Below are 53,540 nucleotides of genomic sequence, written 5' to 3'. Positions count from 1 at the left end.
TACGCCTCGGTCCGTACGGCCTCGGACAGCACGGTCGAGATCGCCACGACCTCCATACCGCCCTCGGCGTGCGGCAGCAGGACCGCTCCGGTCGCCGCCTCGGCCAGCTCACGGCCCTTTTCCGCGACGACGGTGAGGGCGTTCGTGGTCGTCGAGCCGGTCTCGGGTCCGGCCAGCAGCGCCGTGGTGACGGATGCCGCGCCGTCGATCCAGCGTGTGCGCTGCCGGGCGGCGGAGTGCATCCGGGCGTTGCTCAGGGCGATACCGGCCTCGGTGGCCAGCACCCGCACCAGATGCAGATCCGCGTCGCCGAACTCCTCGCCGTCGCCCTTGCCCGCGACGGACAGCGTGCCGAACAGCTCCCCCTTCACCTGGACCGGCACCTCCAGAGAGCCTCCGGCGGGCGGCTCGCCCCCGGGGGAGACGCCGTGGGCGATCGGGCCGCCGAGCCCGTCGGTGTCCTCGTGGTGGAGGCTGAGGGCGGCGTGGCGCGCGCCGGTGAGGGAGGCGGCGGTCTCGGCGAGACGGCCCAGCGCGCGGCGCAGATCGTGGTCGGAGCCGACCGCCACCATGGCCTCCAAGAGCTGCGGAAGCCGGGAGATCGGCCCACCGGCCAGCTCGCGCAGGCTCTGCGTGGTGTGTTCGGGGAGCTCTCCCGCAGGATCCGACGGCTTCAGGGCACACCTCTCACATTCGGGCGGTTCGAACAGTCTAATTCGCCCGAAAGAGTGTTATTGAGGTGCCCTCGGAGCGGTGGTCCGGGGGAGGGGGCCGGGAGGCGGTCAGCGGGCCGATCACCTGGTCAGCGGGGTTGATCTCCTGGGTGCCGGGCCCGAGCGGATCCGGCCGGGGCCGGGCGGCCGGGTGGCGTTCTCCGTGGTCAGTGGCGCGCCGCAGCGGCCGTCTCACCGACGACGCCATCAAGGCCGTCGTCGCCTGGGCACGTGCCCCCGAGGTCAGGCCCTTGGCCACCTATATCGGCCACGCCCGCAAGGGGCGACTTTGAGACAACCTCAAGCTCTGGCGTGCGCCGGAACTTTGAGGGCGCGGAGTGCGGGTAAGCCGTAGACGACTACGGGCACAGCAGCAGAAACGCAGGGACACAGACGCCACACCTCCGCACCACCGACGACCCGGAAACGGGCCGACCCGCCCGGATTGCGCCGGGCGCCCCCACATCTACCGAACATCTCCGCCGCAGACGCGTGGCCATATCCCGCGTCTCGGCACGAAAGTGGGCCGGGTCGATGGATGAAGGTCAGTACTACCCGAGACTCGTGGGGCCCAGCCACGCGGCGGGCGGCACGACCGTGCTGGAACTCCGCGGTGAGCTGGACATTCTCGCCGTGTCGGTGCTGTCCGACCGGCTGGACGAGATCACCGGTACCCAGGGCGTCGACCTCGTGGTCGACGTACGTGCGGTCACGTTCATCGACTGCGCCGGACTGTCCCTGCTGAGCCGCGCCCGCTACCGGACGCGGCAGCGGGGCGGCCGGCTGCGGCTGACGGGTGTCTCCGGCGGCGGGAGCGTCGCGCGGCTGCTGCGGATGACCGGGCTGACCGGCAGCTTCGACGTCGCCTCCGACGAGACCGGCGCCGAGGACGAGGCCGGGCCCGCCGGATCGGCGGAGCCCACAGGATCAGCCGGGCTCACGGACGCCGCCGGCACCGCCGTCGCCTGACCCGCGCTCCGCCGCCCGGCCGTGCGCCCCGTACGCCGCCCGCCGGACAGCCCCCGCCCACCGCCCGGCGAGCGGCGCGCCCCCGGCTCAGGCCGGCAGGGCCGCCTCGATGGCGCCGACCAGCTCCTCGGCCTCCGGCTCGGTGCGCGGCCGGAAGCGGCCCGCGACCTGGCCCCGGGCGTCGATCAGGAACTTCTCGAAATTCCACTGGATGTCGCCGGCCGCCCCCTCGGCATCCTCGGTGCCGGTCAGCGCCGCGTACAGCGGATGCCGGTCCTCGCCGTTGACATCGGTCTTCTCGAACAGCGGGAAGCTCACGCCGTACGTCGCCGAGCAGAAGGTGGCGATCTCCTCGGCGGTGCCGGGCTCCTGGCCCGCGAACTGGTTGCTGGGAAAGCCCAGCACAGTGAAGCCACGGTCCCCGTAGCGCTGCTGAAGGCGCTCCAGACCCGAATACTGCGGGGTCAGCCCGCACTTGGACGCCACATTCACCACCAGCAGGGCCTTGCCCCGGTAGTCGGCGAGGGAAGCGGGCTCACCGGTCAGGGTGCGCAGGGGGATGTCGTACAGGCTCACGGTCATGCTCCTCGTCACGGGTCCGCGGATACGGACGGCCATCATCCGTCCCCACAGCGGCCCCCGTCCTGATCTTCCCCGGATCGTCGACGGGCCAGGACACGACCGGCCGGATCTCCCCCGAGCGCCACTCCTTGAGCAGCTGGTCGAAGATCGGCGTCTGCTCCTCGGCCGGACGGCGCGCCTGCGGGGCGGGGGGCGGCAGCGCCGGCGGCTGGTGGGGCAGGGAGATGCGCTGAAAGGGGTGCGACGCGGGCTTCTTGGCATCCATGCCCGGACTCAACCGGAAATCGGTCCCCGAGTTGCGGGACGCGGCCGGGACGGTCCCCAGATGCCCCTGCGGTGGTGACGGGCAGAAGATACGTTCGCGCGCCGGAGGGACCGGCGGATGTCCCACCGGTCCCTCCGTCATCAGCAGCCCCGTGTGTCACCGCACCCGGCCCGCCTCCGTTCGAACGGAACGGAGGCGGCCGGGCGGGTCAGCTCCGGCCCAGCAGCGCTTCGAGGACCTCCAGGAGCGCCGCCTCGGGGTCGGCCACCCGTCCCTCGGCCCGCCATGCCACGAAACCGTCGGGGCGTACCAGCACCGCGCCCTCGGACGTCGTCCCGTGCTTCTCGGCCCAGTCGACGCCGTCCTCCGGAACCAGATCGTCGTCCGGCCCGGTGCCGATCAGATAGCAGTCCAGCCCGAGGGAGAACCGCTCGATGGCGCCCTTGGCCGCGGTGCGCCACATCTCGCCCTCGGAGCCGGTCAGCAGGACGAAGGACTTCTCGTACAGATCGAGGGTCGAGCGCCGCTCGCCGCCGGCCCGCAGCCACATGTGCGGGGCGCGGGTGCCCGGCTCGCCCGTCAGCCGCATCTGGTCGGGTACCACCGGGAGTTCGGGGTCGGCGCCGACGACCGCGCCCTGCGGATAGCAGTACCCCAGGGCCACGGTGAGCACCCCGCGCTGCCGGCCACCGCCCGCGCCGGGCGCCGGCGCATACCCCGGGTGGCTGTGCTCGGCGGAGCGCGCCGAGGCGCGGGCGCTGGTCTCCCGTGCCACCGGCTGCCGTTCCGCCTCGTACGTCTCCAGCAGCTCGGGACCCGCCGAGCCGTTCAGCACGGCGGCGAGCTTCCAGGCGAGGTTGTGTGCGTCCTGGATGCCGGTGTTGGAACCGAACGCCCCGGTGGGGGACATCTCGTGGGCCGAGTCGCCGGCGAGGAAGACCCGGCCGGACGCGTACCGTTCGGCGACCCGCTCCGCGGCGTGCCACGGCGCCTTGCCGGTGATCTCCACCGCCATGTCCGGTACGCCCGTTGCCCGGCGGATGTGGTCGATGCACCGCTCGTCGGTGAAGTCCTCCAGGGTCTCGCCCCGGTCGGGGTGCCAGGGGGCGTGGAAGACCCAGTCCGCCTGGTTGTCCACCGGCAGCAGGGCGCCGTCGGCCTCGGGGTTGGTCAGGTAGCAGGCGATGAAGCGGCGGTCGCCCACGACCTCCGCGAGCTGCGGCGCGCGGAAGGTGATGCTCACGTTGTGGAACAGGTCGCCGGGCCCGGTCTGCCCGAAGCCCAGCCGCTCCCGGACCGGGCTGCGGGGGCCGTCGGCTGCGATGAGGTAGTCCGCGTGCACGGTGCTGAGCTCGCCGGTCTCCCGGTTCCTGAGGGTCGCCCGCACCCCCTGCGCGTCCTGCTCGAAAGAGCTCAGTTCGGTGGAGAACCGCAGGTCACCGCCCTGTTCGCGGGCACAGCGCACCAGTACCGGTTCGAGGTCGTTCTGGCTGCACAGGCACCAGGCGGACGGGCTGATACGGGCCAGCCCGCCGCCCGGGTCGATCTCCTTGAACAGCCACTCCTGCTCGTCGCCGGTGAGCGAGGGCGTCTGGAGGATGCCGTGGTTGTCGGCCAGGGTCGACGCGGCCTCGCGGATCCGCTGCTCCGCCCCGGCCACCCGGAACAGCTCCATCGTGCGGACGTTGTTCCCCCGCCCGCGCGGGTGGCGGGAGGTGTCCGAATGCTTCTCGACCAGCAGATGTCTGACACCAAGGCGCCCCAGGAACAGCGACGCGGACAGGCCGACCAGGGACCCGCCCACGACGAGTACCGGCACCCGGTCTTCGACGGTGGGATTCATTGCGTGCTCCAGCTCCAGGGACGCTTACGGCAGATGGAGCACGAATGCCCGGCTCAGGGCCTGTTCGATCACGGTTCACCTGCATGGCTCACAGATCTCGCGCCACCCGTGGGTCCCGGCCACGATCGAATCCGGGACGCCCCCGCGACACCGGGCAGGCCGCCCCCACCATCCGGCTCAGTCACCCGGTTCGTACCGGAACTGACGACGCACCACTGGGGCCGTCGGGCCCCGAAGGAGATGCGTAGACGATGACCACGCTGTCGGAACGAATATCCCAGTCAGCCTTCGACGGCTCACGCCTTCGGGTCGTGCTGCTCCTGGACCTCCACGAAGGAGCCCAGCAGCGCTTCCTGGAAGCCTACGAGCACCTGCGCAACCAGGTCGCGTCCGTTCCCGGGCACATCACCGACCAGCTGTGCCAGTCCATCGAGAACCCCTCCCAGTGGCTCATCACCAGTGAATGGGAGAGCGCACCGCCGTTCCTCGCCTGGGTCAACAGCGAGGAACACGTGAAGATGGTTCAGCCGCTGCACAGCTGCGTCCGGGACACCCGGTCGCTGCGCTTCAGCGTCCTGCGCGAGACCTCGAACATCGCCAGCCTCGCGCCCGAGCCCCCGAAGGGCCGCCTCCAGGCAAACCCCCGCGTCGGCGACGGTGTGGTCCGGCACGCGCTCACCTTCACCGTGAAGCCGGGCAGCGAATCGATGGTCGCGGACATCCTCGCCGGGTACACCTCCCCGGAGGCCCGGGTCGACGACACCACGCGGCTGCGCCGCACCTCCCTGTTCATGCACGGCAACCGCGTCGTGCGCGCGGTCGAGGTGCAGGGCGACCTGGTCGCGGCGCTGCGTCACATCTCGCAGCAGCCCGAGGTCCGGGCCGTCGAGGAGGCCATCAACCCGTACCTGGAGCAGGACCGCGACCTCAGCGATCCGAACTCCGCCCGGGTGTTCTTCACCCGTGCCGCACTGCCCGCGGTGCACCACGTCGCGGCGGGCGGAGCGCAGCCCGACGGCATCCGGCGGCATGCGCTGTTCTACCCCGCCAAGGAAGGGTGCGGCATGACGCTGGCCCAGATGCTCGCCCGCCAGGACGAGCTGGCCGCGGACGATCCGGCCTGCCCCATCGCCGGCAGCACCGTCTTCCAGCGTGACGACGTGGTCGTGCGCCTCATCGATCTCCGGATCCCGATCGAGAGCGATCCTGTGCTGGCGCTCGGCGTGCGCGGTCCCCGCAAGACGTCCGTGCTGCGGCGTCTGCTCGACACCGACGTGGCCGGCGGTCTGTCCAACGACCGTGAGATCGCGCATTTCCTCGAGCGCGCCGACATGGCCCTGGTCACCGACCGCCGGGCACCGGGCGTCTGACTGCGCCCGACCACGGCAGGTCTCTCCCCTCATCCAACCCGCCGGCACCACGCCCTTGGAGGAAGCAGCCATGACCACGCACCGCCCACGCATCGTGGACCTCAGCGAGACTCAGCCCAACCGCCGTCGCGGAGGTGATCTGCGCGCCATGCTGACGCCCAGCGCGGTGGGTGCCACGAGCGGCTTCATGGGCATGGCACTCGTGCAGCCCGGCGAGCGCATCGGCGAGCACTACCACCCCTACTCCGAGGAGTTCGTGTACGTCGTCCAAGGCGCGCTCGAAGTGGACCTCGACGGGGAACCGCACCCGCTGCGCCCGGACCAGGGACTGCTGATCCCCCCGTACATGCGGCACCGCTTCCGCAATGTCGGGGACGTGGAGGCCCGTATGGTCTTCCACCTCGGTCCGCTGGCCCCGCGTCCGGAGCTCGGTCATGTCGACACCGAGGGCACGGAGGAGAGCACACCGGCCGCACCACCGGAACGTACGGAGCCGGTGTCATGACCCGCCGTGTGGCGGTCACCGGCGTCGGGATCGTCGCTCCGGGCGGAGTGGGTGTGCCCGCCTTCTGGGACCTGCTGTCCGCGGGCCGCACGGCGACACGTGGCATCACCCTCTTCGATCCCGAGGGGTTCCGCTCGCGCATCGCTGCCGAGTGCGACTTCGATCCCGCGGCCCACGGCCTGAGCGAGGAGCAGGTGGCCCGCTCGGACCGGTACATCCAGTTCGCGATGGTCGCTGCGGACGAGGCGCTGCGCAACGCCGGTCTGGACACGGAGTCCGAGGACCCCTGGCGTATCGGGGTGTCCCTGGGCACCGCGGTCGGCGGCACCACGCGCCTGGAACACGACTATGTCGCCGTCAGCAACCACGGTGCACGGTGGGATGTCGACCACCGGCCGGCCGGCCGCCATCTGGAGCGGGCGTTCTCCCCGAGTTCGCTCGCCTCCGCGGTGGCGGAACAGATCGGCGCCCACGGCCCGGTGCAGACCGTCTCCACGGGCTGCACCTCCGGCCTGGACGCCATCGGCTACGCCTTCCACTCCATCGAGGAGGGCCGGGTCGATGTGTGCATCGCCGGCGCGTCCGACTCGCCGATCTCCCCGATCACCGTGGCCTGTTTTGACGCGATCAAGGCGACGTCCGCGAACAACGACGATCCCGCCCACGCCTCGAAGCCGTTCGACGCCCACCGCGACGGATTCGTGATGGGCGAGGGCGGTGCCGTGCTCGTCCTGGAGGAGCTGGAACACGCGCGCTCCCGTGGCGCGACCGTCCACTGTGAGATCCGTGGCTACGCCACTTTCGGCAACGCGTACCACATGACCGGTCTCACCCAGGAAGGCCTGGAGATGGCCGAGGCGATCAACAGCGCACTCGGCCACGCCAGGATCGACGCCACCCAGGTGGACTACGTCAACGCGCACGGCTCGGGCACCCAGCAGAACGACCGGCACGAGACGGCCGCGGTCAAGCGGTCGCTGGGTGCGCATGCCCGCAAGGTGCCGATGAGCTCCATCAAATCCATGGTGGGCCATTCGCTCGGGGCGATCGGCGCGATCGAGATCGTGGCCTGTGTGCTGGCACTCACCCACCAGGTGGTGCCGCCCACGGCGAACTACGAAACCCCGGACCCGGAGTGCGATCTCGACTATGTGCCCAAGACGGCACGGGAGTTGCCGCTGCGTTCGGTGCTCTCGGTCGGCAGCGGCTTCGGTGGATTCCAGTCAGCGGTGGTACTGACCCGACAGGGTGGGAGGGCATCATGAGCTCCCCGAAGGAACGTCATTCCGTCGTCACCGGCATCGGTGTCATCGCCCCCAACGGGGTGAGCACCGAGACCTTCTGGAAGGCGACGGTGGAGGGCATCAGCGTCCTGGACCGCGTCACCCGTGAGGGGTGCGAGCATCTTCCGCTCAAGGTCGCCGGTGAGGTCCGGGGCTTCGATCCGGCGGATCTGATCGAGGAGCGCTACCTCGTCCAGACCGACCGGTTCACCCACTTCGCCATGGCGGCGGCCAACCTCGCGATGGACGACGCCCGTCTCGGCCGTGCCGACTACAACGACTCGCCGTTCGCGGTGGGAGTCGTCACGGCCGCCGGATCGGGCGGTGGCGAGTTCGGCCAGCGGGAGCTGCAACGGCTCTGGGGCCAGGGCTCCCGCCATGTCGGCCCGTACCAGTCCATCGCCTGGTTCTACGCGGCGAGCACCGGACAGATCTCCATCCGCGGCGGCTTCAAGGGGCCGTGCGGAGTCGTGGCCAGCGACGAGGCGGGCGGTCTGGATGCCCTGGCGCATGCCGGCCGCACGATTCGGCGCGGCACCGATGCCGTCGTCGTGGGCGCCGCCGAGGCGCCCCTGGCCCCCTACTCGGTCGTCTGCCAGCTCGGCTACGACGATCTGAGCACGCTCGACGATCCGGCCCGCGCCTACCGCCCGTTCACCAGTGGCGCGTGCGGATTCGTGCCCGCCGAGGGCGGCGCGATGCTGATCGTCGAGGAAGAGACGGCGGCCGTGAGCCGCGGGGCGAGTGTCCGGGCCTTGCTGGCCGGGCACGCCGCGACCTTCACCGGGGCCTCCCGGTGGGAGGCGTCCCGGGACGGGCTCGCGCATGCCATCCGAGGTGCACTGGAGGACGCGCGGTGCGCCCCGGAGGAGATCGATGTGGTGTTCGCGGATGCGCTCGGCGTCCCTGCGGCCGACCGGGCCGAGGCGCTGGCGATCGCGGACGCCCTGGGCCGGCACGCCTCGCAGGTCCCGGTGACCGCACCCAAGACCGGCACCGGGCGGGCGTACTGCGGCGCCCCTGTTCTGGACACCGCTGCCGCGGTGCTCGCGATGGAGCAGGGCGTCGTGCCGCCCACCCCCAACGTCGTCGACGTCTGCCATGACCTTGACGTGGTGACCGGCCGGGCCCGCCCTGCCGAGTTGCGGACGGCGCTGGTGCTGAGCCGGGGACTCATGGGCTCGAACGCAGCAATGGTGCTGCGGAAGGGCTCCGGGTCCCCCTCGTGAGAAGGAGAACCGCACATGAACGCTCAACTGACGCTCAATGAGCTGGCGGCGCTGATGAAGTCCGCCGCCGGCCTCACCGTCGACCCGAAGGAGCTGGCGAACCGGCCCGACGCGACCTTCACCGAGTTCGGCCTGGACTCGCTCGGCCTCCTCGGCATCGTCGGCGAGCTGGAGAACCGGCAGGGCCGGACGATGCCGACCGACGCGGAGCGCTGCAAGACGCCGCGCGACTTCCTCGACCTCGTCAACGCCGCGCAAACAGCACAAACCGTCAAAGCCGCCAAGGACAACGTATCTACGACAGGAGCATGACATGCCCGGCCACACCGAGAACGACATCACCATCGCGGCGCCCCTCGACCTCGTCTGGGACCTCACCAACGACATCGAGAACTGGCCGCAGCTGTTCAGCGAGTACGCCTCGGTCGAGGTGCTGTCCCGGGAGGGCGACAAGACCACCTTCCGGCTGACGATGCACCCGGACGACAACGGCACCGTCTGGAGCTGGGTCTCCGAGCGCGTCGTCGACCGGCAGAACCGCACCGTCCGCGCCCGCCGCGTCGAGACCGGCCCGTTCGCGCACATGGACATCCACTGGAAGTACGCCGAGATCCCGGGCGGCACCTCCATGCACTGGACCCAGGACTTTGCGATGAAGCCCGATGCCCCGGTCGACGACAAGGGCATGACCGAGCTCATCAACCGCAACTCCCGGATCCAGATGGAGCTCATCCGGGACCGGATCGAGCAGCGCGACCGCGAGCTCCGGTCCACCGCAGTCAGCTGACGGCCCGGCAGGCCGTGTTCGGACCGCCACCCGGCGGCAACGAAGGGATCCCCCCGATGCATCACGCTCTGATCGTCGCTCGCATGGCGCCCGGTTCGGCTCCGGACATCGCCGAGGTCTTCAAGGCCTCGGACGGTACGGAACTGCCGCATCTGGTCGGCGTCTCGCGACGGACCCTCTTCCAGTTCGGTGACGTGTATCTGCACCTCATCGCATCCGACCGGCCGCCCGGCCCGGAGATCGCCAAGGTGACGGAACACCCCGAGTTCCGCGCCGTCAGCGACAAGCTGTCCGCCTTCGTCAGCGCGTACGACCCGGAGACCTGGCGAAGCCCCAAGGACGCGATGGCCCAGCAGTTCTACAGCTGGCAGCGCGACGGCAGCGGCTGACGCGTACGCGGAGCCGGGGCGATCCCCCGGCTCCCGCGCGGGCCCGGACAAGGGCAAGGTCGCCCGGTGAGGATGCTGCTCCTCACCGGGCGACCTGCCGTGCCGGGCCTTGCTCATTCGGGGACGGTGCACTCGAACGCGTGCAGATACGGATTCACGACCAGGATCTCGCCGACCTTCAGGCCGGCCTCCGCCATGCGGCTGACCAGGCTCGCCTTGGTGTGCTTGGCACCACCGACGTTGAGGAGCAGCAGCAGGTCCATGGCGGTGGTGAACTTCATCGAGGGGCTGTCGTCGACGAGGTTCTCGATGATCACGACGCGGGCGCCGGGACGCGCGGCCTTGACGACGTTGTGCAGCGTCCTGCGGGTGCTCTCGTCGTCCCACTCCAGGATGTTCTTGATGATGTAGACATCGGCCTGGACCGGGATGTCCTCGCGGCAGTCGCCGGGCACGATCCGCACCCGCGAGGCGAGCGGGCCGCCGTCCGTCAGCCGGGGGTCCGGGTGCGCCACGACCGTGGGCAGGTCGAGCAGGGTGCCTTCGAGGGCGGGGTGCTTCTCCAGCAGGCTGGCGAGCACATGCCCCTGACCGCCGCCGATGTCAGCCACCGACGACGCCCCGGTCAGATCCAGCAGCTGCGCGATGTCCTGCGCCGACTGCTTGCTGGAGGTGGTCATCGCCCGGTTGAAGACCTCGGCCGAGTCGCTTGCGTCCTCGTGCAGGTACTGGAAGAACCCCTTGCCGTACAGGTCGTCGAAGACGCTGCGGCCGGAGCGCACCGCGTCGTCGAGCTTCGGCCAGGCCTCCCAGGTCCACGGCTCCGTGCACCACAGGGAGATATAGCGCAGGCTGTTGGGGGAGTCCTCCCGCAGCAGCCGGGACATGTCCGTGTGGACGTACTTTCCGTCGTCGGTCTCCGCGAAGATCCCGTAGCAGGACAGGGCGCGCAGCAGCCGTTCCAGCGGCCGCGCCTCGGTCTTCACCGCGGTGGCCAGTTCCTCCGCGGTGGTGGGCCGGTCGCCGAGCGCGTCGGCGACGCCGAGTTGCGCCGCCGCCCGTACGGCCGCCGCACAGGCGGCTCCGAAGACGAGCTCCCGGAGCCGCATGGCCGGCTGGGGGGTGGGACTTACGGTGGTCATTCCGCCTCTATTCTCCCGTTGAAGAGGGGTGCGCCCGGTGCTCCCCGTGCCGTCGGCACAGACCGGCCGGCTCCGAGGTCCGGCACACGTTGCGGACGAACCGGTTTCCCTTGCCCTTGGGGTCCCGGTTGGCCAGGTCCACCGGCTTGTTGTGCAGCACGAGGTTCTCGCTGATGAGATTGCGTTCGTTGGTCGTCTTCACGAAGCTGCGGAACAGCACGATGCCGCCGGAGAGCGGGGACTTGCCGACGTGGCCCCGGATGTCGTTGTGCGTCACCAGAGTGTGCTCGGCGCCGGTGAGGATGATGCCGGAGCCCTGGATGAACGGCAGTCGGCTGTTGCCGGGGCAGTGCTTGTTGTTCTTGAGGATGGTGTTGTTCCGGACGGTCAGCTTTCCCGCCCGCGGGCGGGATTCGTCGCCGACGACGAACACTCCGCCGCAGTTACCGGTGATGCTGTTGTGGGCGACCATCAGGTTTCTGACCCGCCGGACCGTGATGCCGATCCGGTTCCGCGAGAGACGGTTGTCGGTGATCCTGGCCCCCCGGGTGTCGGTGGCCCCGCCCTCCTCCTTGACCGTGTTCGCCAGGAAGATGCCCGCGTCACCGTTGTCGATGGCGGCGTTGTCCCGGATCACGGTGCGGGTGGACCTCTCCTGAGCGATGCCCCACACACCGTTCTTCCGCGAGGCGACGTCGTGCACGGACAGCCGGTCGGTGCGGGACGCCCAGATGCCGCTCTTCTTGAAGCCCTGGACGGTCAGCGAGCGGATGCTGACGTCCCGCAGCGGCCTGCCCCCCGTGCCGACGACGCAGATCCCGTTGCCGCTCTGCCCGCAGGCGTTCGCGGCCCGCTTGCCTGCCGGACTGATCACCGTCTTCCGCCCCGCACCGACGAGCCGCAGCCGCGACTTGCGGATCAGTACGCTCTCCCGGTAGTGACCGGGCCGGAGGAAGACGGTGTCGCCCGGCTTCGCTCTGTCCACCGCCCGTTGGATCGACTCACCGGGGTGGACGACGTGTCGTTGCGTTGTGTCGCACGGCGATGCCGCGCCGAGTCCGCCGATCATCATCGCGGCGACACAGCCCATGTATTTCATCTGTCGTAGCGCCATGAGGCGAAGCTATGGGCGATCACTGCCGCTCGCCACATGTGGTGACCCGACGATGACGGTGTGTGCAGCGGCCAGCTTTCGACACGCCGTCAAGTCCGCTGCCCCGCCCCTCACCGGACTGCCGATCAGGGCCGGTCAGCGGGCTTCCAGGGCTCCTCGTCGGCGGTGCCGGACGCACCGGTGCACGGCGGGCAACCGGTCGGCCCGGAATCAGCTGACCGGGTATCGGGCGGGGTGCCGTCCGGCGTGTCGGACGCGGCACCGGGCCGGCCGTCCGACGGGTCGTCAGCCGGCCCGTCCGGCTCCACCTCGGTCAGGAAGGCCGCGAGGCTGGTCGGCAGAAACCACGGTCGGGCGCGGGAAACGGTCACGGAAGACCAACGCGCCAGGCCGGGCCGACGACACCCGCTCAGGGCCGCGGAGGCGCTTGATCACCCCAACGGCCGCGGGGAGGGCGCCGCTGAACGGGTGCGGGGAGGGGGCCGGGACCGGACACCACGGGGCCCGGCCGGCAGCCGGGCGCCCCCCGCTCGCCCTCGCGGAGACGGGGCCGTATAAAGGTCAGCCCGCCCGCTCGGCCGCGCTGCGCTCCACACAGAACTCGTTGCCCTCGATATCGGCCAGCGTCACCCAGCCGGTCCCGTCGGCCCGCCGATGGTCGGCCACCGAGGTCGCGCCGAGCGCAAGCAGCCGCTCGACCTCATCGTCCCGGCCGCGGTCCTGTGGCTGAAGATCCAGATGCACCCGGTTCTTCCCGGCCTTGGCGTCGGGCACCGTGACGAACAGCAGCGCGCCGCCCGCGGCCGTGACCGTGGCCTCCGGATCACCCGGCAGGTCGTCCTCGGCCAGCGTTCCGTCCAGTACCTGAGCCCAGAAGCTCGCCAGACGGTAGGCGTCGGAGCAGTCGATCGTGAGGTGGCGCACCAGTGAAGTCATGGGCGTCACTATGCGGTTGGAGGGTGGGGGGCTGTCCAGCGGATTCACGCACTACGGGCGCAGTCCGCGGCTTCGGCATCCGCATCCGGTGCAAGCCGCCCGGCGGCCGCCGCGGCGGAACCCGGCCGCGGGTACGGTAACTGCCTCCGGGCGCCGCAGAGTTCGCGGAGATGCCGCAGCACGGGCCGGGGCGGGCGGCAGGACCGGCAGGCCGGCGGCAGCGGGGGAGGGGCACGCCGGGAGAACAGTGCCGCACGGGCCCCGGTTTGTCCGGCACACCCATTCAAGTCTCCCGCCCCGGTCGTCTACAGTTGCAGAATTCCGCAATTCAACAGATGACGCGATGGCCGGTCGGCCTGAACGCGGAGGACATGCGTGGGCGGTTTCGCCGAATCGGTACGTATACGGGTGCGCGCGGCGCGGTCCGCGCACGGTCCCGGAAGCGGGGCGCGCATATGAACGGCGCCTGGGTTCCGCTCTGTCAGGCCAAGGCCGACTTCTTCCGGATGCTGGGGCATCCGGTCCGCATCCGGGTGCTGGAGCTTCTCCAGAGCGGGCCGATGCCGGTGCGGAGTCTGCTCTCCGCCCTCGAAGTGGAGCCGTCCGCGCTCTCCCAGCAGCTCGCGGTCCTGCGCCGCTCGGGCCTGGTGACGGCCACCCGCAGCGGCTCCACCGTCGTCTACGAGCTGGCCGGAGGAGAGGTCGCGGAGCTGCTGAGCGCCGCCGGCCGGGTCCTCACCGAAGTGCTCGCCGGGCAGCATGCGCTCCTCACCGAACTGCGGCAGGCCGAGACCGGCGCACTGCCGGCGGCCGGCGGGGTGGGGGCCGTCTCATGACCCGCTCGCTCCGCCGCTTGCACGGTCACCGCACGGGAGCGGTCCGCTCGTTCACCACCGGAAAAGGGTGATCGCAGATGGCCGGCGCACCGAGGCGCAAGGGGCCGCCGCCGTGGCGGGCGGTCCGCTCACGCACCTGCATACCCACGCCCTCCGGGCCGGGGACCGTACGGCCCTGCCGGGGACGTCCCCCCGGGCGAGGACCGCTCCGCACGGCGCGCGGACACGGCCGCGCCTGCCCGGAGAGCGCCGCCCGCCGCCGCACCTCGCCGCGCTGCGGCGTCCGCCTGGCCCGTACGGCCGTGGTGCGTCCCGGGGCCCAGCTGGCGCGGCTGCCCGGTGCGGTGCTGCTCGCCCACCGGGCACCACGACGCAGCCTGTGGCGACAGGTGTTGCTCTCCATCGTCGTGACCAATCTGCTGCTGGTCTTCCTGGCGCTGGTCATCTATCTGGGCCGGCACGCCGGGACGTGACAGGGACGCCGGCCGGGACCCGCTCGGGGACGCCCGTCACAGGCGTTCCACCCGCCCCCTTCCCGGCCCGCCACAGCCACGCGACGTCCCGCCCGAAGGACCACACGAGGAGTCCCAGAGCCATGGCCACGACGGTGACCTCCGACGCCCGCGGCAGGATCCCGGCACCGGCCACGACCAGCACGACGCCCTGAAGCGCCGCCACGGTCTTGCGGGCCATGCTGTGCGGCAGGTCACCGCGCAGCCACGGCAGCACCCACGACGCCGCGACAAAGGCGTAGCGCATGAGGCCGATGCTCAGCACCCAGGCGCCCAGCGGGATGGCGACATGGACACAGAGCACCAGGATCAGGAAGGCGTCGACCTCCATGTCGAAGCGCGCCCCCAGCGGGGTCGCCGTGCCGGTGCGCCGGGCCACCTGCCCGTCGACCGCGTCCAGGATCAGCGCCACGGCGGCGAAGGCGATCAGCACCGTGACCGGTACCGGCCGGCCGAAGGAGTCCGCGACCAGCGCGGTCACCCCGCCGACCAGGATCGTGCGGGCCAGTGTGACGCGGTTGGCCGGTCCGAACGACGTGGTCCACGTCCGGCGCAGCGCGACGGTGAGCACGGCCCAGGTGGCGACGGCGAAGACGCACCCCGTGAGCCACCCGATGGTGCCCAGGCCGGACACTCGGCACAGGACCTCCAGTACCAGCAGTTGCACACCCATACCGGCCGTAATGTCCGGTCCGAACGGCCTTGTGTCGTAGCGCTCTTGTACGGCCACCCTGCCTCCCGGGATGTGTAGCGGACTCGAAGGGCGCCGCGTAGGGTGACGGCGTCCTCATGATCCCCAGCATTGATGAACCAACGCCGTAGCGTCCAGGAGGATCCCGATGCCGCGCGTCGCTTGTGCCTTTTGGATAAGCGCTCCAGGTCAGGGCGAGATCCGGACGGTAGACCTGCCGGACCCCGCCGATGACGAGGTTCTGGTGCGCACGGTCTGCTCCGGAGTGAGCCGTGGAACGGAGACCCTGGTCTTCCGTGGCGGCGTCCCCGAGAGCCAGCACACCGTGATGCGGGCGCCGTTCCAGGAAGGCGCCTTCCCCGCACCGGTCAAGTACGGCTACCTCAATGTAGGCGTCGTCGAGGAAGGCCCGCCCGACCTGCTGGGCCGTTCGGTCTTCAGCCTGTATCCGCATCAGACGCACTTCGTCGTCCCGGCGAGCGCCGTCACCCCCGTACCGGACACCGTCCCCGCCGAGCGTGCCGTCCTGGCGGGCACCGTCGAGACCGCGGTGAACGCGCTGTGGGACGCCGCGCCGCTGGTCGGCGACCGGATCGCGGTGGTCGGGGCGGGCATGGTCGGCTCCAGCGTGGCGGCGGTCCTCGCCCGCTTCCCGGGGGTCCGGGTGCAGTTGGTGGACGCCGATCCCGCGCGCGCCGCCACCGCCACGGCACTGGGTGTGGACTTCGCGCTGCCCGCGGACGCGCTGGGCGACTGCGACCTGGTCGTGCACGCCAGCGCCACCGAGGAAGGGCTGGCGCGCTCGCTCGAACTGCTCGCCCCGGAGGGCACCGTCATCGAGCTGAGCTGGTACGGAGACCGGCAGGTCAGCCTGCCGCTGGGGGAGGCCTTCCACTCCCGCCGGCTGGTCGTCCGCAGCAGCCAGGTGGGCACGGTGTCCCCGGCCCGGCCCCGCCGTACCTTCGCCGACCGGCTCGCGGTCGCGCTCGACCTGCTCGCCGACCCCGCCTTCGACGCGCTGATCACTGGCGAGTCCGCTTTCGAGGACCTGCCGACGCTGCTGCCCCGGCTCGCCTCCGGCGACCTCCCGGCACTGTGCCACCGCATCCGGTACGGGCCGGCGGACGGCTGACAACGCCTGGGTATCCACCCGGAATTCGCCCCCACGACGACACCTCACTGAGACCGACATCACACCGGAGGAACGGCCTTGTTCAGCATCACCGTCCGCGATCACCTCATGGTCGCCCACAGCTTCCGTGGCGCGGTCTTCGGACCCGCGCAGCGCCTGCACGGCGCGACCTTCATCGTGGACGCCACGTTCCGCCGCGCGGAGCTGGATGCCGACAACATCGTCGTCGACATCGGCCTGGCCACCCAGGAACTCGGCGCCGTGGTCGGAGAGCTGAACTACCGCAACCTCGACGACGAGCCCGCCTTCGCCGGCATCAACACCTCGACGGAGGCCCTGGCCAAGGTCATCGCCGACCGGCTCGCCGACCGCATCGAGGCGGGCAACTTCGGGGAAAGCGCCCGCGAGCTGGCCGGGATATCGGTCACCCTGCATGAATCGCATATCGCCTGGGCGACGTACGAGCGCACCCTGTGACCCGTACCGGCGCCACCGCGGCGGCGGAGCGTGTGGTGCACTTCGTCCTGCCCGGTGACGTCGACGACCCGGCGGTACCCAGCGGCGGCAACACCTACGACCGCCGGGTGTGCCGCGACCTCCCGGCGGCGGGCTGGCAGGTGCGCCCGTACGCGGCGCCCGGAAGCTGGCCGCAGCCGGACGCCGCGGCCCGCACGGGGCTGGCGCGGCACCTGGCGGCGCTGCCCGACGGCGCCGTGGTCCTCCTCGACGGCCTGGTCGCCTGCGGCGTCCCCGAGATCCTCGTCCCGGAGGCGGGGCGGCTGCGGCTCGCCGTACTGGTCCATCTGCCGCTGGCCGACGAGACCGGGCTCGACCCCGCCGTGGCGACGGAGCTGGACGCCCGCGAACGCCGCACCCTGCACGCCGTGGGGAGCGTCGTCGCGACCAGCGACTGGGCCGCCCGCCGGCTGGTCGCCCATCACGGGCTGGCGGCGGAGCGGGTCCATGTCGCCAGGCCGGGAGCCGACGCCGCGCCCCTCGCACCGGGCACCGACGGCGCCACGGGGCTGCTGTGCGTCGCCGCGGTCACCCCGCGCAAGGGGCAGCACCTCCTGGTGGAGGCCCTCGCGGCCGTCACCGAGCTGCCCTGGAGCTGCGTATGCGTCGGCGGGCTCGACCGTGATCCCGGTTACACCGCCCAACTGCAAAGCATCGTCGCCGAGTCCGGCCTCGACGACCGGATCGCCTTCACCGGGCCGCAGACGGGCGCCGACCTGGAAGCGCGCTACGCCGCGGCGGATTTGTTGGTGCTGACCTCGTATGCCGAGACCTATGGCATGGTCATCACCGAGGCGCTGGCACGCGGGATCCCGGTGCTGGCGACGGCGGTGGACGGGGTTCCGGAAGCGGTCGGGCAGGCGCCCGACGGCAGCGTGCCCGGCCTCCTCGTCCCGTCCGGACGGCCACCGGCCCTTGCCGAGGCGCTGCGTGGCTGGCTGGACGATCCGCAATTGCGTGACCGGTTGAAGAATGCGGCACGCGGACGGCGTGCCATGCTGGAGGGGTGGGAGATGACGTCGCACAGTCTGGCCGGAGCGCTGGAACGGCTTCGGGACGAGACCCGGAGCATGCGGTGAACGTAACCGGAAGGCCCCGATTCGCCCCGCGGTGGCTGGAGTTGCGGGAGCGCGCCGATGCCGCGGCCCGCGCACCGGAGCTGCTGCATCCGCTGCTGGAATGGGTGGCCGCGCAGCCGCCGCCCGTCGGCCCGCCCGGGAGCCCGCGCGATCTGGTGATCCGTGATCTCGGGTGCGGCACCGGCTCGATGGGGCGCTGGCTCGCCGTCCGGCTGCCCGGCCCGCAGCACTGGGTCCTCTACGACCTCGATCCCGCGCTGCTCGACCACGCCGGTGCGCGGATGCCCGTAACGGCCGCCGACGGTACGCCCGTTGACGCCACGACCGAGCGCGGCGATCTGGCCACCCTCACCGCCGACGACCTCGCGGGCACCTCGCTGGTGACCGCCTCCGCACTGCTCGATCTGCTCACCCGCGACGAGGTGGAGGCGCTCGCCGAGGCCTGTGTGGGCGCGGGCTGTCCGGCGCTGCTGGCGCTCTCGGTCGCCGGACGGGTCGAGTTGACCCCGTCCGATCCGCTCGACGCCGAGATCGCCGACGCCTTCAACGACCATCAGCGCCGCACGGACCAGGGCCGCGGCCTGCTCGGGCCGGACGCGATCGCGGCGGCGGTCACGGCGTTCGAGCGGCGCGGTGCGACCGTTCTGGTGCGGCCCAGCGCATGGCGGCTGGGCAGTGCGGAATCCGCGCTGACCGCCGAATGGCTGCGCGGCTGGGTCGGCGCCGCGCACTCCCAGCGGCCCGAGCTGGCACCGGAAGCGGTGGCCTATCTGCGGCGGCGGCTGGAGGAGTGCGCGGCGGGCGAGCTGACCGTCGCGGTGCACCACACCGATCTGCTGGCGCTGCCCGGACCCTCGTCCAGGAGCGCGGGATGAACAAGTCCCGCTGGGCGGCGTGGCTCAGGCTGCTCGCGGGACTGGGCATTCTGGTGGCGCTTGTGTGGCATCTGGGATCCGACGCCTTCCTGGACGGTCTGCGCCGGATCGACGCCGCCACGCTGCTCGCCGCCCTCGCGATCGGCCTGCTGACCACGGTGTTCAGCGCCTGGCGGTGGTGTCTGGTGGCCCGCGGCCTCGGTCTGCGGCTGCCCCTGGGCGGGGCCGTCGCGGACTACTACCGGGCGCTGTTCCTGAATGCGGCGCTGCCCGGCGGCGTGCTGGGCGATGTACACCGCGCCGTACGCCACGGCCGTCACTCCGGTGACCTCGGCCGGGGTGTACGCGCGGTCGTCCTGGAGCGCACCGCAGGCCAGTTCGTCCTGCTCGTCGCCGGTGCGGTGGTGCTGCTCGCCCGTCCCTCGCCCGTCCTGGCGCCGGTCGCCGGCTTCCTCACCTCGCCCGGTGTCGCGCTGGCCGCGGCCACGGCGGGCGTGCTGCTGGTGGCGGTCGCGGTCCGGCTGCGCCGTCGCCGGGGCGCCTCGCGCGCCGAACGCGCCGTGCGCACGGTACTCGCCGAGGCGCGCCAAGGTCTGCTGGCCCGCGGTGTCTGGCCCGGCGTCGCGCTCTCCTCCGTGGCGGTCCTGGCGGGCTACCTCGGGATGTTCGTGCTGGCCGCCCGGGTCGCGGGAGCCACCGCACCGACCAGCGAACTCGTGCCGCTGGTGGTGCTGGCGCTGCTCGCGATGGCCCTGCCGCTGAACGTCGGCGGCTGGGGCCCGCGGGAGGGCGTCGCCGCCTGGGCCTTCGGCGCCGCCGGGCTAGGCGCGGCGCAGGGGCTCACCACTGCCGTGATCTACGGTGTGCTCGCCTTCGTCGCCGGCCTCCCGGGCGCCGCCGTGCTGCTCGTCCGCCGGTCCGCCGGATGGCGCACCGAACGCCCGCAGTTCGAGTTCGAAGAGCGTGTCCTCGCCGAGCAGGGCGCGCCGCAACGGCGGGCGTAGCGCCTCCCGCATCACCGGCGTGCCGGGAAACCGCAGGCCGGGGATGCCGTCGCCGAGCAGGACCGGTGCGACGGTGACATACAGCCGGTGCAGCGCCCGCTCCTGGAGGAAGCGCGACACGGTGACCCCGCCCCCTTCGATCAGCACCCGCCCCAGACCCCGCCGCGCCAGCGCCGCCAGCAGGCGCCGCGGGGCGAACGCGTCCGCGTCCGGCAGCACCATGACGTCCACGCCGCCGCCGGCGTCCCCGGGCACGGCGCCGGCGTCCGGCCCCACCACCCACAGCGTCGGCGCGGCACCATCGGTGAAGACCCCGCTGTGCAGCGGCACCCGGCCCCGCGGATCGAGCACCACCCGCACCGGATTGTCCCCCGTACAGGCGCGTACGGTCAGCCGCGGATCGTCCGCCACGGCGGTACCGGCCCCGACGAGTACCGCATCGGCCAGCGCGCGCAGCCGGTGCAGATGGCAGCGGTCCTCCGCCCCGGTGACATAGTCGGCATCGCCGGTACGGGTCGCGATGAAACCGTCCAGACTCTGCCCGAGCTGCGCGAACGCGACCCGCGGGCCGGCCAGGCACAGCGGCAGATAGCGTCCGGCGAGCTCCACCGCCTCGGGCGTGGCGGGCCGTTGCCAGCGCAGTCCGCCGTCGCCGTCCGCCACCAGCCCGGCGGCCTGCGCCTCGTCCGCCGTACGGATGGCCCGCAGCCGGTTCCAGGCGGCCGCCGCGTCGAGTACCTCAGTCATGGGCTTCCGTTCCTGCGCCCAACAGCGCCGCATATTCCTCGAATGCCTCGACCAGACCTGTCAGCAATTCCTTCCCCTTCCGGGCGGACGCCAGGGACGGGCGCCCGATGACCCCGGATTCGGTATAGGCCGACATGCCCAGTGTCAGGAGCTGCTTCCGGTCATCGGCGACGCAATCCGCTGATTCATAGCCTTCCTTGACCAATTCGGGATGGGCAGCCAGCAGAATGGACGTCTCGGCCTCTCCCGCATGCATATCGGTGTGCCCGGACGTCTGCACCCCGGCCCGGGTGCGGGCCGCGTCCCAGTCGGCCGATCCGGGGAAGAGCGCCATCCGCACGCCGCTCCCTGCGGATTCTTGAACGACATTGCGCAGCACGTAATTTCCGCCGTGCCCGTTGACGAGAATCAGGGTGCCGATACCGGACCTGCGGAGCGAATCGGCGATGTCCGTGACGACCGCATGCAGGGTGCGGGCCGAAATGCTGACGGTCCCCGGCCAGGCGGCGTGTTCGTGCGAACAGGACACCGTCAGCGGCGGCAGCAGCTGGACGGCCCGGCCGGCGGCCACCTCCCGGGCGATGGTGCAGGCGATGACGGTATCGGTGGTCAACGGCAGGTAAGCACCGTGTTGTTCGAAGCTGCCGATGGGCAGCACGGCCATCGTCGGCCGTCGTGCGCGTACGTCCTCCGTGGTGTCCGCCGGCAAGAGGCCGGGCGCCGAAGTCGGGTGTCCCGAAGCGGTCATCGTGGGCTGCGGCCTTTCGTCGCTGACTCACCGAGTCATGGTTGTCGCAGCATACTTGTTGTGTTCTGAGTGACTACCGACGATCCATTCCCCACGCGGGTACGATCGCGCCATGATGGACCCCGACGACGATGCACACACCGACCTCCGTGTCGCAATCGATGATGCCCTCGGCCAGAAACCGGGCGTGGAACAGGTGGTGACGGTCAGGCTCCCCACGACATACGGTGAATTTCTCGCCGTCGGCTATCTGGACCGCCGCAGCGGGATCGAGCAAGTGGCGCTGGTCCACGGCGATGTCGTGGGAGAGCCGGTGCTGACCCGCGTGCATTCGGAATGCCTCACGGGTGATGTCTTCGCCTCCACCCACTGTGAATGCGGCGATCAATTGTCCGCCGCGCTGCGCGCGATCGTGGCGGAAGGCCGCGGCATTCTCGTCTATCTCCAGGGCCACGAGGGCCGGGGGATCGGACTGTTGGCCAAGCTCAGGGCGATGAAGCTACAGGAGGGCGGACTGGACACGGTCGAGGCGAATATCGCGCTCGGACTGCCCGTCGACGCCCGCGACTACGGCGTCGCGGCGGAGATGCTCCAGGACCTCGGCGTCCGGTCCGTGCGGCTGCTGTCGAACAATCCGCGGAAACGCGAGGCGCTGCTGCGGTACGGCATCGCCGTCACCGAACAGGTCCCGCTGCTGATGACGCCCCGTGCGGAGAACATCCGCTACCTCCGCGCCAAACGGGAGCGCCTCGACCACGATCTGCCGCATCTGGAGGGCATCCCCGGTCTGTCCTGACGCGGCGGGCCGAGGAAGAGGACGGCCACCCATGCCACGAGGGAGGGCCCGCGACGCAGAGATCGCGGGAGCCCTCCCTCGGTGGGGTGCCGGCCGGTGAAGGCCGGATCAGGAGGTGGCGGGTGCCGCCTCGGCCGTGGTGGCCTCGGGCCGCGCCGCGATGATGCGCTCCGCGAGGTGACCGAAGACCAGCCCGAAGGCGGTCCACAGCACCAGTTGGATGGCGATCGTCGTCAGCCGGAACTGCCAGAGCAGTGTGCCGGGGAACCCGTGCGGCACATTGTCGTAGGACGGCAGGAAGGCGAACGCGATCCCGACTGCGACCACGAACGCGGCGCCGGCCGCGACCGTGGCGTACCAATTGCCCAGCTTCGGTGCCAGGCGCCGGCCGAGGATCGTCGCGCCGACGGCCAGCAGGATGCCGAGCAGCATCATCAGGAAGTACAGGGCGGTGCGTTGGCCGATGGTGTCGGGATCACCGACGGCCGGCGGGTTCGCCGGGTACTTCAGGAACGGTACGAGGTAGACCAGCAGCGCGGCGCCGGCCAGCAGGGCGGCGGTGGTCCGGGCGCCGAAGCGGCCGATCCGGCCCAGCATGAAGCAGAACACCAGGGCGGCGATTCCGCCCAGTGCCACGCCGTAGACCAGTACGCCGGTCGCCAGCCCCGCGGTGGACTGCATACCGCGGCTGACGACCTCCACTTCGTGCTCGTGGCCGTGGCTGTGTGCTTCCTCGAACGCGATGGCGGCGTCCACCCGCGGTTCGCCCAGCAGGAAGGCGACGACGAGGGCCACGACACCTGCTGCCAGACCGGCGAGCATCCCGCGCACCAGAAGGGTTCTGATGGTGACGGAGTTCATGGGTGCGAAATCCGATCAGTGGCAGGGGAAGCCGAGGAGGTGGCGCCCGTCGTGGACCCACTCGTGAACCTCGGTGCCGGAGAGCAGCGAGGTGGCGCCCTGCTCCGCGCCGATGAAGTACAGCAGGACGAGCATCAGGACGCCGACGAACAGCGCCCACGGGGCGATGGCCTTGAGGGGGAGCGGGGCCGGGGTGACGGCGCCGGTGGCGGGGGGTGCGATGGTCTGAGCCATGGCGGAACCTCCTGTGCGGGGAACTCGCGTCCCTGATCGGTGGAGTGCGTAACGACATGCCGGGTCTGGCTCGCCCGGTTCCGGCCCTGCTGGGCTGGTAAATAACCGGACATACAGTGGCGCGACCGCGCCGGCATCTCACCGGCTTCCGTCATGTCGTCGTCAATATCATCGGGAAGGTACCGCGATCTGGCCACCAGGCCAAGGCTGCGCGGGGGGCGGAGAGGCGCAGGACAGGGCGCACCGGCCGGACAACTCCCGTGCGCCGGACAGGCGTTGCCGGGGCCGGCGACGAGCGAGAGAAGAGGACATGACAACTCGGGTGATGTTGGTCTCACCGGCCGCGGGCGACGCCCAGCGCGAGGTGCGCTTCGATGGCGACGGCCCGCTGAGCGAGGCCGGACTGCTCCGCGTCCGGGCCGCCGCCGGAGCGCTGCCGGCCGCCGACCGGATCTTCGTCTCGCCCTCCGCCCGGTGCCGGCGCACCGCCGAGGAGCTCGGGCTGTCGGCCCGCTCCACGCAGGAGCTGGCGGGCTGCGCCATGGGCGGCTGGCGCGGCCGGACCCTGGCCGAGGTCGCCGATGCCGAGCCGGTTGCGGTGTCCACGTGGCTCTCGGACCCGGATTTCGTGGGGCACGGCGGGGAGTCGCTGCGGCAGCTCTGCGACCGGGTCGCGGGCTGGCTGACGCGGATGGCCCTGGATGCGGGCCGGGTGCTGGCCGTCGTCGAGCCGGACGTCGTCCGCGCGGCGGCGGTGTGCGCCCTCGCGGTCCCCGTGGACGCGTTCTGGCGGCTGGATGTGCCGCCGCTGACCGTGACCGAGCTGAGCGGCCGCGGCGGACGCTGGAATCTGGGCCTGGGGCGGGCGCCGGACCGCAGGTGACGGCGGTGCGGCGGCCGCGCGGTGAAACTCCCTTGCCCTTTCATCTACCCATAAAGGCGACATAAGCGCAGAATAAAGGTGCGCGGCTCGATGCCACGCGGAACGGCCAGTTTGCGAACCAAGGAGGCGAGTCGCATGGCCGACGTCTCACACCACAGGGGCGATCTCGCAGGTCACCCCGATGCATCGGAGATGCAAGCTCGGTACGAGCGGGTGCTCGGCGGGCGTGACGTGGTACTCGTCGACGGACCGGTTTTCCTGGTCGGCCTGTACTGCGCCGTGTCGCCGTGGGTCCTCCATTTCGCCGCCGCACAGCCGGCGCTCGTCATGCACAACCTCATCCTCGGTATCGCGATCGCCCTGCTGGCGGTCGGCTTCACCGTGGCCCCTGACCGGATGTACGGGCTGAGCGGCGCGATGTGCGCGATCGGCGTATGGATGATCATCTCGCCGTGGATCGTCGGTAGCGGCCCGGACGCCGGCGTCATCTGGAACAACATCATCATCGGCGCCCTGACGTTCCTGCTGGGTGCCATGTGTGTCGCCGTGGCGTCGAAGAGCCGCCGCGCCACCTGACGCGCGCTCCCCGCAAGGGCGTGTGAAAGCCGCCGGCCGCTTGCCTTCCTGTGAGAGGCGAGCCGGTCGGCGGCTGTGCGTGCGGCCGCGGTACGGCGGCCGGGCCTGGGGGCGCTAGCGAGGCCGGTCGCGGTCGCCGGTGAGCAGATGCCCCAGCAGTCCCGCCAGCACCAGCCCGCTCGCGAGCAGCAGCCCGTGCGAGAGCGCGATACCGGCGGTCAGGCTGCCGGCCGCGGCGGCCGGCAGCAGCCAGGTGAAGCCGCGGTGGTGCGGGCGGGGCCGGACCGGGTGGCCGGCTGCCGGGGTGCGGGGGTGGATGCCGGGGTCCGCGTCGTGCCGGAAAGGTTCGGTGAGTTCGCCGAAAGGGCGGTCGTCGTACGGGGACAGCGTCGTCCCTCCTCCGGGTCGTGCGGCGGCCGTGCCGTAGCGGCAAGGGGAAGGTGGGCGGGGCATTGCTCCGGTGACCGTGCGTAGTCAGGGCGCCTGACCAGCCGCGGCGGGGGCGGCAACGTCATCGGCATTGTTGTGCCCTGCCAGGCCTCGCCCGTAACGCCGTTGACGGGAGAGGTGCCGCATCATGCTGCGCGACACGGGTGCCCGCCGGGTCCGGCCCCGGGTATCCCGCCCGGAGCGGGGGCCCCACGCATGCGATAACCGGGCACATTCGGTTAAATCGGTGACATGGGTCCGCCGACTGTGGCCCGCCGCCCCGGAGAGGGAGCGCCCCGTGACCGCTGCACCCGTGGATGATCACCAGGACTTCGCCGACGCCGACCGTGGCTTCATCGCCGCGCTCGACCCGCCGCAGGTCACCGGGGACGACGGCCGGGTGATCTGGGACGCCGAGGCCTACGGATTCCTGGCCGGAAACTGCCCCGACACCGCGAACGAGAGCCTGTGGCGGCAGGGCCGGCTGGTGAGCCGGCAGGGCCTGTACGAGGTCACCGACGGTATCTACCAGGCCCGCGGCCTGGACCTGTCCAACATGACGCTGGTCGAGGGTGACCACGGCGTCATCGTCATCGACCCGCTCGTCTGCGCGGAGACCGCCGCCGCGGCCCTGGAGCTCTACCGCAAGTACCGCGGCGACCGTCCGGTCACCGGTCTGGTCTATTCCCATTCGCACGGAGCGCACTTCGGCGGTGGACGGGGCGTACTGCCGCACGACCACCACCCCGTCCCGGTGCTGGCGCCGGCCGGCTTCCTCCGGCACGCCGTCCGCGAGAACATCTACGCCGGTCCCGCCATGACCCGGCGCTCCGTCTACATGTACGGAACCCAGCTCCCCAAGGGACCGGACGGCCAGATCGGCTGCGGCCTGGGCACCACCCGCTCCACCGGCACCATGACCCTCATCCCGCCGACCGTGGACATCACCCGCACCGGCCAGGAGGAGATCGTCGACGGCGTACGCATCGTCTTCCAGCTCACCCCGGGCACCGAGGCACCCGCCGAGATGAACTTCTGCTTCCCGGCGCACGAGGCCCTCTGCCTGGCCGAGAACGCCACCCACACCCTGCACACCGTCCTGCCGCTGCACGGCGGCGACGTCCGCGACGCCCGGACCTGGTCCCACTACCTGGGCGAGGCGCTCGCCCTCTTCGGCGACGAGGCGGAGGTCGCCTTCGCCTCGCACCACTGGCCGACCTGGGGCAAGGACCGCATCAAGACCCTGCTGGCCCACCAGCGCGACCTCTACGCCTATCTGCACGACCAGACCCTGCGGCTGCTCAACGAGGGGCTCACCGGCACCGAGATCGCCGAGGAGCTGCGGCTGCCGCCGGACCTGGAGCAGGACACCTCCCTCCACGGCTACTACGGCTCGCTCGGCCACAACGTCAAGGCGATCTACCAGCGCTACATGGGCTGGTTCGACGGCAACCCCGCCCATCTGTGGGAGCACCCGCCGGCCGAGCAGGCCAGACGCTATGTGGACACCATCGGCGGCATCGAGACCACGGTGGACGCGGGCAAGCGGTACGCCGCCGACGGCGATCTGCGGTTCGCCGCCACCCTGCTCAACCACGCCGTCTTCGCCGAGCCGAAGAACCTCCGCGCCCGGCGTGAACTGGCCCTGGTCTACGAACGGTTGGGCCACGGCAGCGAGAACGGCACCTGGCGCAACTTCTACCTCACCGGCGCCATGGAACTCCGCGGCACCCTCGCCGAGGCGTGGGCGGCCACCGCCGACTCCGACATCACCGGCGCCCTCACCGTCGACCAGCTCATCGACTCGCTCGCCATCCGCATCGACGGCCCGCGCGCCTGGTCCACCGCGCTCACCCTCGACCTCTACCTCCCGGACGAGGACCGGACCTGGCATCTGACGCTCTCCCACGGAGCCCTCACCCACCTCAGCTCACCCGGCGCCCCCACCCCGTCCGGGGAACACACCCCGGACCTCACTCTCACCCTCACCAAGCCCCAGCTGCTGGACCTGTTGGCCGGGCGTGTGCCGGGCGACGCCGCACAGCATGGCGAGACCGGTGCACTGAACCGGCTCCTCGGCCTCGTCCGGACGCCGAACCCCACGTTCCCCGTCGTCACGCCCTGAGGGACACCGTCCGCCCGGCCCGCGGGCGTCAACCTCGTGCCCCGGCCTGCTTCGCCGGACTCCTGCTGACGCCACGGCTGGGGCAAACTGGGCCGGTGGCGAGCAACATTCCAGAGGAGTCGACCAGTTTCGTGGGCCGAGGAGCCGAACTGCGCCGGATCGACCAGGAGTTGACCGAGCACCGGCTGATCACCCTGACCGGCCCCGGTGGGGTGGGCAAGACCCGGATCGCGATGCGGGCCGCGCGCGCGGCGGCGGCGCGGTTTCCCGACGGGGTCTGCTGGGCCGACCTGTGGCCCCTACAGGGCGCGGGGCGGCTGGTGGCCAGCGTCTGCGACGCCGTCGGGCTGGCCGACCACACGGCGCGGACGCCGGTGGCGGTGCTGTGCGAATGGCTCGCCGACAAACGGCTGCTGCTGGTGCTGGACTCGTGCGAGCATCTCGTCGACGCCTGCCGCGACCTCCTCGGGGATCTGCTGACCGCCGCCCCCGCCGTGACCGTGCTGGTCACCAGCAGACAGCCGCTGGACATCGTCGGCGAGTGGACCACCGAGATCGGCCCGCTGCCCTGCACCGGCGACAATGACGCACTCACCCTGTTCACCGAACGGGCCGGAACCACGGCCCCCGGCGTGCCGTTCGCCGCCCCGCCGCATGCGGCGGCCGCCGCCGTCATCTGCCGACGCCTCGAAGGCATCCCGCTGGCCCTGGAACTCGCCGTCGCCCAGCTCGCGAACAGCTCCGTCGAGGAGATCGCCGAGCGGCTCACCTCCCGTTTCGACACCCTCGACGGCGACCGGCCGGTACGGCTGCCGCGGCACCGCACGCTGCGCTGCGCCATCGGCTGGAGCCATGAGCTGTGCGCACCGCTGGAACGGCTGCTGTGGGCCCGGCTGTCCGTCTTCCGCGGCACCTTCGACGAGGAGTCCGCGAGCGCCGTGTGCGCCGGGGGACCGCTCACCGAACAGGGGGTCCGCAGCACACTGGCCGCACTGGCCGCCAAGTCGGTGCTCACCCGCGAGGGCACGCGCTTCCGGATGCTCGACACACTGCGCGAGTACGGCCGGATGTGGCTGACCGAGCTGGACGAGACGACGGCGCTCGCCGACCGGCACGCCGCGCACTTCGCCGACTTCGGCCGCCGCGCCGAACTGGGCTGGCTGGGCCCCGAACAGGTCGGCTGGTACGGCAGGGTCGCCGAGGCCCACGTCGACCTGTGCACCGCACTGGACCACCTCCTGGTCACCGACCCGGAACGCGCCCAGGAACTCAGCGGCTCCATCGGCTTCTTCTGGAGCTGCTGCGGTCATCTGCACGAGGCCCGTGACTACGTGGCCCGCGCCCTCGCCGCCCACCAGGGCCCGAGCCCGGCACGCACCCGGGCGCTGTGGGTGCTCGGTGTCGCCGTACTCCTCCAGGGCGATCTGCCGCTGGCCGACGCCCTGGGTCTGGAGTGCTCCCGGGCGGCACGGGCGTCCGACGACGCGGAGGCGGTGCTCCAGGCCGGCTACCTCATCGGCCTCACCCACCTGATGGCCGGCCGCCCGATGTCCGCGCACACCGTCGCGGACCAGGTCCTCGGCCCGGCGCCGCGCACCCCGTTCGACTCTCCCGCACGGCTGCGCTGCCATCTCGTACAGCTCTTCGCGCTCACCGGCCTGGGCAGGCTCACCGAGGCCCGCGCCGAGGCGACCGCGCTGCGCCACGGCTGTGTGCGGCGCGGCGAATACTGGAGCCGCTCCTATATCGACTACCAGCTCTCCCTGATCTCGTTGTTCCAGGGCCGGCCGGAGGAGTCCGCCGACCACGCGCGGGCGATGCTCGCTGCCAAAGAGGGCATCGGCGACAAGTTCGGAATCGCCCTCGGCCTGGACCTGTTCGCGGCCGCGGTGGCGGCCCAGGGCGACGGCGCGGCGGCTGCCCGTCTCTACGGAAGCGGCCAGGCCATCTGGCGCACCGTCGGACATCCGCAGCGCGGCACCCCGGAACTGCGCGCGGTACGCGAGGAGTGCGAGCGGCGGGCCCGCGCGGCGATCGGCGACGAGGCGTATGCCGACCTCTTCCGCCGGGCCAGCGAGGAACGCCCCGGCACCTCCCTCGCCCGGATCCTGGCGGGCGAGCTCTGACCGGCGGCGGTCCCCGGTTCAGACCACGGGATCGCCGGCCAGTCTGTACAGCAGCTCGTAGGCGGTGGTGATCATGTGGCAGCTGCGGCCGCGGCGGGTGGCCAGCGCGACCAGTCCGGTGTGCGTCGCCGGGTGGTAGCCGAGGAACGCCTGCTGGCCGAAGGTCGCCCCGACATGGAAGAGCAAGGGCCCCTGTGCAGCCGGATGTTGATACCACGTCAGGGTATGGGTGTTGCGTTTGCGCCAGCCGCGTCGCAGCAGCGGCACCTGGACGTCGCGCAGCGGCCGCGCCAGTGGCGTGTCGCCGGGGGAGAGGTACGCCTCAAGGTAGGTGAGCAGATCGCCGGGGGTGGAATGGACGGACCCGGCGGCGACGAAGGCGCCCATGTCGGCGCTGCCCACCGGCGTCACGCCGTTCGTCCGGTGGCCGATGGCGTCCGTGCCGGTGGTACCGGGGCCCAGCGTCGTGTCGGACAGCCCGAGGGGGCGCAGCACCCGGTCGGTGAGCAGGGCAGGGTAAGGGGCGCCCGCGGCACGGGACATGACCGGGCCGAGCAGTGCCAGTCCGAGGTTGGAGTACCGCCAGCGGGTGCCCGGCCGGTGCCGCGGCCGGGTGCGGGCGAAGGTGCGCAGCAGCCGCTCGGTGTCGTAACGGGCATAGCCGTTGGCGTAAGGATGCAGCAGCGCGCCGGCGATCAGGTCGGCGGGGATCCGCGGCAGCCCGGAGGTGTGGGTGGCCAGATGCCACAGGGTGATCCGGCGCGAATTCGGTTGCGGCAGCGGCAGCTCCGGCAGGTGGGCGGCCAGCGGATCGTCCAGCGACAGCACGCCGGCCCGGGCCAGGTCGGCGAGCAGCAGCACGGTGAAGGTCTTGGACAGCGACCCCAGCTCGTAGCGCAGCGCATGGCGGGGAGTGGGCGGTGCCAGCGCCGAGCCGCCGGTCATCACGGTCCGCCGGCCGTGCCGGGTGACCCCCACCACGACGTCCGGCGCGTCGATCAGGGCGACCGCGTCCGCGAGGCGGTCGCCGAGGGCCGGTCCGGGGCGGTCGGGGCTCATCCGACGGCGGACAGGGCCCGGGAGGTGGCCATCGCGGAGGCGAACGCGGCGACCAGGGTGGGGTGGTGGACCAGATCGAAGACCCGCGCCGCGTCGCCCTGCGGCATCCGGCGCTGGATGGGCATCGCGCCGGTGGGCGACTGCGCGGCCGCGTACCGCTCCCACAGCTCCGCGTCCAGTGTGGGCCGGGGCAGACAGGCGTCGACGACGAGAAGTTCGCCGAGCAGATCCCAGTGTTCGAGGTCCGCCCAGTCGTCCATCCAGGCGGGCAGATACCGCATGAGGTAGTCGGCGATGGCCGGCGGGATGCGCTCGGGGGCCTCGCCCCAGTTGGTGAGGTGGAAGACGGTGTGGGTCAGGTCGTAGGCGATGTGCAGCTGCACCGTCCACGGTTCGGCCAGCTGCCCCAGCCAGGTGCGGTCCACGGCCCGGTCGAAGTCGCTGCTGGGCGGCAGGCCAAGCTTGCGTTCCGCATTGAGCACACCGAGCCGCCGGTTGGGCATCATCTCCAGCGCCGTCCACGTCGTGGTGCGCCGGCACACCTCCAGCGCGGCCTCCAGCCCCGGATGGCGGTGGCCCAGTTCGTGGAAGGTCGCATAGACCTCCAGGGGCACGGGGGAGAGCGGCTCGTCGTGCTGGAGCCGGGCCAGCACATTGCCGCCGTCCAGCAGCTCCCGCCAGGCGAAGTCCAGCAGCTTCCCGGCCCGCTCCTTCTGCCGGGATCCGGCCACCCCCTCCCGGAACAGCACCTGCATATTGAGCGCCAGCTCCCCGATGGGCTTGAGCCGCTCGACGACCGCGCCGTTGGTGGCGAAGTCGTCGGGGGTCAGCCGGAAGTGCTCGCGGTGGTCGTCGAGCCAGGTCAGGGCCCGGTCGCCGACACCGTGCAGCAAGGCGGGGGATGCGGCCGTCACGGTCACGGGGCTGTCTCGCTTTCGCAGGGGGTCCGCCCGCCCGCCATCGCTGCATCCCCGGCCGGGGGACCGGTCTCGGCCTCGTCGGAGGCGATACGGGCGAGGGTGGCGGCGAACGCGGTCACCAGGGTGGAGTGGTAGCAGGCCGTGAACGCCTCGGCCCGGTCGCCGGTGGACGGCGCGGCACCGATCTCGGGCACACTGCCGTCGGCCGCCTGCGCGCCGGCCAGCCGCTGCCAGGCCACCGGGTCGTACGGGGCCGCAGGCAGACACGCCGTCACGGCAAGCAGCTCGCCGGCCAGGTCCCACAGCTGTTCCTCCAGCCAGTTCTCCAGCCAGGAGGGGAGCCACAGCCGCAGATAGCCGGCGAGTTCGGGGGACAGCCGCTGCCGGTTGCGCCCCCAGTCGGTGAGGTGGAAGACGTCATGGGTCATGCCGTACGCGCCCTTGCGGTCCAGTGCCCAGGGCTCCGGCAGCCCGCCGAGGCCGGTCAGGGCCAGGACGGCGCCGAAGTCGGCGTGCTGCCGCAGCCCGATCCTGCGCTCCGCGTTGAGCACACCGAGCGTACGGGTGTGGTCCTCGCGCGCCACCCGCCAGCCGCGCAGCCGCGTCGTGGTCTGCACCAGCGCGTCGACCTCGGAGTGGCGCAGCCCGGCCTGGGCGAAGACCCCGTACAGCTCGACCGGGTACGTGGCGAAGGGCTCGCCGCGGATCAGCTCGGCGAACAGCTCACCGTCGCGGGTCTCGTTCCAGGCGAACGCGAAGAGCCCGCGGGCCGTCTGCCGGATCTCGTCCCGCGGGTGCAACACCCCGATCAGCTGGGTCAGTTCGGCGAGTTCACCCAGCGGTTTGAGCGTCAGGTTGGGGTCGGCGTCCGTGGTGACGTTCGGCGGCAGGCGGAAGAAGTCGCGCATGTCCTCCAGCCACCCCAGGCTGCCCCGGACCATCCGGTCGAGCAGCCCGGGGTCGCCCCGGTCGCCGGTCACCAACCCCGTCCGTAGAAGCGCTGGGCGGCCACGACATGCAGCGCCACCCGGGGGTCGCCACCACCCATCTGGCGGACGAAAGCCAGCCCGCTGTCGAGCCCCAGAGTCTGCGGAGCGTCGGGCAGCCGGGCCAGCCACCGGCCCAGGCCGGCCGCCTGCAACCAGTCCCGGCGGCGTACCGCCCGGACGAAACCGCGGGCCAGATCGTCGGTGCGTGCCGTCAGCTGCTCGGCGAGACCGGGCGCCAGCCCGGGCAGCGCGAGCGCGGCGAGCTGTGACACGCGATGAGAAAGCTTCGGCCAGGGGTCGGCCTCGACCCATCCGGCCGCGGCCTCGGGGGGCGGCGGCCAGTGCCGTGCGCTTCCGGGCAGAAACGCATGCGAGGCCTCGACCAGGCCTCGGTAGCTCCACACTGAAATCTCCGAGGCGTCCGCTCCCGGCGGGTAGGCCGTCAGCGCCTGCCGGACGACCTCTTCATCGTCCGCGCCGACGGGCGCCCCACGGTGCTCGACTGCGTACGGCGCGAGCGCATCGGCGCCCAGCACCCGGAGGGCGGCCGGGGCCAGTGCATCGCTCTGCCGCAGAATGCTCGACAACGCATAAGGGTCGCCCTCACCCCGCAGGGCGAGGGCGACCCCGGTTGCGGCATCGGCAATCACAGCGCTGAGCGGGACTGCTCCCTGCGTCTGTTCAGCCAACGCTTTCCCCTCAGCCTTAGCGGACGTCAGTCTTGGGCCGGGGGGTGGGCGGCGAGATCAGGAGCAGCGCGGCCAGCAGCAGCGCACCTCCACACTCGCGGGTATCGCGGAAAACACCGTCGGCCTCGGCGGGTGCAAGCAGTCCCTCGACCTCGGCGGCCAGGGCGGCCGTCTCGACCGGCGCTGTGCGATCCGTAACCATGCGATCAACTCCTTCGACGAATGGGATCCCAGATTCACATCGGCATATTTTCGGCGCAAGGGGACAAAAGAGATAAACGGCAACCTTTCGGGTGTCGGTAAGCGCTGCCCGCTCGGCCCTCCGTCCCTCAACTACCGTGCGATGTACGGCTGATGGCGTTTCCTCCGGCGTGGCAGGCAGGTGTACGGGGCGGTTGCGCCAAGGGTGGCGACGCCGCACCGATGGGGGAGCGGGCTGCTCTGTTCGGACGCATCAGCCCGGAGGGTGCACGCGTACCGCCCGTGCCTTTGCGCGGTATGAGGCGCCGTCGGCCGTGTTTGGCCGCCGGACCCCCGCTCTGACATCATGAAGAAACGGAACATAGCTCCGCTTGTGATGCGGAACGCTGCTCCGTGTGAGCAATCGCGGGAGCGAAGGGAGTGGCGCGGTGAACGACAGCGGCGAGGGCGCGGAGCACGGGGCCCGGCCCAAGCGGACGGACGCCCGGCGCAACAAGGAGACCCTGCTCGACGCGGCCGCAGCGGTCTTCGTCATGTCGGGCGTGGAAGCGCCGGTACGCGACATCGCGGCCGAGGCCGGCGTCGGGATGGGCACGATCTACCGCCACTTCCCGACACGAGCGGACCTGATCATCGCCGTCTACCGGCACCAGGTCGAGGCGTGCGCCGAGGCCGGTCCGGCCCTGCTGGCGACCAGCGCGACGCCGCACGCCGCACTGGAGCAATGGATCGATCTGTTCGTTGATTTCCTGGTCACCAAGCACGGCCTCGCTTCGGTACTCCAGTCCGACAACGCGGGCTTCGAGACGCTGCACTCCTACTTCCTCGACCGCCTCGTGCCCGTGTGCACCCAGCTGCTCGACGCCGCAGCCGCCTCCGGCGAGATCCGGTCCGACCTGGAGGCCTACGCGCTCATGCGCGGCGTCGGGAACCTCTGCATCGGCGCGGACAGCGACCCCCGCTACGACGCACGAGCCCTTGTCGGGCTCCTTGTCGCAGGGCTGCGCCGGCCGCACTGATCCGCCCGTTCCGGCCCCGAGGCCGTGCCGTGCGCCCTGAGGAATTGTCAGTGGGGGCCGGCACGATCCGCGTATGAACACGAACGCGACTGCCTGCTGACTATGCCTGGCTCGACGAGGATCTCCCCGGCCTCACCGAGGCGTACTGCCTCACCTTGGTGCGAGGGCTCACCCCCGAGGAGGTACTGCGCCGGACCGGGGCGCGGGAGGAGCTGCGGATCACCGGCGTCGAGGAGTTGGCGGAGCCCGCCTACGACGCATGGGACGAGTATGACGGGGAGCGGATGTTCGTCGGCGTCACCTCGGTCGGCGACTGGGCCCTGATGGCGGACGGGCGTGCGGCTCACCACCGAGGTGCTGGCCTCCGCCACCTTCCGGTGCGGAATGGCCGCGCTGCCGCCGTGCGGCTGAGGAGCACCGGGCCCGTCGCCGGTGGCGCCATGCCGGGCCGGCTTGGAAGCCCCGCCCGGTTGGCGGGGCTTCCAAGCCGGCCGGCGCGCAGTCAACGGCTGCCCGCCGACCCCGGTTCGAGGCCGGGGCACGGAGCCGCTCTCGGCGCCCTGCTCTACAGGACCCGGTCGGCGCGGGGGAGGGAGCGGACGGCGTACGCGACGGCCCAGCACAGCGGCAGGGCCAGGGCGCCGACAAGGGCGAACTTGACGGCCGCCGGGGCATGCAGCCAGCGGAAGGCGTACCCGAGCCCGACGAGCACGGCAGCGTGGGTGAGGTAGACGGCGAAGGCGTGGCGGGAGAGGAACCCGGCGGCGGGTCCCTGCCGGTTGAGACGTTCGCGGAAGAGCACGGTCAGACCGAGCACGAGACCGACGGCGAACGTCGACTCCCATGCGGCCGCGGCCAGCGACTGCCAGGTGCCGTGCCCGCCGAGCGTGCCCTCCTCGGCGGTGAGGACGACCGGAAGGTACGCAAGCGTCGCGGCGGTGGCGACGGCGAAGCCCACGCGGCCCGCGACGCGGGAGAGGGCCTGCGGCCAGCCACGGCGGTGGGCGAGCACGCCGAGAACGAAGAAACTCGCGTACTGCGGCAGGAAGCTGGGGGTGGGCAGGCCGAGGACGGGGACGTAGGTGCCGTCGGGTACGAGGCAGCGCCACAGGTACGCGGCGAGGGCGAGGGCGAGGGTGAAGGCGACGATGGCGAGGGGCCGCGGGGCCCGTGCCGTCCCGCGGCCGGCCGGTGCGGTGAGGTCGGGGAGGCGGCGTGCGCCGAGGCGGCGGACGAGGAGGTAGAGGACGGCGAACACGAGGAGGACCTCGACGAACCACATCGGGCCCGCGTCCCAGCTGCCCAGGTAGTAAGCCCAGTAGGGAAGGGATTCGCCGCGTTCGGCGAGAGTGGCCCGCATGTCCGCGTACCCGCCGAAGCCCGTGAGGGGACGTATCAGCAGAAGGAAGGCGAGCAGCGGAATGCCGAGCCGCTTGAGGCGGTCGCGGAAGAACGGCCGCGCGCCCTTGCGGTCGTAGGAGGCCGGTGTGAAGTACCCGGCGATCATGAAGAAGAAGCCCATGAAGAACGCCTGGTTGAACATCACGAAGACGTCCAGGAGCAGGCCGGAGCCGTCCTTGGCGGGCTCGGTGTAGTACCAGGCGGGGATGTTGCCGTAGGTGACGGCGGTGTGGTGCAGCACCACGAGCGCCGTCAGCGCGATACGCAGATTGTCGATGTAGAGCAGCCGGGCGCGCGCCGGTTTCTCGGTCGTCGGCTCGGGCTTCGGTTCGGGCACGGCCTTCACAGCCGTGCGGTCCAGGTCGTCCGTCATGAGTCTTCTCCCCGTTCGGTACATGTCAGTGGTGGTCCGTGCGCTCCGTGCGATCCGCGCGCGTGGCGTGCTCGAAGATGCCGGCGAGTTCGCGGGCGTAAGCGGCCAGGTCGTGCCCGGGATGAGCGCTCCAGTACGCGAACATGTTGTCGATCCCGGCTTGGAGGCTGACGGCCATGACGCGGACGTCGAAGGCGCGGAACTCGCCGCTCCGCTGGCCCTCCAGGAACACCTCCTCCAGCGCGACATAGAGCGGCTCGCTCGACGCGACGCCATAGCGCGGCGCCCCGTCGGCGGTGCGGAAGTGGCTGAAGATCTCGCCGAGCGCGGTGAGCTGGGTCCGGTGGCCGAGCATGTACTCGGCAACCGACTCGACATAGACGCGCAGCCACACGGTCGCCCCGGCCCGCTCGTCCAACCGGGCCCTGACAAAGGCGCCGATCTCCTCGTAGACCTGCTCGACGACCTGCTCGATCAACTCGCCCTTGCCCGCGAAGTGGTACGAGATCACGCCCTTGCTGATCCCCGCCCGCTCGGCGATCTGCGCCAGCGAAGCCTTCGCGAACCCCTTTGCCGCGATGGTGTCGACGGCGGCGTCGATGATCTGGGCGCGACGTGCCTTCTCGATGAACGAGCGCTCCGGCTCCTGCGACTTCCGCTCGTCCCTCCCGGCGTCGGACTGGCCGCCCGACTCATTTTTTGACCGCATGGCCAAAAGCTTAGCCATGCGGCCAACTTCCGTCCAGTTTGCTCATCTTGAACCGCTCGCCACCGACCCGGGCCCCCGACCCCGTCATCGCCTTCTTTGCCGCCCGCGGCCCGCGGGACCGCCCAGCCGTCGCCACCATCGAGCAACCGGCAGCTGCGGAGGCGGGCCGTCGACGGCACCTGGGAGCGGGTGTGCACCGCGCTGATGGCTCCGGCCGACGCGGCTTCCTCCGGTCCGCCCGGTAATCCGAACGGGAGGGCCTTTAGCCCCAGGTGAGCGGGTCGAGATGGAGACGGAAGCGCAGGCGGTCGTGGTCGAGGGCGATGCCGTACCTCTCGGCGAACGCCATGTCCGCGGCACGCGCCCGCTCCTCGTTCGGCCAGGTCTCCCGCGCGTTGGCGAGCAGCAGTGCCAGGTCGGCATGACGGTCGGCCGACCCGAGGCGGCCCAGGTCGATGAAGCCCGACACGTTCAGGGTCTGCGGTCCGGGACGATGTTGGGCAGGCGCAGGTCCCCGTGGCAGACGACCGTGTCGGCGGCCTCCTGGTCCCGCCGCCGCGCGATCTGCGGGCTGAGGCGGGCCGGCAACTCCGGCCGTGTCCGCAGCGGGTACGCACTTGGCGTACCGGGCGGCGTCCGCACTGCGAAAGACGGCGGCTCCCGACTCGCCGGTGGTGACGGGCAGCCAGTCGCCGTCGCCGTCACCCGCCCCGAGCAGCACCGGCGACAGGGTCCGCGGCCCGGGGCGATCGCGCGGAAGATATGGGCAGGAAGCCAGGGCGCATTACCGGGCGGCGAAGTTCCCCCTCACGATGCACTCCTGGCAGTTGGCCGAGATGCTGTTGGGCACAGGCGTGCCGGACGTCATCGAGGTGATCATTTACGAGTGGCTGGAGGACGCTGAGGAGGCCGGGACGTCGGACGTGCCGGTGACCGAGGACGAGCACCGCATCTTTCAGCTCGCCCTGGCCGAAATCGAGGAGTCTCGGAGCGTCAGGTAGTGGCCACCAGCAGATCCTCTCCGCTTGACGGGCGGAGGCCGTCGGCCCGATCGGCGAAGTAGCGTTCCGCGAGCACGCTCCCCGACACGTGGTGCGCGTCCTTGAAGCCGGCGCTGCGAGCCAGGACCAGCATCTCCTGCGGGGTGTAGAAGCTGATGAACGGCGTTCCGGCCGCTTGCGCCTGTGGTTTGGTCGCCTCGAGTGCGGAGCGATCGGCGTCATCGACGAGTTCGGTCGGCAGCATGAACGTCAGGGCGAGCGTCGAGCCGGGGGCGAGCCCGGCGAGCCGGCGCAGGGTCGCCGCGGTGGCGTCTTTGGTGAGGTACACGGTGACGCCGGTGCAGACGACGACCGCCGGCCGGCCGGGATCGAAGCCGGCCGCGGACAACTGCTCCCACCAGTCCGCGCCCGCCTCGAAGTCGACCGGCACCAGCCGCAGCCAGTCGGGGATCCCATGGCCGAGTTCGGTCAGCCGTCGGCGCTTCCAGGCCTGGGTGCCCGGCTGGTCGATCTCGAACACCCGTAGGCGGGAGGCGATCTCCGGCCTGCGCTGGGCGAAGGTGTCCAGCCCGGCCCCCAGGACGACGTACTGGGAGACGCCGTGGTCGGCCTGCTCGGCCACCAGGTCCTCGATGAAGCGCGCACGGGCCACAATCGCCGCCCGGAATCCGCTGGTGCCGCGCGGGTCCATGTCCGGGCGCCGCCGCCAGCCCTCATCAGGGGCCGCCAGCTGTAGCCCGACCTCGTCCTCGATCACGTGGGGCGGCGAGTCGACCTGCATGTGCATCGCCCGCCAGAGGGCGACCCGCACCGCGGTACTGTCCGGCCCCTCGTTCCGCTCGTCTGTCATGACATCCCCTCTCCTCACGGTCACTTCCTGGTCGGAGCCTGGAGGCTCCACAGGCGCCCGTCGGGGTCACGGACCGTCATCTCCGTGGTCCCGTAATGGGTGTCCTCGAACGGCGTGACCACCTCGACAGCGGGATCGGGGCGGAACGTCTCCGCATCGGCCACCTTCAGCACGATCTGCGTCTGGGGCTTCCGGTCCTCGGGGACCTCGGCGATGAACACGTAGGGACCGTCGCCGTTGCGGAGTTGGCCGGAGTTGTGGTCCGTCGAGAACTCCAACTCGAAGCCCAGGGCCTGGAAGAACTTCGCCGACCTGCCCCAGTTGTGGGTCTCCAGGAACACGGCCTCGATGCCTTCGGTCGCCATATCAGCTCTCCTTCTCGGACGATTGCTGCCGTTGACCATGGGTGTCGTCGAGGTAGGCGCGCAGGGCGGCTGCGACCAACGCCGAGAGGGACGAGCCCGACTCGATGGCGTGATATTTGACCTGCTTGATCAGTCCGACCGGCAAGTACACGTTGAACTGCTTGACCTCTTCGTCACTCACAGGGCGATGCTAGCAACCTAGTGAGCTAGCAAGCTAGTGTCTGGCCGCGTCAGTCAACGACCTTGCGCCCGACTGCGCGTGACAGCCTGCACCCATGAGTTATGACCTTGCAGTGTGGGAGGGCGCTCGCCCGGCGGGGGATGCCGTCGCGGGCCGGCTCTTCAGGGACATGTGCGACCGGTACAGCGACACCGAAGCGGAGCACGCACCGACGGACGGCATCGCCCGGTACGTCGCCGCGCTCCTGGAGCGATGGCCCGACCTCACGGAGGACGAGGACGACATCTCCCCGTGGTCCACCGGGCCGTTGATCAATGAGGCCAGTGGTCCGCTGCTCTACTTCCCCGTGCGCTACAGCATGGCCGAGGAGGCTTCGGCCTACGCCGCGGACGTCGCCGCATCGATGGGGCTTGTCTGTTACGACCCCCAGGCGCAGCGGCTCAGGTAGCCGGCCGGTGCTCCTACGGGCTGGGGCAGGTGACCTTCGCGGTGGAGTCGGCGATGGACGAGCTCGCCCGCCGGCTGGGGACCGAACCGCTGGTGTTCCGGGAGCGCAACATCATCGGCCCCGGCGAGCGCATGATTCAGCCCCGGTGCTCAGACGGCGGCGAGCGCGATCTCGGTCGACTTGATCAGTGCGGTGACTTCGACGCCGGCGGCCAGGCCCAGGTCCGTCACCGCGTCCTTGGTGATCGCGGCGGTCAGCTCCCCGCCCGCGACGGCGACCTTGACGCCGGCCATCGCGCCGCCGGTGGTGACGCCGGTGACGGTGCCGGGGATCCGGTTGCGGATGCTGACGCCGTCCACCGCACCGGTGGCGAGCGCGACCTCGGTGGACTTGATCAGGGTGCGCACCGCGGAGCCCTCCTCGATGCCGAGCTCCGTCACCGCCTCCAGGGTGATTGCGGCGGTGATCTCCTGGCCGCCGTCCAGACGGACCTTGACGGTCGCCATGACCTCGCCCGGGGTGACGGAGAGAACGGTGCCGGAAAATTGGTTACGGATGCTCAGGCTCATGGAAGTGCCTCACCGGGAAAGAGAAAAGCCGGGGTGGAATGTCGCGGTTTCCCTGCTCTGTCAGCTGCACTCTAATCACCCGCCGCCCCGCCGTCCGGGCACGCATGACAGGCGTCAGGGGGATATCCGAAGGCGCCTGGAAAACTGGAAAACGGAGGTGCGGGGGAATTCCCTCGAAGCATGCGGATGGCCGGCCGGTCGGACGGCGGCCTTTCGTTCCTTCCTCCAGGGGGCCTGGCATCTGCCATATAGCTTCGCCTGAAGGATTGCAAATGCGAGCTGATACTGCATATCTTGTCGCACATGCAGTCCTATACCATCGGCCAGGCGGCGCGGCTGCTGGGCGTCAGCCCGGACACCGCCCGCCGCTGGGCGGACGCCGGCAAGGTCGCGACCCATCGCGACGACGGCGGCCGCCGCCTCATCGACGGCCGTGATCTGGCCGCCTTCTCCATCGAGGTGGCGCAGAACGGCACCGGTGAGGACGACGCCTCGTACACCTCCGCGCGCAATGCCTTTCCGGGCATCGTCACCGCCGTCAAGCTCGGTGATGTCGCCGCCCAGGTCGAGATCCAGGCCGGTCCGCACCGCCTGGTGTCCCTGCTGACCCGGGAAGCGGTGGAGGAACTGGGCCTGGAGGTCGGCATGCAGGCCACCGCCCGCGTGAAGTCCACCAGCGTGCACATCGACCGGACCTGACCCACGCGGCCGGACCCCAGCCGATCCGCAACCACCGTCCCCACCGGCCGGCTGCCTCACACCAGCGGCGTCGCCCGTGCACGGCGCGGCTTTTCCCATTTGCCCGGACGACACGCGTCGTCCCGCGTTCCAAGGAGTCCCGCCACATGTCCCAGCCCTTCTCCGGACGCCGCGCCGCCGCCGCGCTCGTGACCGCCGCCCTCCTCGTACCGCTCTCCGCCTGCGGCGGCAACGACGACAGCAAGAAGGACGCGGGCAGCGAGAAGTCCGGCCGCGCCGCCCCCAAGGCGGACCTCACCGTGCTCGCCGCCTCGTCGCTGACCGATGTCTTCAAGAAGGCCGGCGCGGTGTACGAGAAGGAGCACCCGGGCACGAAGGTGAACTTCTCCTTCGCCGGCTCCCAGGAACTGGCCGCCCAGGTCAAGGAGGGCGCGCCCGCCGACGCCGTGGTCACCGCCGACACCAAGACCATGGACGGAATGAAGGTCGACGTCGGCACGCCCACCGTCATCGCCAAGAACCGCCTGGTCATCGCGACCGGCGAGGGCAACCCGAAGAAGATCGACAACCTCAAGGACCTCGCCGACAGCAAGCTGAAGGTCGTCCTCGCCGCCTCCGAGGTGCCGGTCGGCCGCTACGGCCAGCAGGTCCTGGACGCCCAGAAGCTGAAGGTCAAGCCGGTCTCGCAGGAGCCCAACGTCCGCGCCGTGCTCAGCAAGGTCGAGCTCGGCGAGGCCGATGCCGGCCTCGTCTACAAGACGGACGCCGCCACCGCACCCAAGAAGGTCGACGCCGTCGACATCCCCGACGCACAGAACGCCGTGGCCTCTTACCCCGCCGCGACCCTGAAGGCCTCTCAGCACCAGGCCGCCGCGGCCGCATTCGTGAAGTGGCTGAGCACGCCCGAGGCGCAGAAGATCCTTCAGCAGGCCGGCTTCCAGAAGCCGTGACCCGGTGCGGCGCGCACGGACCGTCCGGCTCGGGGGAGCGGCCCGGCCCGTGCGCGCCGCCGTACACCGGCCCGGCCCGCCCCGATCCCAGGGACCCCGATGAGAAGCCCCCGCACGCTCGCCCCGCCCCCGGCCGGCAGGCTCCGCGCGCCCGGTACCCGTACCCCTCTCGCGCTGGCCGTGCCCGCGCTGGTCGCCATCGCGTTCCTGCTGATGCCGCTGGTCGGCGTCCTCGCCCGCACCCCCTGGAACGACCTCGGCACCCATCTGACCAGCCCGGACGTCCTCGAAGCGCTCCGGCTGTCGCTGCTGGTCTCGTTCTGCGCGCTGGGGCTGTCGCTGCTGCTGGGGGTGCCGCTGGCCTGGCTGCTGGCGCGGGTCGGCTTCCCCGGCAAGGCGCTGGTCCGCTCGCTGGTGCTGCTGCCGATGGTGCTGCCGCCGACCGTCGGCGGTGTCGCGCTGCTCCTCGGCTTCGGCCGCCGCGGACTGCTCGGCGGCTGGCTGGAGAACACCTTCGGCATCGTGCTGCCGTTCCACACCTCCGGCGCGGTGGTCGCCGCCACCTTCGTCGCGATGCCCTTCCTCGTCATCAGCCTGGAGGGCACGCTCGCCGGACTCCGCACGAGCTACGAGGAGACCGCGGCCTCCCTCGGCGCCTCCCCCGTACGGGTCTTCTGCACCGTCACCCTCCCCATGGTCGCCCCCGGCCTCGTCGCCGGTGCCGCGCTGACCTGGGCCCGCGCGCTCGGTGAATTCGGCGCGACGATCACCTTCGCCGGCAATCTGCCCGGCACCACCCAGACCCTGCCGCTCCAGGTCTATCTGCTGCTCCAGGGCTCCCCGGAAGCGGCCACCTCGGTCTCGCTGCTGCTGCTCGTCATCGCCATGGCCGTGCTGGTCGCTCTGCGCGGCCGCTGGACGGGCGGCACCACCGACCGCGCGGCCCGCCCCGTCCGCGCCGGCGATGACACCGCCCCGGCGTCGCCGCCCGCCACCGGCATCGAGGAGCCCGTCACTGTGTCCGTGGCGCCCCGGGAACGCTGGCCGCTGCACGCCGAGGTCACCGGCTTCAACGAGCTGACCCTGGACGCCGGTCCGGGCACCACCATCGCCGTCGTCGGCCCCAACGGCGCCGGCAAGACCACCCTGCTGCGCGCCCTGCTCGGCCTCACCCCACGCGCCCGCGCCACGCTGCGCCTCGGCGACACCGACGTCACCACGCTGCCCCCGCACCGCCGCGGCGTCGCCTGGGTCCCCCAGGACGGCGCACTCTTCCCGCATCTGTCGGCCCTGAGCAACACCGCCTACGGGCTGCGCGCCCAGGGCACCCCGCGCGCCGAGGCCCGCCGCGCGGCACAGCTCTGGCTCGACCGGCTCGGCGTCGGCCCGCTCGCGCACCGCAAGCCCGCCCAGCTCTCCGGAGGGCAGGCCCAACGCGTCGCACTGGCAAGGGCGTTGGCCGCCCGCCCGCGTCTGCTGCTGCTCGACGAACCGCTCGCCGCGCTCGACCAGACCACCCGCGCCCACGTCCGCCATACCCTGCGCGGCCATCTCGCGGGCTTCGGCGGCGTCTGCCTGATCGTCACCCATGACCCTGTCGAGGCGGTCTCGCTCGCCGACCGCGTCCTCGTCCTCGACGACGGCCACGCCCTCCAGGACGCGCCGCCCGCCGAGGTCACCCGGCACCCGCGCTCCCCCTGGGTGGCCCGGATGCTCGGCCGCAACGCCTGGCCGGGCACCGCCACCGGCGACGGACTTGCGCTCACCGGCGGCGGTCACCTCGTCGCCGCCGACCGGCTCCCCGACGGTGCCAGGGCACTGGCGATCATCGCCCCCGAGGCGGTGTCCCTGCACCTGGACAAGCCCACGGGCAGCCCCCGCAACGTCTGGCCGGGCACCGTCCGGGAGATCACCTCGGCGGGCAGCCGGCTGCGGGTCCTCGTCACCTCGGACGAGGCCCCCGACCTGGTGGCTGAAATCACTCCCTCGGCGGCCCTCGAACTCGGCCTGGCCGACGGCGTGTCCGTCTGGACCAGCGTCAAGGCCACCGAGGTCTCCCTCGTGACGCTCTGAGCGCCGGGGCGGCCCTGAGCGTCGGGGCCGGGCCGCCCCGTCAGTGCGGCGTGGCCACCGGCTCCAGGACGAACACCGGGATCCGGCGGTCCGTCTTCTGCTGGTAGTCCGCGTAATCGGGGTACGCCTCGACGGCGCGCACCCACCACAGGGCCTTCTCCTCGCCGGTGACCTCACGGGCCGTCATGTCCTGGCGCACCGGGCCGTCCTGGAGCTCCACCCGTGGATCGGCCACCACGTTGTGGTACCAGACGGGGTGGCGGGGTGCGCCTCCCATGGAGGCCACCACGGCGTACGTCCCGTCATGCTCCACCCGCATCAGCGGGCTCTTGCGGATCTTTCCGCTCTTCGCGCCCCGGGTGGTCAGGACCACGACCGGCAGCCCTCGCATCGTGGTGCCTTCTTCACCACCCGAGCTCTCGTACAGCTCGACCTGATCGCGCACCCACTGCTCCGGGCTGGGCTCGTACTCACCCTGAAGAGGCATAGCGTCCGTCCCCTCGACGACGACAAGCGTGGCGTCGGCCGCCTCGGGGCATGCGTGCCGCCCACGACCGACCTGATCTACGCTCAACAAACGTAGCGGGGGGAGTCTTCCCGGCAGCGCCGTCCGGCCGCGCGGTGCGGTGACCGTACGGCCGGCACGTGACCGGTGCCGGACCGCCTGCCGGCAGGCCCGGCGGGCGGTCCGGTCGTCAGGACACCGGTTCCGCCGCCCGTCGGCTGCGGCGGTGCTGTTCGGCCCAGTTCGTCAGCGCGGCGCCACATGCGTGGTCGAGATGGCGCAGCCCGCTCAGATCGAGCTCCACATCCCGGTCGGCGGGCAGCCCCTCGAGCTGGTCGAGGATCTTGGGCAGCCGCAGGAACGTGGCGTTGCCGACGGCGCTGACGAGCACCGGCTCGTCCTCGTCGTCCGGGGTGTGGATGTCGAGGTGGACGTGGGAGGTCTCCCATGCCGTCTTCGCGATGGCCATCAGCAGGCCGATGAGGACGCCCTCGAACATATTGACCGTCACGATCGCGAGCGCCGTGACCAGGAGAACGACGGCCTCACCACGGTGTTCGCGCCACAGCGGCCGCAGCTCCTTGAACGGGATGAGCTTGCAGCCCGCATGGACCAGTACGCCCGCCAGTGCGGCCACCGGCACCACACCCAGCGCGGCCGGGAACGCCGCGGCGAACACCAGCAGCCAGACGCCGTGCAGCACCCGCGAGGCCTTGGTCTTCGCGCCCGCCTGGACGTTGGCCGCACTGCGGACGATGACGGCGGTCATCGGCAGAGCGCCGAGGATGCCGCAGACGGCGTTGCCCGCGCCCTGGGCCATCAGCTCCTTGTCGTAGTCCGTGCGCGGTCCGTCGTGCAGCCGGTCGACCGCGGCGGCGCTGAAGAGGGACTCGGCGGACGCGATCAGCGCGAAGGCGAGGACCGTGCCGAGCACACCGATCTCGGTGAGCCGGCCGAGGTCGGCGAGGCCGGGCGGCTGGATGGCGTCCAGCAGCCCGCTGACCTGGACCCGTGCGACGGGCAGGTCCAGTGCCCATACCGCGGTGGTGGCGAGCGCCACGGCGGCCAGCGGTGCGGGGAGGACCCGCGCGGCGCGCCGCCAGCGCGGCCACAGCACCAGGACGGCGATGGTGCCGGCACCGATGGCGAGCGCGGCCAGTGCGGTCCCCGACCCCACGGTGGAGGCGACCAGGCCCGGCATTCCGCCGATGTTGGCGAGTCCGCTGCCGGGCGCCTTGGCGTCCGCGAGGGCGTAGAGCTGTCCGGCGATCAGGACCAGGCCGATGCCGGCCAGCATGCCCTGGACGACGGCGACCGAAATGGCCCGGAACCAGCGCCCCAGCTTCAGCGCGCCCATGGCCAGTTGGAGTGCGCCGGCCGCCAGTACCAGCGCGCCGAGCGCGCCGATGCCGTACTCCTTGACGGCTTCGAAGACCAGCACCGTCAGACCGGCCGCGGGGCCGCTGACCTGAAGGCTGCTGCCCGGGAGCAGGCCGGTGAGCAGCCCGCCGACCACGCCGGTGACGAGCCCCAGCTCGGCCGGGACCCCGGAGGCGACGGCCACCCCGACGCACAGCGGGACGGCCACGAGGAACACCACGAGGGAGGCGGTGAAGTCCGCCCGGAAGGAGGTGAATCGCTTCATGAGGTGCACGCCCGCCTTCACAGCGGGAGGAACAGATCGGAGGCCGGGTGATGCGCGGCCACCATGCCGGTGTGCACTTCGTAGAACCAGCCGTGCAGATTCACCTCGCCGGCGGCGAGCCGCTCCTGTACACAGGGGTAGCCGCGCAGCCGGTCGACCTGTTCGCGCACATGCTGCTGGACCGCGGCGGAGACCGTCGGTTCCTCGTCCTTGGGCAGCTGGTCGGACAGCTGCTGCGCCAGCCAGTCCCGTACGGCAGGTGCGCCGGTCAGGTCCTCGCCGCGGGCTCGGGCGCCGACCGCGCCGCAGTGCGAGTGGCCGCACACCACGATGTCGGCCACGCCCAGGACGCGCATCGCGTACTCGATGGTGGCGGCTTCCGCGCAGGCGGCCATGTCCTCGCGGTAGACCGGCACGGCGTTGCCGGCGGTCCGCAGTTCGAACAGTTCGCCGGGCCGCGCCCCGGTGATCAGGGACGGGACGACCCGCGAGTCGGAGCAGGTGATGAACAGAGCGAGTGGGGACTGTCCGTCCGCGAGCCGGCCGTACGTCTCCTGTTCCTCTCGCCGGTCGGCAATACGGGCCGTCAGGCCCCGGGCATGCTGAATGAAGGTCTCCATGAGGAGGTCTCCTGCTGATGAGTGGTGCCACGGTGGGGTGGTGGCGCGAATGTGCAAGGTGCGGTTGGTGGTGCAGGCCACCACGCCGCTCTCAGCAGCGGAAGACGCAGTGCAGGACGGGGATTTCGGCCGGTCTGGAGGCGGCCTTGGTGGTGCTGCCGGCCGACGGGGCGCCGGATGACATCGCGGCTACGGGCAGCTTGACGCCCTCGCCGAACGGCGGGAGCGGCCGGCCGATGTGCTGGGGAATGCCGACGGAGAGCCGGGCGGTACGCCGCGGCTGGCCCCGCTCGGCCTCGCGCTTGGCCTTCTGCTCGGTGCCGTCATGGTCCGGCTCGGCGGCCGGCGGTGCGCTCGCGGACTTCACGGACGACGGGGCGGTGAACGCGCTCTTCGCGGCGCCGGAAGCCGTCGCCGCACCGCCCAGCAGGAATCCCAGAACCACCATGAGGGCGGTGAGGGACGTGCGGCACAGGCGCAGCGCCGGTATGCCCGGTATGCAGGTGTCCTTCCGCATCTTCGTCCCCCGTGGGTCGTCCACACGATTCCACTCTGCCCTCACAGTGCAGCACCCAGGTTTCGGGCGTGATAACGAGAAATGACGCCAAGTTTCAAGATTTCCTTCAAAGGATGCCGGGAACATCCGTTGTGCGAACGGACGTTCACATCTGTTCCGTTTCCTTACGGGCCGTGGGGGCGGTGGCGGTGTGCGCGGGGCGGCGGACCGCCCAGACGAGGACGGGGAGGACGGCCAGCGCGAGAATCCCGCCGGCCAGCGCCAGCGTCGGGTAGCCGCCCAGGACGACGACCAGACCCGAGGCCATGCCCCCGGTGGCACCCGCGAGGGCGATGCCGACGTCCACCAGGCCCTGCGCCGACGCGCGACGGGCGGGCGGCAGCGCGTCGGTGACCAGGGCGGTGCCGCTGACCAGCCCGAAGTTCCAGCCGATGCCGAGCAGCACCAGTGCCGTGGCGAGCGCGGGAACGGAGTGCGGGGGCGCCACGGCGGCGAGGACCCCGGCGGCCAGCAGGACCGGACCGGACGCGCCGGCGATCCACCGCCGGCCGATCCGGTCGACCAGCAGCCCGGTGAGCGGGGAGGGCAGGAACATCGCTCCGACATGGAGGGCGATGACCAGTCCGGACGCCTGGGTGCCATGGCCGTGCGCCTGCATGTGGACGGGCGTCATCGTCATGATCGCGATCATCACGAGCTGGGTGATGATCATGATCGTGGTGCCGGTGACCACCCCGCGCCGGTCGGGTCGTTCGTCCGGGCGGCCGTCGGCGTCGCCCGCCGTACTCCCCGCCGCCACCACGGCCTGTTCCGCGGCCAGCCTCTCGGCCAGCCGCAGCGGATCGGGCCGCAGCAGCACGGCCAGGGCGACCGCGGCGGCCCCGAACGCGGCGACGGCCAGCAGAAACGGCCCGGCGAGCCGGGGGATGCCCCAGGAGTGTGCGACCTCTCCCGTAAGGGTCACCAGATTGGGGCCGATCACCGCGCCGAGCGTGGTGGCGAAGAGGACGGTGCTCACCGCCCGCCCGCGCCGTGCGGGCGAGGCCAGATCCGCACCCGCGTAGCGTGCCATCAGATTGGTCGAGGTGCCGGCGCCGTAGACCAGCAGGGACCCGAACAGCAGTACCGCACTGCCGAGGGCGGCCGCCACCACGACCCCGAGGCTGCCGAGCGCGCCGACGGCGTACCCGAGCGCAAGACCGGGGCGCCGGCCGTGGCGCCGGCAGATCTGGCCGATGCCGACGGCGCCGAGCGCGGCCCCGGCGGTGAACAGCGCACTGGGCACGCCCGCCAGGCCGGTCGAGCCGAGCATGTCCTCGGCGAGCAGCGCGCCGACGGTGATTCCCGCGGCCAGGCCCGCGCCGCTGAGGATCTGGGAGAAGACCAGGACGGCCAGAATCCGCCGCTGTTCTGGCACCTCGTGGATGGCCGGGGCAGCGTTCCGAGCCGTCATGATTCCTCTTCCTCCGAGCCGGTATCGATCGCTGAGCCTTCAGGCCGCCACCGGTTCCAGCGCGGCGATATCCGCGAGCGACAGCCCCATCTGCTCATGGAGGAACCGCACGATGGTCCAGTGCGGCAGCGCACCCTCGTCGAACGGGCCGAATTCCTCGCAGTACAGCGGAACCCAGCGCAGTGCCTCTTCGAGTGCCTGCTCGCGGCCCGGCTCCTGCTGGTAGTCCTCGTAGGCGATGCTGCGGTGTTCGATGAAGAAGTGCCCCGGCAGCCGTTCCTCGCACAGCGCCCGGTATTCGCGGGTCTGGAGGATGAGGTAGTGCCAGATCTCGTCGATGTCCTGTTCGACCGGCAGGAACAGGCCGCCGAGCCGGTCGTGGTGCCGGGAGACGAGATAGAGGTAACGCAGACACTCGGTGACCTGGCGCTCCACGAAATCGCGTGGTGCGGCGCTCTTGTCGTCGAAGTGCGTCACCACCTCGGTGTACAGCGCGTCACCGAGCAGGTTCTTGAGATCGTCGGGGGATATCCGCGGCGGGGTGGTCATGCCTCTCCTGTCCGGGGGAGCAGATGTCGCGTGGGTCGGGGTACCCGGTGGGTCGGTCGGATGCCCGCTGGCTCAGGTCTCGCTCGTGAGCCAGGCGTACTTTCCCGACTTCCCGATGGGGATATGCGCACGGTGGGCGAGCCGGCAGCGTCGCCCGGTCAGTTCGCCGATGCTTTCCTCCAGCGCCGCGGCTTCCGTGGGTTCGACGGGTGTGCCGTGGAACGTCGTGTACACCAGCTGCGCCTCGGAATCGCCGGTCAGCCGCAACTGGTACACAAAGACCTGTGAGGACGTCTCACCGATGCACCGGTCGAGGTCGCCCTGTGCGACGGGCCCGTGCGGAGTGCTGAGCAATTCCTTTTCCCGGCCGCAGAATTGGGAGATTTCGCCGGGGTCCGGCGTCCCGTCCAGCGTGCGCACACAGTCCCCCGAGCGGTACCGCACCAGCGGCATATGGGGATTGCGCACACTCGTGACGATCAGCTGGTAGATCGTGCTCCCTGCGGTGACCGGGTGGAGTTCGACGCTCATCTTGTCGAGATGCGGCCAGTAGGTGCCGCGGCGGTCGCTGTAGTAGAGATAGCCGAGCTCGGTGCTGCCGAACAGGTCGATGACCGGGCAGGCGAAGTGCTGGTGCAGAAAGCGCCGGACGTTGACCGGTGTGTATTCGTAGGCGTGGATGATGCTGGCGGGCGGCGGGAAGCCGTCCCACAGCCCCCACTCGCCGACCTTCCGCAGCAGATGCGCCAGGTGATATCCGGAGCAGTCGAGGTGGTACCAGCCGCGCGGGTGCGTCCGCGCGGCGGTCCGGATCTCCTGGAGCATGCGTGCCACCTCGTCGCGGTCCCACAGCGCCGGATCGAGCCGCAGATTGAGATAGCAGGTACGCGCATCGAGCTGCCGGTCCTCGAGGGCGGGCACCGGCGCCGGCACGGTTCCGCGTCGTGCGGCATTGACCCGCGCCACATGTTCCGTCGCCAGCACCGTGGTCAGCGAGACCCGCCGGCAGCCCGATTCCCAGGTGTCTGCGATATCGGGGTGTTCGCGCCACAGCCGGTAGTAGGAGTGCAGCAGGAAATACGGCGGCCGGATGATCTGCATCCGGGCGTGATGGGTGCCGGTGGAGAGGACGAACTCGGCTTCGCCGTTCTCCAGCGCCGCGGCCAGCCGGGGCGTCATCCAGTTGTCGGGGAAGCCGCGCGCGATCTCCGGCTTGTCGAGCAGGGGGAAGTGGCCCTTCGCCAGCGACTCGCGGTAGATCGGAATGTCGCGGATCTGCTCGATGACCTCGGCGGTCGGCTGACCATCCATGGAATCCTCGTCCTTGCTCGGAATGCGGTGCCCACAAGGGAATTCGGGGAGCGGTGCCCGGGACGGGCCGGTGCCCGGGAGCGGGCGGGCGGCCCGATCGTGGTGTGCGCCGCCCGCCCGCTCCGGGCCCCTGAGGGTGCGAGGGTCAGGAGATACAGCCGGCCTTGGGCGCGGCGCTGATGCAGCCCGCCTTCGGCGCCGCGCTGATGCAGCCGTTCTTCGCCGCCTGCTGGGCGGAGTTGGCCGCGAGCCAGTTCTGCCAGACGTTGTCCTGAGCCATCTTCTTGATGAGCTGCTCCATGGGAACCTCCGATGAGAGTGCGGAAGAAGAACCGGGCATACGGCGCTGACCAGCGCTGATGCCACAGCACTGAAGGTAAAAGTATGACCAAGTGAATGTCAATTAAGGGCAATGTCGCCGTCTCGGGAAGCGTGCCCGGCGCGCCAACTTTGGCGGGATTCCGACGAGATGATCTCCATCCGGAACCAAATGACGATCCGTCAGAGGGAGTGTCGGAGGGAGCGCGGGGCGGGCCGGCCTCCCGGCGCCCCGTTGCGCCGCCCGGCGGCCGTCGATCGGGTGACCCGTAGCGCGGCTCCGGAGCCGGACGGCAGCCCGTGGGGGACGATCGCGATCAGTTACCCGCTGACCGGTCCGAGCTCCTGGGGAGTCCGCTGTGCGCATTCTGCTCATCGCCGGCGCGTTCAACAGCCTGACGCAGCGTGTATACGCCGAACTCGGTGAGAGAGGGCACCACCTGAGTGTGGAGCTGGTGACGCGGGAGACGCCGCTCCCCGAGGTCGTACGCCGTCATTCGCCCGACCTGATCGTGGCACCGATGCTCAAGACGGCCGTGCCCCGCGAGGTGTGGTCCGCCTGCACCTGCCTGATCGTGCACCCCGGCCCCGTCGGTGACCGTGGCCCGTCCACGGTCGACTGGGCCGTGCATCTGGGTGCCGGGCGGTGGGGGGTCACGGTCCTCCAGGCCAATGACGAGATGGACGCCGGTGATGTCTGGGCCGCGGCCGACTGCCCCGTCCCCGAGGTGGGCAAGTCCGACCTGTACCGCAACGAGATCGCCGATGCCGCGGTCGAGGCCGTTTTGTCGGCCGTCGCGCGCGTGGCGTCCGGCACCCACCGCCCGCAGCCGCAGACCGCCCTGCCCGACGCCGCGAGGTCCGGCCGGCCCCGGCCGCCCTTCCGCCAGGACCTGCGCCGCATCGACTGGCGGTCCGACCCCACCGACACCGTCGTACGCAAGCTGCGCGCCGCCGACTCGCAGCCCGGTGTGCGCGATGAACTCCTCGGTGACATCTGGCATTTGCACGGAGGCCACCCCGAGGACACCCTGACGGGCCGGCCGGGCGAGCTGCTCGCCACCCGGTGTGGCGCGATCTGCCGGGCGACGGCCGACGGCGCGGTATGGATCCCGGAACTGCGGCCGCCCCGCGCACCGGGGGAGCCCGGCACCCTCAAGCTGCCCGCCACACTGGCGCTGGGCGACCGTCTCCCGCCGCTCCCCGAGGTCCCCGCCCCGCTCGACCCCGGCGACGGCCCCCGTACCTGGAGCGACATCCGCTACCGCGAGGACGGGGCGGCCGGCTTCCTGGAGTTCTCCTTCCCCGGCGGCGCGATGAGCACCGGCCACTGTCGCCGCCTGCTCGCCGCCTACCGCCACGCCTGTGCCCGGCCGACCTCCGTGCTGGTCCTCGGCGGCCGACGGGACTTCTTCTCCAACGGCATCCACCTCCATGTCATCGAGGCCGCCGCCGACCCCGCCGAGGAGTCCTGGGCCAACATCAACGCCATGGACGACCTGGTGCATGCCGTCCTGACCACCACCGACCGGCTGGTGGTCGCCGCGCTCGGCGGCAACGCCGCGGCGGGCGGGGCGATGCTGGCCCTCGCCGCCGACGAGGTGTGGTGCCGCTCGGCCGTGGTGCTCAACCCCCACTACCGGCTGATGGGGCTCTACGGTTCGGAGTACTGGACCTATACGCTGCCCGGCCGGGCAGGCCCCGAGGTGGCCGGGCAGCTCACCGCCCGCGCCCTGCCGATGACCGCCGCGGCAGGTGCGCGGCTCGGCCTGGTCGACCGGATCATCGACTGCCCCGCGCAGGACTTCGCCGCGCAGACCGGCCGGCTCGCCGCCCGGCTGGCGTCGGCGCCCGCGACCCAGGCCCGTATCGCCACGAAGAAGGCCGCCCGGGAACGCGACGAGGCGGAGCGGCCGCTCGCCGCCTACCGGGAGCACGAACTGGACCGGATGCACCGCATCTTCTTCGACCCGGACGAGCCCTATCACGCCCTGCGCCGGGCCTTCGTGCGCAAGGACGCCGCGGCCGCCACCCCCTCCTACCTGAACTCCCCGCCCGTCGGGACATGAGGAGCGCTGGCCCGGCCTCCCGGTGAGCGAGGGGACGGCCGGTGGGACGAAGCATCCCGCCGACCCGGGGCCGGGCCGGCGGCCGAAGTCCGTCGGCCACCGGCCCGCTGTGCGTGCGTCCGCAGCGGCCCGGCGTCAAGCGGGGCTGCGCGCCGGCCGCCGGCGCGGGGTCTTCACGTAGTCGGCAGGTACTTGTATCCGATGCCGAAGACGGTGCTGATGGTGTCGCGCAGGCCGGGCCCCAGGCGCCGGCGCAGACGCGCGATGTGGACATCGACGGTGCGGGTGCTGGACTGGCAGCTGGGCCAGACCGCGGCCATCAGCTGTTCCCGGGTGAAGGCGCGCTGAGGATGCAGCACGAGGTGCGCCAGCAGATCGAATTCCAGCCGTGGCAGATCGAGTTGGCGGCCTCTGAGGAAGACCGTCCGGGCCGCGGTATCGATACGGATCTGCTCCGGCCGGGCCTGGCCGGCCGTCGGCTCCGCGAGGCGGGACGATTCCTCGCCGGCCGGCGCCAGGATGATGTGGACCTCGTCGGACGGCAGCCGGTGCACCGATACGGGTTCCAGGTCGTGCAGGGTCAACTGCCACTTGCCGTCGGGTAGCCGGTCGACCGCCAGGGGTGGCCCTTCGCCGGGCCCGGCTATGAGCGGCCGGACGACGTCGGCGCCCGGACGCAACGCAAGCGGGGTCGTCGAGGAGTTCATAAACATGATCTGGGCCCATTCCTCTTGCAAAGCAGGCGTGTACGGACAGACAT

At 71.3% G+C, this 53,540-nt stretch carries 59 protein-coding genes, 4 pseudogenes and 1 riboswitch (1 of these 64 cut by a window edge); of the genes and pseudogenes, 29 read left to right on the top strand and 34 right to left on the bottom strand.

What is annotated here, in order from left to right; translation table 11 throughout:
• On the bottom strand, positions 1–572 hold the beginning of the coding sequence (locus IF67_RS0108185) for a GAF domain-containing protein (protein WP_234341018.1). It extends 847 nt beyond the left edge of the window; only the first 572 of its 1,419 coding nucleotides appear in the window; the start codon lies at positions 570–572; its stop codon lies off the left edge, out of view.
• A gap of 311 nt (positions 573–883) precedes the next feature.
• Between IF67_RS0108185 and IF67_RS45690 the strand changes: the two genes are divergently transcribed.
• Both IF67_RS45690 and IF67_RS0108180 read left to right on the top strand, forming a co-directional pair.
• Entirely contained in the window at positions 884–1,006 is a 123-nt protein-coding gene (locus tag IF67_RS45690) for a hypothetical protein (protein ID WP_267959182.1), read from the top strand.
• 241 nt (positions 1,007–1,247) lie between these two features.
• The gene (locus tag IF67_RS0108180; RefSeq protein WP_234341017.1) at positions 1,248–1,682 is read left to right on the top strand and encodes an STAS domain-containing protein; all 435 of its coding nucleotides are present in this window, start codon (positions 1,248–1,250) and stop codon (positions 1,680–1,682) included.
• A gap of 87 nt (positions 1,683–1,769) precedes the next feature.
• Here IF67_RS0108180 and IF67_RS0108175 read toward each other — a convergent pair whose 3' ends face one another.
• From IF67_RS0108175 to IF67_RS0108165, 3 genes are all read right to left on the bottom strand, one after another.
• Positions 1,770–2,258: a glutathione peroxidase gene (locus IF67_RS0108175; RefSeq protein ID WP_030983606.1), complete on the bottom strand. Its 489-nt coding sequence runs from the start codon at positions 2,256–2,258 to the stop codon at positions 1,770–1,772.
• Positions 2,218–2,529 (bottom strand): hypothetical protein, encoded by a 312-nt coding sequence (locus tag IF67_RS0108170; RefSeq protein WP_030983604.1) that lies wholly within the window; start codon positions 2,527–2,529, stop codon positions 2,218–2,220. Before IF67_RS0108170 ends, IF67_RS0108175 begins: the two co-directional genes overlap by 41 nt.
• Before the next feature lie 208 nt (positions 2,530–2,737).
• Positions 2,738–4,372 (bottom strand): FAD-dependent oxidoreductase, encoded by a 1,635-nt coding sequence (locus tag IF67_RS0108165; protein ID WP_030983603.1) that lies wholly within the window; start codon positions 4,370–4,372, stop codon positions 2,738–2,740.
• 251 nt (positions 4,373–4,623) lie between these two features.
• Between IF67_RS0108165 and IF67_RS0108160 the strand changes: the two genes are divergently transcribed.
• From IF67_RS0108160 to IF67_RS0108130, 7 genes are all read left to right on the top strand, one after another.
• Positions 4,624–5,742 carry a SchA/CurD-like domain-containing protein gene (locus IF67_RS0108160; protein ID WP_030983601.1) on the top strand — a complete coding sequence of 373 codons (1,119 nt, stop codon included), beginning with the start codon at positions 4,624–4,626 and terminating at the stop codon, positions 5,740–5,742.
• A gap of 70 nt (positions 5,743–5,812) precedes the next feature.
• Entirely contained in the window at positions 5,813–6,247 is a 435-nt protein-coding gene (locus IF67_RS0108155; RefSeq protein WP_030083353.1) for a cupin domain-containing protein, read from the top strand.
• Positions 6,244–7,512 carry a beta-ketoacyl-[acyl-carrier-protein] synthase family protein gene (locus tag IF67_RS0108150; protein WP_030983599.1) on the top strand — a complete coding sequence of 423 codons (1,269 nt, stop codon included), beginning with the start codon at positions 6,244–6,246 and terminating at the stop codon, positions 7,510–7,512. Before IF67_RS0108155 ends, IF67_RS0108150 begins: the two co-directional genes overlap by 4 nt.
• Positions 7,509–8,759: a ketosynthase chain-length factor gene (locus tag IF67_RS0108145; protein WP_030983597.1), complete on the top strand. Its 1,251-nt coding sequence runs from the start codon at positions 7,509–7,511 to the stop codon at positions 8,757–8,759. The genes IF67_RS0108150 and IF67_RS0108145 overlap by 4 nt, the downstream gene beginning before the upstream one ends.
• A 15-nt stretch (positions 8,760–8,774) precedes the next feature.
• Positions 8,775–9,071, top strand: coding sequence for an acyl carrier protein (locus tag IF67_RS0108140; RefSeq protein WP_030983595.1), 297 nt, complete (start codon positions 8,775–8,777; stop codon positions 9,069–9,071).
• A gap of 1 nt (position 9,072) precedes the next feature.
• Complete coding sequence (locus tag IF67_RS0108135; RefSeq protein WP_030083345.1) at positions 9,073–9,546, top strand: SRPBCC family protein; 474 nt, start codon at positions 9,073–9,075, stop codon at positions 9,544–9,546.
• 56 nt (positions 9,547–9,602) lie between these two features.
• The gene (locus IF67_RS0108130; protein WP_030983593.1) at positions 9,603–9,935 is read left to right on the top strand and encodes a TcmI family type II polyketide cyclase; all 333 of its coding nucleotides are present in this window, start codon (positions 9,603–9,605) and stop codon (positions 9,933–9,935) included.
• Positions 9,936–10,048: 113 nt separating this feature from the next.
• Here the strand turns inward: IF67_RS0108130 and IF67_RS0108125 are convergent, their stop codons facing one another.
• The 3 genes from IF67_RS0108125 to IF67_RS0108115 all read right to left on the bottom strand — a co-directional run bounded on the left by IF67_RS0108125 (position 10,049) and on the right by IF67_RS0108115 (position 13,127).
• Positions 10,049–11,077, bottom strand: coding sequence for a methyltransferase (locus IF67_RS0108125; RefSeq protein ID WP_030983592.1), 1,029 nt, complete (start codon positions 11,075–11,077; stop codon positions 10,049–10,051).
• Positions 11,078–11,084: 7 nt separating this feature from the next.
• Positions 11,085–12,191, bottom strand: a complete 1,107-nt coding sequence (locus IF67_RS0108120) for a right-handed parallel beta-helix repeat-containing protein (RefSeq protein WP_051817779.1) — start codon at positions 12,189–12,191, stop codon at positions 11,085–11,087.
• A gap of 561 nt (positions 12,192–12,752) precedes the next feature.
• Positions 12,753–13,127 (bottom strand): VOC family protein, encoded by a 375-nt coding sequence (locus IF67_RS0108115; protein WP_030983589.1) that lies wholly within the window; start codon positions 13,125–13,127, stop codon positions 12,753–12,755.
• Between the two features lie 455 nt (positions 13,128–13,582).
• Here IF67_RS0108115 and IF67_RS0108110 point away from each other — a divergent pair, with 455 nt between their 5' ends.
• Both IF67_RS0108110 and IF67_RS44700 read left to right on the top strand, forming a co-directional pair.
• The gene (locus IF67_RS0108110) at positions 13,583–13,963 is read left to right on the top strand and encodes an ArsR/SmtB family transcription factor (protein ID WP_030983587.1); all 381 of its coding nucleotides are present in this window, start codon (positions 13,583–13,585) and stop codon (positions 13,961–13,963) included.
• A 302-nt stretch (positions 13,964–14,265) separates the two neighbouring features.
• Positions 14,266–14,436 carry a hypothetical protein gene (locus IF67_RS44700; protein WP_234341016.1) on the top strand — a complete coding sequence of 57 codons (171 nt, stop codon included), beginning with the start codon at positions 14,266–14,268 and terminating at the stop codon, positions 14,434–14,436.
• On the opposite strand, the gene IF67_RS0108100 is transcribed toward IF67_RS44700, so the two are convergent.
• Positions 14,405–15,205 (bottom strand): CDP-alcohol phosphatidyltransferase family protein, encoded by an 801-nt coding sequence (locus IF67_RS0108100; protein WP_420708618.1) that lies wholly within the window; start codon positions 15,203–15,205, stop codon positions 14,405–14,407. The two genes, IF67_RS44700 and IF67_RS0108100, sit on opposite strands and share 32 nt — an antisense overlap.
• Positions 15,206–15,314: 109 nt before the next feature.
• Between IF67_RS0108100 and IF67_RS0108095 the strand changes: the two genes are divergently transcribed.
• The 5 genes from IF67_RS0108095 to IF67_RS0108075 all read left to right on the top strand — a co-directional run bounded on the left by IF67_RS0108095 (position 15,315) and on the right by IF67_RS0108075 (position 19,772).
• Positions 15,315–16,298 (top strand): zinc-dependent alcohol dehydrogenase, encoded by a 984-nt coding sequence (locus IF67_RS0108095; RefSeq protein ID WP_030983582.1) that lies wholly within the window; start codon positions 15,315–15,317, stop codon positions 16,296–16,298.
• 78 nt (positions 16,299–16,376) lie between these two features.
• Complete coding sequence (locus IF67_RS0108090; protein ID WP_030983581.1) at positions 16,377–16,775, top strand: 6-pyruvoyl trahydropterin synthase family protein; 399 nt, start codon at positions 16,377–16,379, stop codon at positions 16,773–16,775.
• A complete protein-coding gene (locus IF67_RS0108085; RefSeq protein WP_030983579.1) occupies positions 16,772–17,893 on the top strand; it encodes a glycosyltransferase family 4 protein in 1,122 nt (373 codons plus the stop codon). The genes IF67_RS0108090 and IF67_RS0108085 overlap by 4 nt, the downstream gene beginning before the upstream one ends.
• The gene (locus IF67_RS0108080) at positions 17,890–18,768 is read left to right on the top strand and encodes a class I SAM-dependent methyltransferase (RefSeq protein ID WP_030983577.1); all 879 of its coding nucleotides are present in this window, start codon (positions 17,890–17,892) and stop codon (positions 18,766–18,768) included. Before IF67_RS0108085 ends, IF67_RS0108080 begins: the two co-directional genes overlap by 4 nt.
• On the top strand, positions 18,765–19,772 hold the full coding sequence (locus IF67_RS0108075) for a lysylphosphatidylglycerol synthase transmembrane domain-containing protein (protein WP_030983576.1): 1,008 nt from the start codon (positions 18,765–18,767) through the stop codon (positions 19,770–19,772). The genes IF67_RS0108080 and IF67_RS0108075 overlap by 4 nt, the downstream gene beginning before the upstream one ends.
• 108 nt (positions 19,773–19,880) lie before the next feature.
• Here IF67_RS0108075 and IF67_RS41210 read toward each other — a convergent pair.
• Positions 19,881–20,519: pseudogene (locus IF67_RS41210) on the bottom strand (RibD family protein); the annotation flags it as partial.
• Positions 20,512–21,267: a creatininase family protein gene (locus IF67_RS0108065; RefSeq protein WP_030983573.1), complete on the bottom strand. Its 756-nt coding sequence runs from the start codon at positions 21,265–21,267 to the stop codon at positions 20,512–20,514. The gene IF67_RS0108065 and the pseudogene IF67_RS41210, both read right to left, overlap by 8 nt.
• 115 nt (positions 21,268–21,382) lie before the next feature.
• Here IF67_RS0108065 and ribA point away from each other — a divergent pair, with 115 nt between their 5' ends.
• Positions 21,383–22,063 carry a GTP cyclohydrolase II gene (gene ribA, locus IF67_RS0108060; protein WP_051817809.1) on the top strand — a complete coding sequence of 227 codons (681 nt, stop codon included), beginning with the start codon at positions 21,383–21,385 and terminating at the stop codon, positions 22,061–22,063.
• A 108-nt stretch (positions 22,064–22,171) separates the two neighbouring features.
• Here ribA and IF67_RS0108055 read toward each other — a convergent pair whose 3' ends face one another.
• Both IF67_RS0108055 and IF67_RS0108050 read right to left on the bottom strand, forming a co-directional pair.
• Positions 22,172–22,924 carry a CbtA family protein gene (locus IF67_RS0108055; RefSeq protein WP_030983569.1) on the bottom strand — a complete coding sequence of 251 codons (753 nt, stop codon included), beginning with the start codon at positions 22,922–22,924 and terminating at the stop codon, positions 22,172–22,174.
• A 15-nt stretch (positions 22,925–22,939) separates the two neighbouring features.
• Entirely contained in the window at positions 22,940–23,158 is a 219-nt protein-coding gene (locus tag IF67_RS0108050) for a CbtB domain-containing protein (protein WP_030083316.1), read from the bottom strand.
• A gap of 63 nt (positions 23,159–23,221) precedes the next feature.
• Positions 23,222–23,308, bottom strand: a riboswitch (cobalamin riboswitch).
• 160 nt (positions 23,309–23,468) lie between these two features.
• Between IF67_RS0108050 and IF67_RS0108045 the strand changes: the two genes are divergently transcribed.
• On the top strand, positions 23,469–24,041 hold the full coding sequence (locus tag IF67_RS0108045) for a histidine phosphatase family protein (RefSeq protein ID WP_030983567.1): 573 nt from the start codon (positions 23,469–23,471) through the stop codon (positions 24,039–24,041).
• Positions 24,042–24,176: 135 nt separating this feature from the next.
• Positions 24,177–24,617 carry an SPW repeat protein gene (locus IF67_RS0108040; protein ID WP_030983565.1) on the top strand — a complete coding sequence of 147 codons (441 nt, stop codon included), beginning with the start codon at positions 24,177–24,179 and terminating at the stop codon, positions 24,615–24,617.
• A 114-nt stretch (positions 24,618–24,731) separates the two neighbouring features.
• On the opposite strand, the gene IF67_RS0108035 is transcribed toward IF67_RS0108040, so the two are convergent.
• Complete coding sequence (locus IF67_RS0108035) at positions 24,732–25,070, bottom strand: hypothetical protein (protein ID WP_051817775.1); 339 nt, start codon at positions 25,068–25,070, stop codon at positions 24,732–24,734.
• Between the two features lie 274 nt (positions 25,071–25,344).
• On the opposite strand from IF67_RS0108035, the gene IF67_RS0108030 reads away from it, so the two are divergent.
• The gene (locus IF67_RS0108030; protein ID WP_030983560.1) at positions 25,345–27,171 is read left to right on the top strand and encodes an alkyl/aryl-sulfatase; all 1,827 of its coding nucleotides are present in this window, start codon (positions 25,345–25,347) and stop codon (positions 27,169–27,171) included.
• Positions 27,172–27,266: 95 nt separating this feature from the next.
• Positions 27,267–29,297 (top strand): ATP-binding protein, encoded by a 2,031-nt coding sequence (locus IF67_RS0108025; protein ID WP_030983557.1) that lies wholly within the window; start codon positions 27,267–27,269, stop codon positions 29,295–29,297.
• Between the two features lie 18 nt (positions 29,298–29,315).
• Here the strand turns inward: IF67_RS0108025 and IF67_RS0108020 are convergent, their stop codons facing one another.
• From IF67_RS0108020 to IF67_RS0108000, 5 genes are read right to left on the bottom strand one after another with little or no spacing between them, the layout of a single operon-like run.
• Positions 29,316–30,356, bottom strand: coding sequence for a serine hydrolase domain-containing protein (locus IF67_RS0108020; RefSeq protein WP_030983555.1), 1,041 nt, complete (start codon positions 30,354–30,356; stop codon positions 29,316–29,318).
• A complete protein-coding gene (locus tag IF67_RS0108015) occupies positions 30,353–31,276 on the bottom strand; it encodes a DUF6895 family protein (RefSeq protein WP_030983553.1) in 924 nt (307 codons plus the stop codon). Before IF67_RS0108015 ends, IF67_RS0108020 begins: the two co-directional genes overlap by 4 nt.
• Positions 31,273–32,256 carry a DUF6895 family protein gene (locus IF67_RS0108010; protein ID WP_030983551.1) on the bottom strand — a complete coding sequence of 328 codons (984 nt, stop codon included), beginning with the start codon at positions 32,254–32,256 and terminating at the stop codon, positions 31,273–31,275. Before IF67_RS0108010 ends, IF67_RS0108015 begins: the two co-directional genes overlap by 4 nt.
• On the bottom strand, positions 32,253–32,954 hold the full coding sequence (locus IF67_RS0108005) for a hypothetical protein (protein WP_234341015.1): 702 nt from the start codon (positions 32,952–32,954) through the stop codon (positions 32,253–32,255). The genes IF67_RS0108010 and IF67_RS0108005 overlap by 4 nt, the downstream gene beginning before the upstream one ends.
• Positions 32,955–32,970: 16 nt before the next feature.
• Positions 32,971–33,156, bottom strand: coding sequence for a hypothetical protein (locus tag IF67_RS0108000; RefSeq protein ID WP_030983548.1), 186 nt, complete (start codon positions 33,154–33,156; stop codon positions 32,971–32,973).
• A gap of 427 nt (positions 33,157–33,583) precedes the next feature.
• On the opposite strand from IF67_RS0108000, the gene IF67_RS0107995 reads away from it, so the two are divergent.
• The gene (locus IF67_RS0107995; protein ID WP_030983546.1) at positions 33,584–34,174 is read left to right on the top strand and encodes a TetR/AcrR family transcriptional regulator; all 591 of its coding nucleotides are present in this window, start codon (positions 33,584–33,586) and stop codon (positions 34,172–34,174) included.
• A gap of 89 nt (positions 34,175–34,263) precedes the next feature.
• Positions 34,264–34,494: pseudogene (locus tag IF67_RS46170) on the top strand (DUF6461 domain-containing protein); the annotation flags it as partial.
• Between the two features lie 245 nt (positions 34,495–34,739).
• Here IF67_RS46170 and IF67_RS0107990 read toward each other — a convergent pair.
• The 3 genes and pseudogenes from IF67_RS0107990 to IF67_RS40755 all read right to left on the bottom strand — a co-directional run bounded on the left by IF67_RS0107990 (position 34,740) and on the right by IF67_RS40755 (position 37,435).
• Positions 34,740–35,948, bottom strand: a complete 1,209-nt coding sequence (locus IF67_RS0107990) for an acyltransferase family protein (RefSeq protein WP_078889326.1) — start codon at positions 35,946–35,948, stop codon at positions 34,740–34,742.
• Between the two features lie 25 nt (positions 35,949–35,973).
• A complete protein-coding gene (locus tag IF67_RS0107985) occupies positions 35,974–36,657 on the bottom strand; it encodes a TetR/AcrR family transcriptional regulator (RefSeq protein ID WP_030983542.1) in 684 nt (227 codons plus the stop codon).
• Between the two features lie 262 nt (positions 36,658–36,919).
• Positions 36,920–37,435: pseudogene (locus IF67_RS40755) on the bottom strand (phosphotransferase).
• A gap of 49 nt (positions 37,436–37,484) precedes the next feature.
• Here IF67_RS40755 and IF67_RS0107975 point away from each other — a divergent pair.
• Positions 37,485–37,658 carry a hypothetical protein gene (locus IF67_RS0107975; protein WP_234341014.1) on the top strand — a complete coding sequence of 58 codons (174 nt, stop codon included), beginning with the start codon at positions 37,485–37,487 and terminating at the stop codon, positions 37,656–37,658.
• On the opposite strand, the gene IF67_RS0107970 is transcribed toward IF67_RS0107975, so the two are convergent.
• From IF67_RS0107970 to IF67_RS0107960, 3 genes are read right to left on the bottom strand one after another with little or no spacing between them, the layout of a single operon-like run.
• Complete coding sequence (locus IF67_RS0107970) at positions 37,651–38,508, bottom strand: class I SAM-dependent methyltransferase (RefSeq protein WP_030983538.1); 858 nt, start codon at positions 38,506–38,508, stop codon at positions 37,651–37,653. The genes IF67_RS0107975 and IF67_RS0107970 overlap by 8 nt on opposite strands.
• A 20-nt stretch (positions 38,509–38,528) precedes the next feature.
• Positions 38,529–38,873 (bottom strand): VOC family protein, encoded by a 345-nt coding sequence (locus tag IF67_RS0107965; RefSeq protein WP_030983536.1) that lies wholly within the window; start codon positions 38,871–38,873, stop codon positions 38,529–38,531.
• A gap of 1 nt (position 38,874) precedes the next feature.
• Positions 38,875–39,054 carry a ribbon-helix-helix protein, CopG family gene (locus tag IF67_RS0107960; RefSeq protein ID WP_030083267.1) on the bottom strand — a complete coding sequence of 60 codons (180 nt, stop codon included), beginning with the start codon at positions 39,052–39,054 and terminating at the stop codon, positions 38,875–38,877.
• A gap of 393 nt (positions 39,055–39,447) precedes the next feature.
• On the opposite strand from IF67_RS0107960, the pseudogene IF67_RS46165 reads away from it, so the two are divergent.
• Positions 39,448–39,555, top strand: a pseudogene (locus IF67_RS46165) (hypothetical protein); the annotation flags it as partial.
• A gap of 96 nt (positions 39,556–39,651) precedes the next feature.
• Here IF67_RS46165 and IF67_RS0107950 read toward each other — a convergent pair.
• A complete protein-coding gene (locus tag IF67_RS0107950) occupies positions 39,652–40,071 on the bottom strand; it encodes a TOBE domain-containing protein (RefSeq protein WP_030983530.1) in 420 nt (139 codons plus the stop codon).
• Positions 40,072–40,374: 303 nt separating this feature from the next.
• Here IF67_RS0107950 and IF67_RS0107945 point away from each other — a divergent pair, with 303 nt between their 5' ends.
• The 3 genes from IF67_RS0107945 to IF67_RS0107935 all read left to right on the top strand — a co-directional run bounded on the left by IF67_RS0107945 (position 40,375) and on the right by IF67_RS0107935 (position 43,793).
• A complete protein-coding gene (locus IF67_RS0107945) occupies positions 40,375–40,770 on the top strand; it encodes a TOBE domain-containing protein (RefSeq protein WP_030983527.1) in 396 nt (131 codons plus the stop codon).
• A gap of 146 nt (positions 40,771–40,916) precedes the next feature.
• Complete coding sequence (gene modA, locus IF67_RS0107940; protein ID WP_030983524.1) at positions 40,917–41,720, top strand: molybdate ABC transporter substrate-binding protein; 804 nt, start codon at positions 40,917–40,919, stop codon at positions 41,718–41,720.
• Between the two features lie 99 nt (positions 41,721–41,819).
• Positions 41,820–43,793 (top strand): ABC transporter permease, encoded by a 1,974-nt coding sequence (locus IF67_RS0107935; protein ID WP_030983523.1) that lies wholly within the window; start codon positions 41,820–41,822, stop codon positions 43,791–43,793.
• Between the two features lie 40 nt (positions 43,794–43,833).
• Here IF67_RS0107935 and IF67_RS0107930 read toward each other — a convergent pair whose 3' ends face one another.
• The 8 genes from IF67_RS0107930 to IF67_RS44165 form a co-directional block, all read right to left on the bottom strand.
• Positions 43,834–44,280, bottom strand: a complete 447-nt coding sequence (locus IF67_RS0107930; RefSeq protein WP_030983521.1) for a nitroreductase family deazaflavin-dependent oxidoreductase — start codon at positions 44,278–44,280, stop codon at positions 43,834–43,836.
• Positions 44,281–44,488: 208 nt separating this feature from the next.
• Complete coding sequence (locus IF67_RS0107925; protein WP_030983519.1) at positions 44,489–45,943, bottom strand: SulP family inorganic anion transporter; 1,455 nt, start codon at positions 45,941–45,943, stop codon at positions 44,489–44,491.
• A 17-nt stretch (positions 45,944–45,960) separates the two neighbouring features.
• A complete protein-coding gene (locus IF67_RS0107920) occupies positions 45,961–46,563 on the bottom strand; it encodes a carbonic anhydrase (protein ID WP_030983517.1) in 603 nt (200 codons plus the stop codon).
• Between the two features lie 91 nt (positions 46,564–46,654).
• Positions 46,655–47,104, bottom strand: coding sequence for a hypothetical protein (locus IF67_RS0107915; protein ID WP_030983515.1), 450 nt, complete (start codon positions 47,102–47,104; stop codon positions 46,655–46,657).
• 121 nt (positions 47,105–47,225) lie between these two features.
• Positions 47,226–48,533, bottom strand: coding sequence for an MFS transporter (locus IF67_RS0107910; protein ID WP_030983513.1), 1,308 nt, complete (start codon positions 48,531–48,533; stop codon positions 47,226–47,228).
• Positions 48,534–48,572: 39 nt separating this feature from the next.
• Positions 48,573–49,082 (bottom strand): hypothetical protein, encoded by a 510-nt coding sequence (locus IF67_RS0107905; protein ID WP_030983511.1) that lies wholly within the window; start codon positions 49,080–49,082, stop codon positions 48,573–48,575.
• Between the two features lie 72 nt (positions 49,083–49,154).
• Positions 49,155–50,393, bottom strand: a complete 1,239-nt coding sequence (locus tag IF67_RS0107900; protein WP_030983509.1) for a hypothetical protein — start codon at positions 50,391–50,393, stop codon at positions 49,155–49,157.
• Positions 50,394–50,538: 145 nt separating this feature from the next.
• Positions 50,539–50,694 (bottom strand): hypothetical protein, encoded by a 156-nt coding sequence (locus IF67_RS44165; protein WP_199812699.1) that lies wholly within the window; start codon positions 50,692–50,694, stop codon positions 50,539–50,541.
• Positions 50,695–51,070: 376 nt separating this feature from the next.
• Here IF67_RS44165 and IF67_RS0107890 point away from each other — a divergent pair, with 376 nt between their 5' ends.
• Positions 51,071–52,780 (top strand): hydrogenase maturation protein, encoded by a 1,710-nt coding sequence (locus tag IF67_RS0107890; RefSeq protein WP_030983508.1) that lies wholly within the window; start codon positions 51,071–51,073, stop codon positions 52,778–52,780.
• A gap of 173 nt (positions 52,781–52,953) precedes the next feature.
• Here IF67_RS0107890 and IF67_RS0107885 read toward each other — a convergent pair whose 3' ends face one another.
• Entirely contained in the window at positions 52,954–53,493 is a 540-nt protein-coding gene (locus IF67_RS0107885) for a winged helix-turn-helix domain-containing protein (RefSeq protein WP_234341013.1), read from the bottom strand.
• Between the last annotated feature and the right edge of the window lie 47 nt (positions 53,494–53,540).

Source organism: Streptomyces sp. NRRL S-1813, assembly GCF_000719605.1.
In the GTDB taxonomy this organism is placed as follows: domain Bacteria; phylum Actinomycetota; class Actinomycetes; order Streptomycetales; family Streptomycetaceae; genus Streptomyces; species Streptomyces decoyicus.
This window is presented reverse-complemented; position numbering and strand designations above follow the sequence as displayed.

What these genes read in the sequence shown, in the direction of transcription:
- IF67_RS0108180 (WP_234341017.1), top strand. Translation starts at nt 1,248, where the DNA reads ATGGATGAAGGTCAGTACTACCCGAGACTCGTGGGGCCCAGCCACGCG.
- IF67_RS0108170 (WP_030983604.1), bottom strand. Translation starts at nt 2,529, where the DNA reads ATGGATGCCAAGAAGCCCGCGTCGCACCCCTTTCAGCGCATCTCCCTG.
- IF67_RS0108165 (WP_030983603.1), bottom strand. Translation starts at nt 4,372, where the DNA reads ATGAATCCCACCGTCGAAGACCGGGTGCCGGTACTCGTCGTGGGCGGG.
- IF67_RS0108160 (WP_030983601.1), top strand. Translation starts at nt 4,624, where the DNA reads ATGACCACGCTGTCGGAACGAATATCCCAGTCAGCCTTCGACGGCTCA.
- IF67_RS0108155 (WP_030083353.1), top strand. Translation starts at nt 5,813, where the DNA reads ATGACCACGCACCGCCCACGCATCGTGGACCTCAGCGAGACTCAGCCC.
- IF67_RS0108150 (WP_030983599.1), top strand. Translation starts at nt 6,244, where the DNA reads ATGACCCGCCGTGTGGCGGTCACCGGCGTCGGGATCGTCGCTCCGGGC.
- IF67_RS0108145 (WP_030983597.1), top strand. Translation starts at nt 7,509, where the DNA reads ATGAGCTCCCCGAAGGAACGTCATTCCGTCGTCACCGGCATCGGTGTC.
- IF67_RS0108140 (WP_030983595.1), top strand. Translation starts at nt 8,775, where the DNA reads ATGAACGCTCAACTGACGCTCAATGAGCTGGCGGCGCTGATGAAGTCC.
- IF67_RS0108135 (WP_030083345.1), top strand. Translation starts at nt 9,073, where the DNA reads ATGCCCGGCCACACCGAGAACGACATCACCATCGCGGCGCCCCTCGAC.
- IF67_RS0108130 (WP_030983593.1), top strand. Translation starts at nt 9,603, where the DNA reads ATGCATCACGCTCTGATCGTCGCTCGCATGGCGCCCGGTTCGGCTCCG.
- IF67_RS0108125 (WP_030983592.1), bottom strand. Translation starts at nt 11,077, where the DNA reads ATGACCACCGTAAGTCCCACCCCCCAGCCGGCCATGCGGCTCCGGGAG.
- IF67_RS0108120 (WP_051817779.1), bottom strand. Translation starts at nt 12,191, where the DNA reads ATGGCGCTACGACAGATGAAATACATGGGCTGTGTCGCCGCGATGATG.
- IF67_RS0108115 (WP_030983589.1), bottom strand. Translation starts at nt 13,127, where the DNA reads ATGACTTCACTGGTGCGCCACCTCACGATCGACTGCTCCGACGCCTAC.
- IF67_RS0108110 (WP_030983587.1), top strand. Translation starts at nt 13,583, where the DNA reads ATGAACGGCGCCTGGGTTCCGCTCTGTCAGGCCAAGGCCGACTTCTTC.
- IF67_RS0108095 (WP_030983582.1), top strand. Translation starts at nt 15,315, where the DNA reads ATGCCGCGCGTCGCTTGTGCCTTTTGGATAAGCGCTCCAGGTCAGGGC.
- IF67_RS0108075 (WP_030983576.1), top strand. Translation starts at nt 18,765, where the DNA reads ATGAACAAGTCCCGCTGGGCGGCGTGGCTCAGGCTGCTCGCGGGACTG.
- IF67_RS0108065 (WP_030983573.1), bottom strand. Translation starts at nt 21,267, where the DNA reads ATGACCGCTTCGGGACACCCGACTTCGGCGCCCGGCCTCTTGCCGGCG.
- ribA (WP_051817809.1), top strand. Translation starts at nt 21,383, where the DNA reads ATGGACCCCGACGACGATGCACACACCGACCTCCGTGTCGCAATCGAT.
- IF67_RS0108055 (WP_030983569.1), bottom strand. Translation starts at nt 22,924, where the DNA reads ATGAACTCCGTCACCATCAGAACCCTTCTGGTGCGCGGGATGCTCGCC.
- IF67_RS0108050 (WP_030083316.1), bottom strand. Translation starts at nt 23,158, where the DNA reads ATGGCTCAGACCATCGCACCCCCCGCCACCGGCGCCGTCACCCCGGCC.
- IF67_RS0108045 (WP_030983567.1), top strand. Translation starts at nt 23,469, where the DNA reads ATGACAACTCGGGTGATGTTGGTCTCACCGGCCGCGGGCGACGCCCAG.
- IF67_RS0108040 (WP_030983565.1), top strand. Translation starts at nt 24,177, where the DNA reads ATGGCCGACGTCTCACACCACAGGGGCGATCTCGCAGGTCACCCCGAT.
- IF67_RS0108035 (WP_051817775.1), bottom strand. Translation starts at nt 25,070, where the DNA reads ATGCCCCGCCCACCTTCCCCTTGCCGCTACGGCACGGCCGCCGCACGA.
- IF67_RS0108020 (WP_030983555.1), bottom strand. Translation starts at nt 30,356, where the DNA reads ATGAGCCCCGACCGCCCCGGACCGGCCCTCGGCGACCGCCTCGCGGAC.
- IF67_RS0108000 (WP_030983548.1), bottom strand. Translation starts at nt 33,156, where the DNA reads ATGGTTACGGATCGCACAGCGCCGGTCGAGACGGCCGCCCTGGCCGCC.
- IF67_RS0107990 (WP_078889326.1), bottom strand. Translation starts at nt 35,948, where the DNA reads ATGACGGACGACCTGGACCGCACGGCTGTGAAGGCCGTGCCCGAACCG.
- IF67_RS0107985 (WP_030983542.1), bottom strand. Translation starts at nt 36,657, where the DNA reads ATGCGGTCAAAAAATGAGTCGGGCGGCCAGTCCGACGCCGGGAGGGAC.
- IF67_RS0107970 (WP_030983538.1), bottom strand. Translation starts at nt 38,508, where the DNA reads ATGACAGACGAGCGGAACGAGGGGCCGGACAGTACCGCGGTGCGGGTC.
- IF67_RS0107965 (WP_030983536.1), bottom strand. Translation starts at nt 38,873, where the DNA reads ATGGCGACCGAAGGCATCGAGGCCGTGTTCCTGGAGACCCACAACTGG.
- IF67_RS0107950 (WP_030983530.1), bottom strand. Translation starts at nt 40,071, where the DNA reads ATGAGCCTGAGCATCCGTAACCAATTTTCCGGCACCGTTCTCTCCGTC.
- IF67_RS0107945 (WP_030983527.1), top strand. Translation starts at nt 40,375, where the DNA reads ATGCAGTCCTATACCATCGGCCAGGCGGCGCGGCTGCTGGGCGTCAGC.
- modA (WP_030983524.1), top strand. Translation starts at nt 40,917, where the DNA reads ATGTCCCAGCCCTTCTCCGGACGCCGCGCCGCCGCCGCGCTCGTGACC.
- IF67_RS0107935 (WP_030983523.1), top strand. Translation starts at nt 41,820, where the DNA reads ATGAGAAGCCCCCGCACGCTCGCCCCGCCCCCGGCCGGCAGGCTCCGC.
- IF67_RS0107930 (WP_030983521.1), bottom strand. Translation starts at nt 44,280, where the DNA reads ATGCCTCTTCAGGGTGAGTACGAGCCCAGCCCGGAGCAGTGGGTGCGC.
- IF67_RS0107925 (WP_030983519.1), bottom strand. Translation starts at nt 45,943, where the DNA reads ATGAAGCGATTCACCTCCTTCCGGGCGGACTTCACCGCCTCCCTCGTG.
- IF67_RS0107920 (WP_030983517.1), bottom strand. Translation starts at nt 46,563, where the DNA reads ATGGAGACCTTCATTCAGCATGCCCGGGGCCTGACGGCCCGTATTGCC.
- IF67_RS0107910 (WP_030983513.1), bottom strand. Translation starts at nt 48,533, where the DNA reads ATGACGGCTCGGAACGCTGCCCCGGCCATCCACGAGGTGCCAGAACAG.
- IF67_RS0107905 (WP_030983511.1), bottom strand. Translation starts at nt 49,082, where the DNA reads ATGACCACCCCGCCGCGGATATCCCCCGACGATCTCAAGAACCTGCTC.
- IF67_RS0107900 (WP_030983509.1), bottom strand. Translation starts at nt 50,393, where the DNA reads ATGGATGGTCAGCCGACCGCCGAGGTCATCGAGCAGATCCGCGACATT.
- IF67_RS44165 (WP_199812699.1), bottom strand. Translation starts at nt 50,694, where the DNA reads ATGGAGCAGCTCATCAAGAAGATGGCTCAGGACAACGTCTGGCAGAAC.
- IF67_RS0107885 (WP_234341013.1), bottom strand. Translation starts at nt 53,493, where the DNA reads ATGTTTATGAACTCCTCGACGACCCCGCTTGCGTTGCGTCCGGGCGCC.